The organism is Methylobacterium sp. 391_Methyba4 (assembly GCF_029691625.1).
Lineage (GTDB): Bacteria > Pseudomonadota > Alphaproteobacteria > Rhizobiales > Beijerinckiaceae > Methylobacterium > Methylobacterium fujisawaense.
Genome location: NZ_CP121475.1, coordinates 164314 through 218463, shown reverse-complemented (window position 1 = coordinate 218463; position 54150 = coordinate 164314). Strand labels below are relative to the sequence as shown.

Annotated in this window: 61 protein-coding genes and 1 pseudogene (1 of these 62 only partly in view); 31 read left to right on the top strand and 31 right to left on the bottom strand. The window is 69.9% G+C overall.

Annotated elements, in window-relative coordinates:
* The 3 genes in view from P9K36_RS01180 to mdcA are tightly spaced (at most 39 nt apart) and all read right to left on the bottom strand, a layout consistent with a single transcriptional unit that may run on beyond the window.
* Window positions 1-21 carry the 5' portion of a biotin-independent malonate decarboxylase subunit beta gene (locus P9K36_RS01180; protein ID WP_043755064.1) on the bottom strand. Its footprint begins 909 nt before the window's first position, so only the first 21 of its 930 coding nucleotides appear in the window; the start codon lies at window positions 19-21; its stop codon lies beyond the left edge, outside the window.
* 2 nt (window positions 22-23) lie between these two features.
* Window positions 24-332, bottom strand: a complete 309-nt coding sequence (mdcC, locus tag P9K36_RS01175; RefSeq protein ID WP_043755060.1) for a malonate decarboxylase acyl carrier protein — start codon at window positions 330-332, stop codon at window positions 24-26.
* Between the two features lie 39 nt (window positions 333-371).
* Window positions 372-2018, bottom strand: coding sequence for a malonate decarboxylase subunit alpha (gene mdcA / locus P9K36_RS01170; protein WP_043755058.1), 1647 nt, complete (start codon window positions 2016-2018; stop codon window positions 372-374).
* Between the two features lie 227 nt (window positions 2019-2245).
* On the opposite strand from mdcA, the gene madL reads away from it, so the two are divergent.
* The 3 genes from madL to P9K36_RS01155 all read left to right on the top strand — a co-directional run bounded on the left by madL (window position 2246) and on the right by P9K36_RS01155 (window position 4278).
* Window positions 2246-2704 carry a malonate transporter subunit MadL gene (gene madL, locus P9K36_RS01165; RefSeq protein WP_043755057.1) on the top strand — a complete coding sequence of 153 codons (459 nt, stop codon included), beginning with the start codon at window positions 2246-2248 and terminating at the stop codon, window positions 2702-2704.
* A gap of 17 nt (window positions 2705-2721) precedes the next feature.
* Window positions 2722-3486 carry a malonate transporter subunit MadM gene (gene madM / locus P9K36_RS01160; protein WP_043760600.1) on the top strand — a complete coding sequence of 255 codons (765 nt, stop codon included), beginning with the start codon at window positions 2722-2724 and terminating at the stop codon, window positions 3484-3486.
* Window positions 3487-3609: 123 nt separating this feature from the next.
* Window positions 3610-4278, top strand: coding sequence for a GntR family transcriptional regulator (locus P9K36_RS01155; protein WP_043380236.1), 669 nt, complete (start codon window positions 3610-3612; stop codon window positions 4276-4278).
* 323 nt (window positions 4279-4601) lie between these two features.
* Here the strand turns inward: P9K36_RS01155 and P9K36_RS01150 are convergent, their stop codons facing one another.
* Together P9K36_RS01150 and P9K36_RS01145 are read right to left on the bottom strand one after the other, a co-directional pair.
* Window positions 4602-4973 (bottom strand): cell division protein ZapA, encoded by a 372-nt coding sequence (locus P9K36_RS01150; protein ID WP_043345206.1) that lies wholly within the window; start codon window positions 4971-4973, stop codon window positions 4602-4604.
* Window positions 4974-5014: 41 nt separating this feature from the next.
* Window positions 5015-5299: a DUF4164 family protein gene (locus P9K36_RS01145; protein WP_043380241.1), complete on the bottom strand. Its 285-nt coding sequence runs from the start codon at window positions 5297-5299 to the stop codon at window positions 5015-5017.
* Between the two features lie 450 nt (window positions 5300-5749).
* On the opposite strand from P9K36_RS01145, the gene gap reads away from it, so the two are divergent.
* The 7 genes from gap to P9K36_RS01110 all read left to right on the top strand — a co-directional run bounded on the left by gap (window position 5750) and on the right by P9K36_RS01110 (window position 11815).
* Window positions 5750-6754, top strand: a complete 1005-nt coding sequence (gene gap, locus P9K36_RS01140; protein ID WP_043345211.1) for a type I glyceraldehyde-3-phosphate dehydrogenase — start codon at window positions 5750-5752, stop codon at window positions 6752-6754.
* Between the two features lie 89 nt (window positions 6755-6843).
* A complete protein-coding gene (locus tag P9K36_RS01135) occupies window positions 6844-7329 on the top strand; it encodes a hypothetical protein (protein WP_278306480.1) in 486 nt (161 codons plus the stop codon).
* A gap of 35 nt (window positions 7330-7364) precedes the next feature.
* Entirely contained in the window at window positions 7365-8567 is a 1203-nt protein-coding gene (locus P9K36_RS01130; protein ID WP_043755049.1) for a phosphoglycerate kinase, read from the top strand.
* 79 nt (window positions 8568-8646) lie between these two features.
* Window positions 8647-8967 (top strand): hypothetical protein, encoded by a 321-nt coding sequence (locus P9K36_RS01125; protein ID WP_043755047.1) that lies wholly within the window; start codon window positions 8647-8649, stop codon window positions 8965-8967.
* Between the two features lie 63 nt (window positions 8968-9030).
* A complete protein-coding gene (gene fba, locus P9K36_RS01120) occupies window positions 9031-10101 on the top strand; it encodes a class II fructose-bisphosphate aldolase (protein ID WP_043345222.1) in 1071 nt (356 codons plus the stop codon).
* 20 nt (window positions 10102-10121) lie between these two features.
* Window positions 10122-10766 carry a thiamine phosphate synthase gene (locus P9K36_RS01115; protein ID WP_043380249.1) on the top strand — a complete coding sequence of 215 codons (645 nt, stop codon included), beginning with the start codon at window positions 10122-10124 and terminating at the stop codon, window positions 10764-10766.
* Window positions 10767-10810: 44 nt separating this feature from the next.
* Window positions 10811-11815, top strand: a complete 1005-nt coding sequence (locus P9K36_RS01110) for a tetratricopeptide repeat protein (protein ID WP_236961657.1) — start codon at window positions 10811-10813, stop codon at window positions 11813-11815.
* A 3-nt stretch (window positions 11816-11818) separates the two neighbouring features.
* Here P9K36_RS01110 and P9K36_RS01105 read toward each other — a convergent pair whose 3' ends face one another.
* The 3 genes and pseudogenes from P9K36_RS01105 to P9K36_RS01095 all read right to left on the bottom strand — a co-directional run bounded on the left by P9K36_RS01105 (window position 11819) and on the right by P9K36_RS01095 (window position 13122).
* Window positions 11819-12259: a cupin domain-containing protein gene (locus P9K36_RS01105; RefSeq protein WP_052083508.1), complete on the bottom strand. Its 441-nt coding sequence runs from the start codon at window positions 12257-12259 to the stop codon at window positions 11819-11821.
* Window positions 12256-12669 (bottom strand): annotated as a pseudogene (locus P9K36_RS01100) (carboxymuconolactone decarboxylase family protein). The gene P9K36_RS01105 and the pseudogene P9K36_RS01100 overlap by 4 nt, the downstream one beginning before the upstream one ends.
* A gap of 27 nt (window positions 12670-12696) precedes the next feature.
* The gene (locus P9K36_RS01095; RefSeq protein ID WP_043345230.1) at window positions 12697-13122 is read right to left on the bottom strand and encodes a DUF779 domain-containing protein; all 426 of its coding nucleotides are present in this window, start codon (window positions 13120-13122) and stop codon (window positions 12697-12699) included.
* Between the two features lie 148 nt (window positions 13123-13270).
* Between P9K36_RS01095 and P9K36_RS01090 the strand changes: the two genes are divergently transcribed.
* Window positions 13271-13564, top strand: coding sequence for a hypothetical protein (locus P9K36_RS01090; RefSeq protein WP_278306479.1), 294 nt, complete (start codon window positions 13271-13273; stop codon window positions 13562-13564).
* An 81-nt stretch (window positions 13565-13645) separates the two neighbouring features.
* Here the strand turns inward: P9K36_RS01090 and adh are convergent, their stop codons facing one another.
* The 5 genes from adh to P9K36_RS01065 all read right to left on the bottom strand — a co-directional run bounded on the left by adh (window position 13646) and on the right by P9K36_RS01065 (window position 18969).
* Window positions 13646-15169, bottom strand: a complete 1524-nt coding sequence (gene adh, locus P9K36_RS01085) for an aldehyde dehydrogenase (RefSeq protein ID WP_043345235.1) — start codon at window positions 15167-15169, stop codon at window positions 13646-13648.
* A gap of 310 nt (window positions 15170-15479) precedes the next feature.
* On the bottom strand, window positions 15480-15827 hold the full coding sequence (locus P9K36_RS01080) for a DUF3325 domain-containing protein (protein ID WP_043345237.1): 348 nt from the start codon (window positions 15825-15827) through the stop codon (window positions 15480-15482).
* Window positions 15824-17317: a PepSY-associated TM helix domain-containing protein gene (locus P9K36_RS01075; RefSeq protein ID WP_043755045.1), complete on the bottom strand. Its 1494-nt coding sequence runs from the start codon at window positions 17315-17317 to the stop codon at window positions 15824-15826. The genes P9K36_RS01080 and P9K36_RS01075 overlap by 4 nt, the downstream gene beginning before the upstream one ends.
* 26 nt (window positions 17318-17343) lie before the next feature.
* Complete coding sequence (locus tag P9K36_RS01070) at window positions 17344-17655, bottom strand: hypothetical protein (RefSeq protein WP_043755044.1); 312 nt, start codon at window positions 17653-17655, stop codon at window positions 17344-17346.
* 528 nt (window positions 17656-18183) lie between these two features.
* Window positions 18184-18969 (bottom strand): cold shock domain-containing protein, encoded by a 786-nt coding sequence (locus P9K36_RS01065; protein ID WP_043755040.1) that lies wholly within the window; start codon window positions 18967-18969, stop codon window positions 18184-18186.
* Window positions 18970-19284: 315 nt separating this feature from the next.
* Here P9K36_RS01065 and P9K36_RS01060 point away from each other — a divergent pair, with 315 nt between their 5' ends.
* The 4 genes from P9K36_RS01060 to P9K36_RS01045 all read left to right on the top strand — a co-directional run bounded on the left by P9K36_RS01060 (window position 19285) and on the right by P9K36_RS01045 (window position 22451).
* A complete protein-coding gene (locus P9K36_RS01060; RefSeq protein WP_012317168.1) occupies window positions 19285-19758 on the top strand; it encodes a response regulator in 474 nt (157 codons plus the stop codon).
* Window positions 19759-19868: 110 nt separating this feature from the next.
* Window positions 19869-20951 (top strand): Ppx/GppA phosphatase family protein, encoded by a 1083-nt coding sequence (locus P9K36_RS01055; RefSeq protein ID WP_043345257.1) that lies wholly within the window; start codon window positions 19869-19871, stop codon window positions 20949-20951.
* A gap of 10 nt (window positions 20952-20961) precedes the next feature.
* A complete protein-coding gene (locus tag P9K36_RS01050) occupies window positions 20962-21687 on the top strand; it encodes an RlmE family RNA methyltransferase (protein WP_043755037.1) in 726 nt (241 codons plus the stop codon).
* 206 nt (window positions 21688-21893) lie between these two features.
* Window positions 21894-22451 carry a hypothetical protein gene (locus P9K36_RS01045; RefSeq protein WP_338037312.1) on the top strand — a complete coding sequence of 186 codons (558 nt, stop codon included), beginning with the start codon at window positions 21894-21896 and terminating at the stop codon, window positions 22449-22451.
* Window positions 22452-22520: 69 nt separating this feature from the next.
* Here the strand turns inward: P9K36_RS01045 and P9K36_RS01040 are convergent, their stop codons facing one another.
* The 5 genes from P9K36_RS01040 to P9K36_RS01020 form a co-directional block, all read right to left on the bottom strand.
* Window positions 22521-23597 carry a DUF4167 domain-containing protein gene (locus P9K36_RS01040; protein ID WP_278306478.1) on the bottom strand — a complete coding sequence of 359 codons (1077 nt, stop codon included), beginning with the start codon at window positions 23595-23597 and terminating at the stop codon, window positions 22521-22523.
* Window positions 23598-24017: 420 nt separating this feature from the next.
* Entirely contained in the window at window positions 24018-24902 is an 885-nt protein-coding gene (gene prmC, locus P9K36_RS01035) for a peptide chain release factor N(5)-glutamine methyltransferase (protein ID WP_244447722.1), read from the bottom strand.
* A 23-nt stretch (window positions 24903-24925) separates the two neighbouring features.
* Window positions 24926-26011: a peptide chain release factor 1 gene (prfA, locus tag P9K36_RS01030; protein ID WP_043380277.1), complete on the bottom strand. Its 1086-nt coding sequence runs from the start codon at window positions 26009-26011 to the stop codon at window positions 24926-24928.
* Between the two features lie 215 nt (window positions 26012-26226).
* The gene (gene ptsP, locus P9K36_RS01025) at window positions 26227-28488 is read right to left on the bottom strand and encodes a phosphoenolpyruvate--protein phosphotransferase (protein WP_043380280.1); all 2262 of its coding nucleotides are present in this window, start codon (window positions 28486-28488) and stop codon (window positions 26227-26229) included.
* Window positions 28489-28677: 189 nt separating this feature from the next.
* Window positions 28678-29913, bottom strand: coding sequence for an aspartate kinase (locus tag P9K36_RS01020; RefSeq protein WP_043755028.1), 1236 nt, complete (start codon window positions 29911-29913; stop codon window positions 28678-28680).
* A gap of 258 nt (window positions 29914-30171) precedes the next feature.
* Here P9K36_RS01020 and ubiG point away from each other — a divergent pair, with 258 nt between their 5' ends.
* The 6 genes from ubiG to P9K36_RS00990 all read left to right on the top strand — a co-directional run bounded on the left by ubiG (window position 30172) and on the right by P9K36_RS00990 (window position 34382).
* Window positions 30172-30945 (top strand): bifunctional 2-polyprenyl-6-hydroxyphenol methylase/3-demethylubiquinol 3-O-methyltransferase UbiG, encoded by a 774-nt coding sequence (gene ubiG / locus P9K36_RS01015; protein WP_043755022.1) that lies wholly within the window; start codon window positions 30172-30174, stop codon window positions 30943-30945.
* A 46-nt stretch (window positions 30946-30991) separates the two neighbouring features.
* Window positions 30992-31564, top strand: a complete 573-nt coding sequence (locus P9K36_RS01010) for a YbhB/YbcL family Raf kinase inhibitor-like protein (RefSeq protein WP_043755018.1) — start codon at window positions 30992-30994, stop codon at window positions 31562-31564.
* A 171-nt stretch (window positions 31565-31735) separates the two neighbouring features.
* Window positions 31736-32317 (top strand): PAS domain-containing protein, encoded by a 582-nt coding sequence (locus P9K36_RS01005; RefSeq protein ID WP_210281323.1) that lies wholly within the window; start codon window positions 31736-31738, stop codon window positions 32315-32317.
* 174 nt (window positions 32318-32491) lie between these two features.
* Window positions 32492-32617, top strand: coding sequence for a type B 50S ribosomal protein L36 (ykgO, locus tag P9K36_RS01000; protein ID WP_003601867.1), 126 nt, complete (start codon window positions 32492-32494; stop codon window positions 32615-32617).
* A 140-nt stretch (window positions 32618-32757) separates the two neighbouring features.
* The gene (locus P9K36_RS00995; RefSeq protein WP_100793875.1) at window positions 32758-33369 is read left to right on the top strand and encodes a tetratricopeptide repeat protein; all 612 of its coding nucleotides are present in this window, start codon (window positions 32758-32760) and stop codon (window positions 33367-33369) included.
* Window positions 33366-34382 (top strand): alpha/beta hydrolase, encoded by a 1017-nt coding sequence (locus tag P9K36_RS00990; protein WP_043345875.1) that lies wholly within the window; start codon window positions 33366-33368, stop codon window positions 34380-34382. The genes P9K36_RS00995 and P9K36_RS00990 overlap by 4 nt, the downstream gene beginning before the upstream one ends.
* A gap of 155 nt (window positions 34383-34537) precedes the next feature.
* On the opposite strand, the gene pyk is transcribed toward P9K36_RS00990, so the two are convergent.
* The 3 genes from pyk to P9K36_RS00975 all read right to left on the bottom strand — a co-directional run bounded on the left by pyk (window position 34538) and on the right by P9K36_RS00975 (window position 37855).
* The gene (gene pyk / locus P9K36_RS00985) at window positions 34538-35974 is read right to left on the bottom strand and encodes a pyruvate kinase (protein ID WP_043380293.1); all 1437 of its coding nucleotides are present in this window, start codon (window positions 35972-35974) and stop codon (window positions 34538-34540) included.
* Between the two features lie 113 nt (window positions 35975-36087).
* Window positions 36088-36570: a DUF1036 domain-containing protein gene (locus P9K36_RS00980; RefSeq protein WP_075381519.1), complete on the bottom strand. Its 483-nt coding sequence runs from the start codon at window positions 36568-36570 to the stop codon at window positions 36088-36090.
* Window positions 36536-37855 carry a glycerate kinase gene (locus P9K36_RS00975; protein WP_043755012.1) on the bottom strand — a complete coding sequence of 440 codons (1320 nt, stop codon included), beginning with the start codon at window positions 37853-37855 and terminating at the stop codon, window positions 36536-36538. Before P9K36_RS00975 ends, P9K36_RS00980 begins: the two co-directional genes overlap by 35 nt.
* Before the next feature lie 178 nt (window positions 37856-38033).
* Here P9K36_RS00975 and P9K36_RS00970 point away from each other — a divergent pair, with 178 nt between their 5' ends.
* The 3 genes from P9K36_RS00970 (at window position 38034) to P9K36_RS00960 (ending at window position 39564) form a co-directional block, all read left to right on the top strand.
* Window positions 38034-38798, top strand: coding sequence for an N-formylglutamate amidohydrolase (locus P9K36_RS00970; RefSeq protein WP_043755009.1), 765 nt, complete (start codon window positions 38034-38036; stop codon window positions 38796-38798).
* A gap of 62 nt (window positions 38799-38860) precedes the next feature.
* Window positions 38861-39169, top strand: a complete 309-nt coding sequence (locus P9K36_RS00965) for a DUF1244 domain-containing protein (protein WP_043755005.1) — start codon at window positions 38861-38863, stop codon at window positions 39167-39169.
* A gap of 116 nt (window positions 39170-39285) precedes the next feature.
* Window positions 39286-39564, top strand: a complete 279-nt coding sequence (locus tag P9K36_RS00960) for a DUF2312 domain-containing protein (RefSeq protein WP_026604676.1) — start codon at window positions 39286-39288, stop codon at window positions 39562-39564.
* A 211-nt stretch (window positions 39565-39775) separates the two neighbouring features.
* Here P9K36_RS00960 and P9K36_RS00955 read toward each other — a convergent pair whose 3' ends face one another.
* Together P9K36_RS00955 and P9K36_RS00950 are read right to left on the bottom strand one after the other, a co-directional pair.
* Window positions 39776-41611 carry an alkaline phosphatase family protein gene (locus P9K36_RS00955; RefSeq protein ID WP_043755002.1) on the bottom strand — a complete coding sequence of 612 codons (1836 nt, stop codon included), beginning with the start codon at window positions 41609-41611 and terminating at the stop codon, window positions 39776-39778.
* A gap of 127 nt (window positions 41612-41738) precedes the next feature.
* Entirely contained in the window at window positions 41739-42776 is a 1038-nt protein-coding gene (locus tag P9K36_RS00950) for an aspartate-semialdehyde dehydrogenase (protein WP_043380306.1), read from the bottom strand.
* A gap of 318 nt (window positions 42777-43094) precedes the next feature.
* Here P9K36_RS00950 and P9K36_RS00945 point away from each other — a divergent pair, with 318 nt between their 5' ends.
* The 3 genes from P9K36_RS00945 to P9K36_RS00935 all read left to right on the top strand — a co-directional run bounded on the left by P9K36_RS00945 (window position 43095) and on the right by P9K36_RS00935 (window position 46255).
* Entirely contained in the window at window positions 43095-43919 is an 825-nt protein-coding gene (locus P9K36_RS00945; RefSeq protein WP_236961661.1) for a hypothetical protein, read from the top strand.
* Between the two features lie 136 nt (window positions 43920-44055).
* Entirely contained in the window at window positions 44056-44478 is a 423-nt protein-coding gene (locus P9K36_RS00940) for a hypothetical protein (protein WP_043350497.1), read from the top strand.
* 157 nt (window positions 44479-44635) lie between these two features.
* Complete coding sequence (locus P9K36_RS00935) at window positions 44636-46255, top strand: gamma-glutamyltransferase family protein (RefSeq protein ID WP_043754998.1); 1620 nt, start codon at window positions 44636-44638, stop codon at window positions 46253-46255.
* A gap of 4 nt (window positions 46256-46259) precedes the next feature.
* Here P9K36_RS00935 and P9K36_RS00930 read toward each other — a convergent pair whose 3' ends face one another.
* The 8 genes from P9K36_RS00930 to ruvA all read right to left on the bottom strand — a co-directional run bounded on the left by P9K36_RS00930 (window position 46260) and on the right by ruvA (window position 51608).
* Window positions 46260-47228, bottom strand: a complete 969-nt coding sequence (locus P9K36_RS00930; protein WP_278306477.1) for a hypothetical protein — start codon at window positions 47226-47228, stop codon at window positions 46260-46262.
* A gap of 75 nt (window positions 47229-47303) precedes the next feature.
* Complete coding sequence (locus P9K36_RS00925; RefSeq protein WP_051045065.1) at window positions 47304-47735, bottom strand: DUF2809 domain-containing protein; 432 nt, start codon at window positions 47733-47735, stop codon at window positions 47304-47306.
* Between the two features lie 29 nt (window positions 47736-47764).
* Window positions 47765-48418: an alpha-ketoglutarate-dependent dioxygenase AlkB gene (locus P9K36_RS00920; protein ID WP_278306476.1), complete on the bottom strand. Its 654-nt coding sequence runs from the start codon at window positions 48416-48418 to the stop codon at window positions 47765-47767.
* Window positions 48419-49057, bottom strand: a complete 639-nt coding sequence (locus P9K36_RS00915) for a 2,3-bisphosphoglycerate-dependent phosphoglycerate mutase (protein ID WP_043380315.1) — start codon at window positions 49055-49057, stop codon at window positions 48419-48421.
* Window positions 49058-49074: 17 nt separating this feature from the next.
* Complete coding sequence (gene dapB, locus P9K36_RS00910) at window positions 49075-49872, bottom strand: 4-hydroxy-tetrahydrodipicolinate reductase (RefSeq protein WP_043754993.1); 798 nt, start codon at window positions 49870-49872, stop codon at window positions 49075-49077.
* A 111-nt stretch (window positions 49873-49983) separates the two neighbouring features.
* Entirely contained in the window at window positions 49984-50481 is a 498-nt protein-coding gene (gene bfr / locus P9K36_RS00905; protein ID WP_043380322.1) for a bacterioferritin, read from the bottom strand.
* A 44-nt stretch (window positions 50482-50525) separates the two neighbouring features.
* Window positions 50526-50798, bottom strand: a complete 273-nt coding sequence (locus tag P9K36_RS00900) for a (2Fe-2S)-binding protein (protein WP_078947121.1) — start codon at window positions 50796-50798, stop codon at window positions 50526-50528.
* Between the two features lie 192 nt (window positions 50799-50990).
* Entirely contained in the window at window positions 50991-51608 is a 618-nt protein-coding gene (gene ruvA, locus P9K36_RS00895) for a Holliday junction branch migration protein RuvA (protein WP_043352190.1), read from the bottom strand.
* Window positions 51609-51741: 133 nt separating this feature from the next.
* Here ruvA and P9K36_RS00890 point away from each other — a divergent pair, with 133 nt between their 5' ends.
* From P9K36_RS00890 to rpmA, 4 genes are all read left to right on the top strand, one after another.
* On the top strand, window positions 51742-52374 hold the full coding sequence (locus tag P9K36_RS00890) for a YceI family protein (RefSeq protein ID WP_043352189.1): 633 nt from the start codon (window positions 51742-51744) through the stop codon (window positions 52372-52374).
* Window positions 52375-52789: 415 nt separating this feature from the next.
* The gene (locus tag P9K36_RS00885; RefSeq protein WP_043754991.1) at window positions 52790-53191 is read left to right on the top strand and encodes a hypothetical protein; all 402 of its coding nucleotides are present in this window, start codon (window positions 52790-52792) and stop codon (window positions 53189-53191) included.
* Window positions 53192-53382: 191 nt separating this feature from the next.
* Window positions 53383-53697, top strand: coding sequence for a 50S ribosomal protein L21 (rplU, locus tag P9K36_RS00880; RefSeq protein WP_010683509.1), 315 nt, complete (start codon window positions 53383-53385; stop codon window positions 53695-53697).
* 86 nt (window positions 53698-53783) lie between these two features.
* Window positions 53784-54050 carry a 50S ribosomal protein L27 gene (gene rpmA / locus P9K36_RS00875; RefSeq protein WP_043352185.1) on the top strand — a complete coding sequence of 89 codons (267 nt, stop codon included), beginning with the start codon at window positions 53784-53786 and terminating at the stop codon, window positions 54048-54050.
* Window positions 54051-54150 lie beyond the last annotated feature (100 nt).

Here is a 54150-nt window from a genome sequence, read left to right as displayed (position 1 = left end):
CGCGGCGCGGTCGCCAGCCATGGTCAGGCCTCCATCAGCCGCGCGCCCTGGAGCAGGCGCAGCGACACGGTGTCGGGGCGGGCACCGCCGTCGTTGATGCTGATGCGCAGGCCCCCGGGCTGCGCCCGGGCGACGAAATCGGCCACCACCGCCTCCCAGACGTCGCCGTAGCCGGCGATCGGGGTCTCGATGGCCACCTCGCAGGCATCCGGCGGCAGGACGCGCTCCAGAAGAATCTCCAAGTTGCCGGACGCCACGACGCCGGTGATCGCGCTCGGCACCGAGCCGGGCAGCGGCTTCTTCGTGGTGTGGCGGAAGGTCAGAGATTCCATGGCCGGCTCCTTGCCAGAGCACCCTTCATCGCGCGCCGCTCACCAGTTACGGAACCGGGCCGGCGGCTCGTAGAGCCCGCCGGACCAATGCACGAGATCCTTGATCGACTTCGCGGCGAGCAGCGCCCGGTCGGCGTCCAGGGGCTCGATGCCGAGATCCTCGGGGCGACGGATGACACCCCGGGCGCGCAGCGCCTCCACCTTCGTCCGGTCCCGGCCGCGACCGACCTCGGTGTAGCCGGCGACGCCCCGGATCGCCTGCTCGCGCTCGTCCGCGTCCCGGCAGAGCAGGAGGTTCGCGATACCCTCCTCGGTGACGATGTGGGTCACGTCGTCGGCGTAGATCATGACCGGCGCCAGTTCGAGGCCGATTTTCTTCGCCAGTTCGAGGGCGTCGAGCTTCTCCACGAAGGTCGGGACCAGCTTGTCGCCGAAGGTCTCCACCAGCTGCACCACGAGCTTGCGCCCGCGCATCAGCGCCGGGTCGCCGACGATCTGGCCCTCACGGCCGGCCTTCATCCAGGCATCGGAGGGATGGCGCCGGCCATGCGGGTCCGAGCCCATGTTGGGGGCGCCCCCGAAACCCGCCACCCGGGACTGCGTGACGGTCGAGGAATGGCCCATCAGGTCGATCTGGAGCGTCGCCCCGATGAACATGTCGCAGGCGTAGAGACCGGCGGTCTGACAGAAGGCCCGGTTCGAGCGCAGACTTCCGTCCGCGCCGGTGAAGAAGATGTCGGGCCGCTCACGGATGTAGCGGTCCATCCCGACCTCGGAGCCGAAGCAGTGGACCTGCTTGACCCAGCCGGATTCGATCGCCGGGATGAGGGTCGGGTGCGGGTTGAGCGCCCAGTGGGTGGCGATCTTGCCTTTCAGGCCGAGCTTCTCGCCGTAGGTCGGCAGCAGCAGCTCGATCGCCGCGGTCCCGAAACCGATTCCGTGGTTCAGCCGGCGGATGCCGTACTCGGCGTAGATCCCCTTGATCGCCATCATGGCGATTAGGATCTGGGTCTCGGTCATCGCCGCCGGATCGCGGGTGAAGAGCGGCTCGACGTAGAACGGCGTGTCGGCCTCGACCACGAAGTCCACCCGGTCGCCCGGGATGTCGACCCGCGGCACCGTGTCGACGATCTCGTTGACCTGCGCGACCACGACGCCGTTCTTGAAGGCGGTCGCCTCCACGACGGTCGGCGTGTCCTCGGTGTTCGGCCCCGTATACAGGTTGCCGTTCCGGTCGGCCGAAACGCCGGCGATCAGCGCCACGTTGGGCGTCAGATCGACGAAGTAGCGGGCGAACAGCTCCAGGTAGGTGTGGACCGCGCCGAGCTCGATCTGGCCGCCGTAGAGCATCTTGGCGATGCGGGCGCCCTGCGGACCGGAATACGAGTAGTCGAGCCGCTTCGCGATCCCGGTCTCGAACACGTCGAGGTGCTCGGGCAGCACGATCCCCGACTGGACCATGTGCAGGTCGTGGATCTTGTCGGGATCGCAGGCGCTCAGGCCGCGGGCGAGGCAGTCGGCCTGCTTCTGATTATCGCCCTCGAGACAGACACGGTCGCCGGGCCGCAGGATCGACTCCAGCAGGTCGACCACGGCCCCGGCCGGCACGACCTTGCCGTCCGCGTGGGCGCGCCCCGCCGCGATGCGCGCGTCCCGCGCCCGCCTCTCACCGCGCCACTCGCCCATCCGCGTGCTCCAACCGGTGTACCAAATGATATCTAGCGGTTGTTCCGGTATTTTCAAACCCGGCGCAATCACAGTTTCGTATACGGGATTGCGTGCGTGTGAACATATTGCATACTTCGCGCAACGGCCCCCGAGGCCGATCCGGGAAGGGAACGCGCCATGTTGCACGCGTCCACACGGCCGTCGGATGCGGCCGGAAGCGCCGCTCCAGTGAACGGGCAACGCCGATGATCGTCCTCGGTGTCGCCCTGCTCGCCGCCGCCACGCTGATCGGCGTGTATCTCGGCGACCTTCTTGGCCTCGCTCTCGGCGTCAAGGCGAATGTCGGCGGCGTCGGCATCGCCATGATCCTGCTCATCGCCGCGCGCCTGTGGCTGTCGCACCGGGGTCGCCTGACCAAAGGGGTCCAGTTCGGCGTCGAATTCTGGGCGGGGATGTACATCCCGATCGTGGTCGCCATGGCGGCCCAGCAGAACGTCGTGGCGGCCGTGAGCGGCGGTCCGATCGTGCTGATCGCGGCGACAGGCTCCCTGGTCCTGTGCTTCGGCGCCGTCGCCCTGCTCAGCCGGATCGGACGGCGCGATCCCGGCAGCGACGCCGTGGAGCATGGCGGCTCCGTGATCGGCGGCGACGCCGAGCCCGAAGCGGTGGCGCCGGCCGCCGCGCCCGGCGCCAGGAAGGGGTGAACGCCATGGGACACGACATCTGGCACGGCATCGAACACGTCTTCGTCGAGCAGAGCCTCGTGGCCGCCTTCGCGGTGGTCGGCGCGCTGATCCTCGTCTCGAACTACGCCGCCAAGCGCCTCACCAAGGGCCGCGTCCACGGCTCCGCGATCGCGATCGTGCTGGGGCTGGCACTCGCCTATCTCGGCGGGCTCTACACGGGCGGGAAGAAGGGCCTCGCCGACATCCCGGCGCTTGCCGGGATCGGCCTGATGGGCGGGGCGATGCTGCGCGACTTCGCCATCGTCGCCACCGCCTTCGAGGTGGACGTGATCGAGGCGCGGCGTGCGGGCCTGCTGGGCGTCCTGGCCCTCGCCCTCGGGACGATCCTGCCGTTCATCGTCGGCACCCTGACCGCCGTGGCCTTCGGCTATCACGACGCGGTCTCGATCACGACGATCGGCGCGGGGGCGATCACCTACATCGTCGGGCCCGTCACCGGCGCGGCGATCGGCGCGGATTCCACCGTGATGGCGCTGTCCATCGCGACCGGGGTGACCAAGGCGGTCATGGTCATGGTCGGGACGCCCCTGGTGGCCCGGTTGATCGGCCTCGACAACCCGCGCTCCGCGATGGCGTATGGTGGCCTGATGGGCACGGTCAGCGGGGTCGCGGGCGGCCTCGCGGCGACCGATCCGAAGCTCGTCCCCTACGGCGCGCTGACGGCGACGTTCCACACCGGAATCGGCTGCCTCGTCGGCCCCTCGATCCTGTTCCTGACGGTGCGGGCCCTGGTCGGCTGAAGCGGCTTCGTTCCGGCGCGTCCGGTCGCGATGCGGATTCGCCCGTGCGGATTAGGGTATGGTTCCGCATCGTCTTCCCGAAGACTGGCAGGCGCCGCTCATGGGATGATTGAGGAACGGCGGATGCACGGCGACTTTCAGAAGATCGACAGCGGGCTGCTCTCGGACCGGATCCGCGACGCGCTCACCGACGCCATCGCGTCAGGGACTATCGCGGCCGGCACGGCCCTCGACGAGCAGAACCTGGCCGATCGCTACGGCGCGTCGCGCACGCCCGTCCGGGAGGCGCTGCGCCAGCTCGCGGCCTCGGGGCTCGTGGAGATCCGGCCCCGCCGGGGCGTCGTGGTGGTGCGCCTCACGCCGCAGCGGATCGCCGACATGTTCGAGACGACCGCCGAGATCGAGGCGATGTGCGCCCGGCTCGCCACCTACCGGATGACGCCCCTGGAGCGCGGGGAGCTCATGGAGCTTCACGAGGAATCCGCCAAGGCGGTCGAGGCGGGCGACGTCGACGCCTACGACCGGTTCAACCGCGCCTTCCACGAGGCGCTCTACACGGCGACCCACAACGGCTTCATGGCCGAGCAGGCCCTGGCGATCCGCGAGCGCCTCGCCGCGTTCCGGCGCACGCAGCTCCGCCACGCCGACCGGATCCGCCGTTCGCGGGAGGAACACGGCGAGATCCTGGCGGCGATCGCCGAAGGGGACGGCGAGACGGCCGCCCGGCGAATGCGCGCGCACATGCTCCGGGCGGCGGCGGCGCTGGGGCGCTACATCGCCGAGACGGAATGAGGTTTTCGGCGGCGATGATCGGTCCGGCGCGGCAACCCGGCCCCGGACGGTCTCACGGTTGCGCGAAGACCAGTCCGACCACGAACCGAAAGGGCCTCGAACGGTCGATCAGCACCGGCAGCCGGTGACGGTCGTGTTCAAGGGGACCGGCGTCGTGCCCGCATCCACGTCAGTCCAGAGGGGGTGAGGCTTCCCGGCAATCCCGCCGCTGTCGGCGCCGCCGGGGTCGGATTGCGGTCCGCGAATGGCTCGCGCGCGGCGTCGGAATGCGAACCGGTTCGACAGTGCAGGCGTCCGGCTCCTTTTCGTTCACGTGGTGTCGTTCACGTGCGCGGACTCACCCCGCCGAGCGCGTCGGCGAGCTTTCCGATATGCTCGGCCGCCCGCCCGATTCCGACGGCCGCCCGCTCGGCATCCTCCGCTCGCCCGCGCTCGGCAGCCTCGGCAGCGGCGCGCAGCGCCGCGACGTCGGTCTCTAGGGTCGCGTACCGCATGCGCAGCTCCGCGAGCTCGTCGACGATGGTCAACGCCGCCATGACCTGAAGGCGCATGTCCCCGATCTCGCCGAAGCTCTTGCGCATCTCGCCGATGCGCCCATCGAGGGTGGCGGCGAGGCCGGTGAGATGCGCCTCCTCCCCCTCCCCGCAGGCCATGCGGTAAGAGCGGCCATCAATGGTCACGTTGATCTGCGGCAAAGGCGGCTCCGCTGTGCGCTCGACAGGCGTAGGCGTGGGGATCAGGCGCGCCCGAGCACATCCTGGACGGTCTCGATCGCCCGGTCGAGCCGATGCCCGACCTCCCCCGTGGTCGCCGAGACGGTGGCGAGACGGGCGCTCGCAGCGTCGAGAGCCGCGGCGAGGCGGGCCCGATCCTCGTCCATCAGCGCGAGTTCCGCATCCCGGTCGTCGGGCTGCGCGGCCACCTCAAGGCGGCGCTGGACGACGGCATCCAGGCGGTTGATGGCCGCCTCGAGGCGGCGGAGGGCGTCGTCGATGGAACGGAGCTCGGTCTCGTCGGCCATGGTTCTGTGTCTACCTCGACAGCAAGCTTTCCGTCGAATGCAGCCGAAATTCCAGGGGGAAATGGCCTTCGATCCCCGATCCGGGTGAACTCCGAATGGATCGTGCCGATCCCTGTTTATTGGACGGTGGATCGAAGGTCTTTGTCACGGCGACGCGTTTGACAGGTCGAGGCTCCATGCTAGACAGCCGCGCGATCCCGAGAGGGACCGCGCGAGACATGCCGGAGGGCCGGTCCGCGACAGTTCCGAGGCCTCAGCCGGCACCGTCCGATCCGACGGTCACGCGCGTGGAAGCCCGGCCTCTCCCGGTCCGGTTCATCGCAGGTTCAAACCCGCCCGCACAGATCCCGCCCGGCCCGGCCCGGACGGTATGGCGGGCCGCCGAGACCGCTCCGCGGACCATCCCCCAGGTCCGGCGCGCGGCGAGCCGCATCAGGAAGGAGTCACGCCGTGACGAAGGTTGCCATCAACGGGTTCGGACGCATCGGCCGCAACGTCCTGCGCGCGATCGCGGAGGCCGGCCGCAGCGACATCGAGGTCGTGGCGATCAACGATCTCGGCCCGGTGGAGACCAACGCCCACCTGCTCCGCTACGACTCAGTGCACGGCCGCTTCCCCGGCGAGGTCGCCGTGGACGGCGAGTTCCTGGTGGTGAACGGCAAGCGCATCAAGGTCACGGCCGTGCGCAACCCGGCCGAGCTGCCGCACCGCGACCTCGGCGTCGACATCGCGCTGGAATGCACCGGCATCTTCACCTCGAAGGACAAGGCGAAGGCCCATCTCGACGCCGGCGCCAAGCGCGTCCTCGTCTCGGCCCCGGCCGACGGCGCCGACCTGACGGTGGTCTACGGCGTCAACCACGACAAGCTCACGGGCGAGCACCACGTCGTGTCGAACGCCTCCTGCACCACCAACTGCCTGGCGCCGGTCGCCCAGGTGCTGGACGCCGCGGTCGGCATCGAGCGCGGCTTCATGACCACGATCCACTCCTACACCAACGACCAGCCCTCGCTGGACCAGATGCACAAGGATCTCTACCGGGCCCGCGCCGCGGCGCTCTCGATGATCCCGACCTCGACCGGCGCCGCGAAGGCCGTCGGCCTCGTGCTGCCGGAGCTGAAGGGCAAGCTCGACGGGACCGCGATCCGCGTGCCGACCCCGAACGTCTCGGCGGTGGACCTCGTCTTCACGGCCAAGCGCGCGACGACGGTCCAGGAGATCAACGACGCCATCAAGGCCGCCGCAGCCGGCCCGCTCAAGGGCGTGCTGGGCGTCACCGACCGGCCGAACGTCTCGATCGACTTCAACCACGATCCCCATTCCTCGACCTTCCACCTCGACCAGACCAAGGTGATGGACGGCGTGCTGGTGCGCATCCTGACCTGGTACGACAACGAGTGGGGCTTCTCGAACCGCATGGCCGACACCGCCGTGGCGATGGCCAAGCTCATCTGAGCCGGACTGCAGCGGTCGCCGCCTCCTGAGAGGTCGGCGGCCGCACCACTCTTCGGACGGCCTTTCTTCGAACCAGGGACTCTCCAGGGATGACCGACGCTTCGCAGGGCACGTCGAGCGGGCCGGCTGCCGTGCCGCCCGCCCCCAAGCCGGCTCCGCCGCCGCCCGCCACACCCGCCGCCGCACCGACCGCGGCCCCTGCCGCATCCGCGGTCCCATCCCACCCGCTTCCGGCCAACCAGCTCTTCGATCAGCTCGCGCGGATCGAGGACAAGTGTTCGCGGATCGAGGACAAGTATGCCCGCTCCGAGGCACTGCTGTCCCGAGTCGAGGACAAGGTCGAGAATGCGGCGAACCGGATGAATGAATCGGCGCGCCAGTCCGACCTGGCGGCGCTCCGGACGGAGATGCGCGGCCTCGCCGAGCGCACCCGGCGCCTGCCCGGGACCGGCGCCCTCGTCCTTACCGCCGTGATCACCGCCATCCTGACCGTGGTCCTGATGGTCGCCGTCCAGCGTCTGAATCTCGACCGCCTGCTGCCGCAGCGGGCCACCATCGGCACCACCGCGCAGTAATCGCCCTCGCCCCGCACAGGACCGCACCAGACCGCATGAGCGCCTTCCGCACCCTCGACGATGCCGGCTCCCTCAAGGGCAAGCGGGTACTCATGCGCGTCGATCTGAACGTGCCCATGGAAAACGGGCGGGTGACCGACGCGACCCGCATCGCGCGCGTCGCGCCGACGATACGCGAGGTCGCCGAGCAGGGCGCCAGGGTGATCCTGCTGGCTCATTTCGGCCGGCCGAAGGGCAAGCGCGAGCCGAAGGATTCGCTGGAGCCGGTAGTCCCGGCCCTCGGCGCGGCCCTCGGGCACACCGTCGCCTTCGCGGCGGATTGCGTGGGCGACGCCGCCGCGCAGGCGGTGGCGGCCCTGAAGGACGGCGACGTCCTCCTCCTGGAGAACACCCGCTATCATCCCGGCGAGGAGAAGAACGACGCGGCTTTCGCGGACGCCCTGGCGGCGAACGGCGACGTCTACGTCAACGAGGCCTTCTCGGCAGCCCACCGCGCCCACGCCTCCACCGAGGGTCTGGCGCACCGGTTGCCGGCCTATGCCGGCCGCGAGATGCAGGCCGAGCTCGACGCGCTGACCAAGGGCCTGGAATCGCCCCAGCGCCCGGTGATCGCGCTGGTCGGCGGCGCCAAGGTCTCGTCCAAGATCGATCTCCTGGAGAACCTCGTCGCCAAGGTCGACATGCTGGTGATCGGCGGCGGCATGGCCAACACGTTCCTGCACGCGCAGGGCAAGGCGGTGGGCAAGTCCCTCTGTGAGAAGGATCTCGCCGAGACCGCCACGCGCATCCTGGCGGCGGCCGAGAAGGCCGGCTGCCGGATCATCCTGCCGGTCGACGCGGTCGCCGCGACCGAGTTCAAGGCGCAGGCTCCCCACGAGACCGTGCCGGTGGATTCCGTGCCGGACGCGAGCATGATCCTCGATGCCGGTCCGCGCTCGGTCGCCGAGATCAATGCCGCCATCGACGGGGCCAAGACCCTGGTGTGGAACGGCCCGCTGGGCGCCTTCGAGCTGACCCCATTCGACGCCGCCACCGTGGCCGCCGCCAAGCACGCGGCCGCGCGGACGAAGGATGGCCAGCTCGTCTCGGTTGCGGGCGGCGGCGACACCGTGGCCGCGCTCAACCATGCCGGCGTGGCGCAGGACTTCACCTACGTCTCGACCGCCGGCGGCGCCTTCCTCGAATGGCTTGAGGGCAAGGCCCTCCCGGGCGTCGAGGCGCTGCGGGCGAAGGGCTGAGACGGCCACCTTGCGCTCCTCCCCCATTGGCCCGACCCTATCTATACTGCCGGCCTTGATCAGCCGGGGGGCCGGGGCGATGGGTGACGATGGGGAGAACGCGACCCTCAAGAATCTAAGGGGCATCCAGGCGAGCCTGGCGGATCTGCGGTCCGAGACGGTGACGCGCTTCGACAGGCTCGAGGCGCGGATCGATCGTCTGAACGCGGCCGGGATGCGCGTGACGATGCGGGCCACGGCGGTAAGGTCTGACGCGCGGGTCAGCGAGGTCGAGGACCGCGTCGCGTCCCTGGTGAGCCGGACCGACCGGGGATCATCCGCCGAAAGAATGGCCTGCGCCGCGTCGGAGATTGACCGAAAGCAAGGCACCCGGCAGAGCGAAACGATACAGCCCAGCTGAGGGCCTCACCGCGCCTCCGGCGATCGGTCGGACAACGAAACGGGAAACGGGAAGACACGCACGATGGCACGCATCACCCTCCGGCAGCTCCTCGATCACGCCGCTGAGTACGAGTACGGCGTGCCCGCCTTCAACCTGAACAACATGGAACAGGGGCTCGCCATCATGGCGGCCGCCGATGCCACCGACTCGCCGGTGATCCTCCAGGCGAGCCGTGGCGCCCGCGCCTACGCCAACGACGTCGTGCTGGCCAAGCTGATCGACGGCCTCGTCGAGATCTACCCGCACATCCCCGTCTGCATGCATCTCGACCACGGCAACAACGAAGCCACCTGCGCCACCGCGATCCAGTATGGCTTCACCTCGGTGATGATGGACGGCTCGCTGAAGGCCGACGGCAAGACCCCGGCCGACTACAACTACAACGTCGAGATCACCCGCAACGTCACCAAGATGGCCCACTGGGCCGGCGTCTCGGTCGAGGGTGAGCTGGGCGTGCTCGGCTCGCTGGAGAGCGGCCAGGGCGAGGCCGAGGACGGCCACGGCGCCGAGGGTACGCTCAGCCACGACCAGCTCCTGACCGACCCGGAGGAGGCCGTGAAGTTCGTCGAGGCCACCAAGGTGGACGCGCTGGCGGTGGCCATGGGCACGAGCCACGGCGCCTACAAGTTCACCCGCAAGCCCGACGGCGAGGTGCTGGCGATGAACGTGATCGAGGAGATCCACCGCCGCCTGCCGACGACCCACCTCGTCATGCACGGCTCCTCGTCGGTGCCGCAGGACCTGCAGGACATCATCAACCAGTACGGCGGCCAGATGAAGCCGACCTGGGGTGTTCCGGTCGAGGAGATCCAGCGCGGCATCAAGCACGGCGTGCGCAAGATCAACATCGACACCGACAACCGCATGGCGATGACCGGTCAGATCCGGAAGGTCCTCACCGAGAACCCCTCCGAGTTCGACCCGCGCAAGTACCTGAAGCCCGCCATGGAGGCGATGACCAAGCTCTGCAAGCAGCGCTTCGAGGAGTTCAACACCGCCGGCAAGGGCTCGAAGATCCGGCCGATCTCGGTCGCCGAGATGGCCAAGCGCTACGCCAGCGGCGCCCTGGATCCGAAGATCGGCGCGCGGTAAGGCGCCGGTTGTCGCCCCCGATGAGCACCAATGCCCGCCTCGCCCTTCTCGGACCGCACGGTCTCGACGCCGAGGGACTCGAAGGCTTCGTGGCGGCCCTGAAGGCCGCCTGCGAAGCGGGCGATGTCGCCGCCGTGATCCTGCGGCTCGCCGCCACCGACGAGCGCGGGCTGACGGCCCGCGTGAAGGCGGTCGCTCCGGTGGCGCAGGAGCGGGGCGCGGCCCTGGTCGTGGCCTGTCCGGGTTTCACGGGTGATCTCGCCACGGTGGCGATCCGCGGCGGCGCCGATGGCATCCATGTCGACAAGCCGCGCGACCTGAAGGATCTGCGCGGCCGGCTGCGCGACGGGCGCATCCTCGGTGCTGGAGGCATCGAGACCAAGCATGGCGCCATGGAAGCCGGCGAGGCGGGTATCGACTATCTGATGTTCGGCGGGCTGTATCCGGACGGTGTCGCGCCGGAGGCGGAGACCGTCCGGGCCCGCGCCACCTGGTGGGCCGAAATCTTCGAGACGCCGTGCATCGCGGTCGCCGTCGCCGCCGACGAGATCGGGCCGCTCGGCGCGACAGGCGCGGAGTTCGTGGGATTGGAGAGCGGCCTCTGGCTGTCGGATCCGGCGGCCGTCGAGCGGGCCCAGCGCGTCCTTCGGGAGGCTGCCGCGTGAGGCGCCGCAACGCCCCTCATCTGTTGGCTTTCGTCGGAGCGGCAGTGCTCGCTCTGCCGACCTGGGCCGTCTCCGCTCCGGCCGACCCGCCCGCGACCGCGGCGCCCGGATCGATCGGGTCCACCGCGCAGACCGGCAAGAAGCCGATGCCGGAACTGCCGAGTCCCTATACGCCGAACTACACCCGGGGCGCCGTGCCGCCGCAGGGCGGTCAGCCGCCGGATCTCGCCTACGGCGCCTATCAGAAGGGCCAGTACGTCACGGCCTTCCGCGAGGCGACGAAGCGCATCGAGGCGAATCCGAAGGACGCCGCTGCCATGACGCTTCTCGGGGAGCTGTACAACCAGGGCCTCGGCGTGAAGCAGGACCCGGTGAAGGCCGCCGACTGGTATCGTCTGGCCGCCGCACAGAACGACCCGTCCGCCATGGCATCCCTCGGGCTCATGGCGCTCGACGGACGCGGTATGCCGAAGGATCCGAAGGCCGGGCGCCGATGGCTGGAACAGGCCACGTCCCAAGGCTCGCCGACTGCCGCCTACAATCTCGGCCTGATCCTGATCGGCACCGGGGCCACGGCCGACGAGGCGGCGGCCGCCGCGCAGTTCCGCAAGGCGGCCGATGCGGAGATCGGCCCCGCGCAGCACGATCTGGGCGTTCTCTACCTCCAGGGTCGCGGGGTGCCGAAGGATCCGACCAAGGCGGCGGAGTTGTTCCGGCGCGGCGCCGACAATGGCGATCTCGCCAGTGAGGTCGAGTACGCGATCCTTCTGTTCAACGGCACCGGCGTCACCAAGGACGAGCGGGCGGCTGCCCGCTATTTCCTGCACGCGGCCTCGCGCGGCAACGCCATCGCGCAGAACCGCGTCGCGCGCCTCTACGCGGTCGGCCGTGGCGTCGCCAAGAATCCCGTCGAGGCTGCGGCCTGGAACCTTGCCGCTGCCGGACAGGGCCTGTCCGACGCGTGGCTGGATCAGACGCTGTCCGGCCTTTCCGCCGACGAGCGCTCGCGCGCCGAGCGCCTCGCCAATGAGCGGATCGAACAGCGCTGAGCGCTACCCCTCGGCCTTGGACCAGTCGACGCCGGCCTCGAGGTGCGGCAGCAGGACGACGCTCTCCTGCTCGTTGGGATCCGTCCGGGCGATCACGGCTGTGACGGGCTCCGTCTGGCTGCGGTTGTAAGGCAGGTGCGGCACGTCGGCGGCGATATAGACGAACTCGCCGGCCCCCGCGATCGCGTGATGCTCCAGCCGTTCGCCCCAGAAACAGCCTGACACGCCCGACAGCACGTAGATCGCCGTCTCGTGCGATTCGTGCTTGTGCGCATGGGCACGCTCCCCGGGCGGTATCTCCAGAAGCTGCATGTGCAGCGCCTTCGAGCCCACGGCTTCGGCGGAGACCGCCGGCCGGTAAATGTGCCCCTGCTTGCCGCGGAAGGGCGCACTCTCGCGCACCACCAGGAAACCCTGCTCCCCTTGACCGGACACGGAACTCATGGACCTTCCTCCACTCTGAAGGCGGGATCGACCGGGATCTGCATGCCGTTCACCAGCGCGTTGGTCTGGTGGGCCATGCCGACCACCGCCAGGAACTCGCCGTGCTGCGCGTCCGTCAAGCCCTTGGCCCGCGCAGCGGCGGTGTGGGAATGGATGCAGTACGGGCATCCATTGGCGATCGAAACCGCGATGTAGACCAGCTCTTTGGTCAGGGGATCGAGTGTTCCCGGTCCCATGACGGTCTTCAGGACGGATCAGGTCCGTTCGAGCAGTGCCGGATCGTTGGCGAGGCCCCGCCAGAAATTGTTGATGAAGTCGGAGCCGCGAGTCGCCTGGATGTCGGCGAACACAGCGCCGATGCGCGGGTCGGTTTCGGCCTCGGCATCGGACCAGAGTTTGACGGTGGCCATCGTGCCCCCTCCCCGCGAAGCTCGTCCTCAGAGTTTGCAGGCCCCTTCGAGGGCCCGGTTCTCCGCGTCGGAGAACAGGCGCGAGCGAATATGGAAGCGCTTCTCGCGTCCATTCTCCAGCGAGAACATGCCGCCGCGCCCCGGCACGACATCGAGGAGCAGGTGGGTGTGCTTCCAGACCTCGAATTGCGACCGGCTGATGAAGAACTCGGCGCCGCCGACGGTGCCGAGTCGGACGTCCCCGTCGCTCACCAGGAAATCACCGACGGGGTAGCACATGGGCGAGGAGCCGTCGCAGCAGCCGCCGGACTGATGGAACATGACCGGGCCGTACTCGCTCCGCAGCTCGTCGATGAGAGCGAGAGCCGCCGGGGTGGCGGTCACCCGCAGGGGTGTCCCGTCGGCGCCGGCCTGCTCGGCGACGTTGGCGTCCAAGGTCTGATCCGAATTCATGCCATCCTCCCCAGTCGATGTTGAAATATGCGCGGTTGCCGGCGGGTTTCCACCGCAACGCGAGCGAATGCAGGTCCCGAAACGTCGCGATGCGCGTTGTGACGACGGAGGGCGGCGGTTGCCGCCCGACGCCTCGGGAGCGCCCGTCATGTCAGTTCTCAGAAAAGCCGCCTGCGTCGTCCTTGCCCTGACCGGTCTCGCCGGTCCCGCCGCCGCCAAACCGCTGTCGCTCCGCGTCCAGCCCCGCGAACAGCCACTGTTCGTCCAGCATGCGTGGCGCGTCGCGGGGAATCCCAACGTCACGCCCGACAATCCCATGGGTGTCGTCGGCTGGGACGGTCCGCCGGACGACGTGCCCAGCGTCAGCGGCGATGCCGGCCCGATGGCGCCGGGCTCGATCGTCAACGCCCCCTTCGAGGGCTACGGCTACGGCCTCTACTGAGCGCGGTGTTGCGGGATCGAAAAAGCCCCGGCCGTGAGGCCGGGGCTGAAGTTGTCTCGGGGGGTTAACCCGGGAAGAAGCTCAGAAGAATCCGAGCTTCTTGGCCGAGTAGCTGACCAGCATGTTCTTGGTCTGCTGGTAGTGATCGAGCATCATCTTGTGGGTCTCACGGCCGATGCCGGACTGCTTGTAGCCGCCGAAGGCCGCGTGAGCCGGGTAGGCGTGGTAGCAGTTCGTCCAGACGCGGCCGGCCTGGATCGCCCGGCCGAAGCGATAGGCGCGGGTGCCGTCGCGGGTCCAGACGCCGGCGCCGAGGCCGTAGAGCGTGTCGTTGGCGATCGCGAGCGCCTCGGCATCGTCCTTGAAGGTCGTGACCGACAGGACCGGGCCGAAGATCTCCTCCTGGAAGATCCGCATCTTGTTGTGGCCGCGGAACACCGTCGGCTTCACGTAGAAGCCCTCGGCGAACTCGCCCTCCTTGACGTTGCGCTCGCCGCCGGTGAGCAGCTGGGCGCCCTCCTGCTTGCCGATGTCGATGTAGCTGAGGATCTTCTCCATCTGCTCGCCCGACGCCTGGGCGCCGATCATCGTGGCCGGATCGAGGGGCGAGCCCTGCGTGATCGCCTCGACGCGCTTCACCGCCCGCTCCATGAAGCGGTCGTAGATCGACTCATGCACGAGCGCGCGGCTCGGGCAGGTGCAGACCTCACCCTGGTTGAGGGCGAACATCGTGAAGCCTTCGAGCGCCTTGTCGAAGAAGTCGTCGTCCTCGTTCGCCACGTCGGCGAAGAAGATGTTCGGCGACTTGCCACCGAGTTCCAGCGTCACCGGGATCAGGTTCTGCGACGCATACTGCATGATGAGGCGGCCGGTGGTCGTCTCACCCGTGAAGGCGATCTTGGCGATCCGCGGCGAGGAGGCGAGCGGCTTGCCGGCCTCCAGGCCGAAGCCGTTGACGATGTTGAGCACGCCCGGCGGCAGCAGGTCGCCGATGATCTCGGCCAGCACCAGCACAGAGGCCGGGGTCTGCTCGGCGGGCTTCAAGACCACGCAATTGCCGGCGGCGAGCGCCGGGGCGAGCTTCCACACCGCCATCAGGATCGGGAAGTTCCACGGGATGATCTGGCCGACGACGCCCAGCGGCTCGTGGAAATGGTAGGCGACCGTGTCGTGGTCGATCTCGGAGATCGAGCCTTCCTGCGCCCGCACGCAGCCGGCGAAATAGCGGAAGTGGTCGATGGCCAGCGGGATGTCGGCGTGGGTCGTCTCGCGGATCGGCTTGCCGTTGTCCCAGGTCTCGGCGAGGGCGAGCAGATCGAGGTTCTCCTCCATCCGGTCGGCCATCTTGAGGAGGATGCGGGCGCGCTCGGCCGGCGCCGTGCGGCCCCAGGCCTCCTTGGCGGCGTGGGCGGCGTCGAGCGCCTTCTCGACGTCCTGTGCGTCGGAGCGGGCCACCTCGCACACCACCTTTCCGGTGATCGGGGAGGTGTTCTCGAAGTAGCGGCCGGCCGCGGGGGCGACCCACTGGCCGCCGATGAAGTTCTCGTAGCGGGCCGAGAACGGCGACTTGACCTTGGCGTCGCCGAGGAATTCCGGCTTGTTCATCGCTGTGTTCCCTCCATAGGCCCCGGCCTCGCGAACCGCGGCTCTTGGGCTTAAGCTGGCGCTCGGGCGACCGATCGTCGGGGCCGCATCCGCTTCCGCTCTGTTCGCAGCCAATGGCTTTTGGCCTGCCGAATCAAGGTGGACTTTTGGCCAGTGCGCGAGTGGGCCGATCCTACGCTCTTCCGGACCTCACCGCGAGCGGACAGATATCCTCGGCGTCGGAGTGTTCCGAGCGGACCTGAGGGACAATTTCCGCTTCCCGATGACCGTTCGAATCACCGCCGATCGAGGAAGACTCCGATGCGCCTGCTTACCTGAGCAAGGCGAGCGGAGCGGCCGCCGCCGCGAGCGGCAGCGCCGCCAGTGCCGCGTTGCGCAGCCAGGTCGGCCGATAGGCGATGAACGCCACCACGATTAAGGCGGACCCGGTCAGCGATCCGATCCATTGCACCGGGCCGAAATTCCAGCCGGCCGCCGCGATGGCCGCCGCGAACGAGAGGGCGAGCCCGCACCAGCCAGCCATCCGCAAGCTGGCGACGCGCCGGTCCGGGACGCTGATCCGGTAGGCTGCCCGGTGATGCCGGTCGAGGCTGAGGGCCAGGGCGGCGAAGCCCGAGAAGCTCAGGAGAAGGCTGAGGATCAGTGCCGCCGCAGTCATGCTTCCGCCGCCCGGGACAGGCTGGGCTGGCCGTGCCGCGATTCCGCCGGCCGTCGCCGTGCCGCCAGCCGGGAGCCCGCGACAAGGGCCAGACCCACAGCCGCCATCGCCGCATCGAAACCGAGGAACCGGTTCTGGCCCACGAGGACCGCATCGACCAACGGAATCGCCAGGAAGGCGCAGGCCGCCACCCCGAGGGCGATCGGCCACGCTCGCTGTCGCGGATACAGGGCTGCGGCGAGCGCCGCGGCGACCCAGGCGGCGAAGAATACGCGGACCTCCCAATCGGCCCGGGCCTCGAGCCCAAAGGGCATCAGACGGTTGGCCAGAAAATAGGCCGCGAGTCCCACCGGCAGCCCCGCGATGGTGCCGAGGTTGAGGAGCCGCACGAGCCGTAGACCGAATCGGTCGGGATCCGCGCCCTTGGGCGCCCGCGCCACGGTCCAGAGGACCAGCCCGCTCGCAACCGTGGCCGCGCCCATCACGCCGCAGAGGAAGAACACGAGACGCAACGGAGCGGCCGCGAAATGCGCCTCGTGCAGCCCCGCCATCACGGCGGCCGTCCGGGTCGCGGCGCCGGCTTCGCTGACCCGCGCGAGTTCCGCGCCGGTTCCGGCCGCATAGACGATCTGCGGATGGAGATGCGCGAGCCCATGCGGCTCCTCGAAATACGCCGTCGCGGTCGCATTGGCGTCCCCGGGAAGCGTCACCATCAGCATCTCGGGCGTCTCGCCGCCCGCCGCGCTGGCGCGCGCCACGATCTCGCCCAAGGGGAGCGGCACGCCCGGACGCCCGGCGGGGCCGGCTCCCGGCGCCGCCAATCCCGCCTCCGCATAGTACCGGAGCAGGTCGTCGCCGTAGACGGCCTTCACGCCCCAGGGCATGAGCATCGACGACAGGGTGACGAGGCCCGTGTAGACGATCATCAGGTGGAAGGGCAGCGCCAGAACGCCCATCACGTTGTGGGCGTCGAGCCAGCCGCGCTGGACGGACTTGTCCCGGCGGAAGGTGAAGAAGTCGGCGAAAATGCGCCGGTGTGTCACGATCCCGGAGATCAGCGCGATCAGCAGGATCATCGCGCAGCCCGAGACGATCCAGCGCCCCCAGATCGGCGGCAGGCTCAACTCGAAGTGAAAGCGGTAGAGGAAGTCGCCGCCCCGCGTGTCGCGGACGCGTGCGGGTTCGCCCGTCACCGGATCGAGCAGCGCCTGATGGTAGGGCCCATCCAGGTTCTGCCACCAGTAGACCTCGACGACCGAAGCCTCGGCGTTCGGCAGCTTGACCGACCAGCCGGCGGCGTCCGGCATGGTTTTGCGCAGGAACACACCGGCGCGCGTTGCCGCCACCACCGGATCCGGCGCCTCCTCGGACAGCTCGGGCCGCATCCATCGCGAGATGTCGCTGCGGTAATAGCTGGCCGTCCCGGTGACGAAGATGGCGAACAGCACCCAGCCGACCACGAGGCCGGACCACGTGTGCAGCCACGCCATGGACTGGCGGAAGCTCCGCGCGCGGCTCACAGGGCGACCCCGTGCCTGAAGCCGCCGGCCAGCAATAAGGCCACGGTCAGGAGAAGCGCCGCAGCCCCCAGGACCAGGGTGGCACGCGCGATCGTCCGGGCGGCGAACACCCAGATCACGGCCGCCGCCATGATGCTGAAGCTCGCGAGGGTCGCGGCGGATACCGCTTCGGCCCTCGGGCCGGGGAGAATCAGCGCGAGCCAGGCGCACGCGAGTGCGGCAACGGCATAACCGCCGAACGCCGCCAGAAGCACCCGGCCGGCGACCGCCAAGCGATCGGCCAGCGTGGGCACGGCATGGGCACTCATCGCGCGCCCTCTCGCTTCCGTGAAGTCATATCGCGACCTAGCAGCGGCTGCGCCCGGCAGGCAACGCGTATGTTCCAGAACGATTCCAGTGTGAATTGAGGCGGTTAGGATGGCCCGGGTCGGGCCGAGAGATGAAAGTCCCGGCTTGCGCGGCAGCCCGTCTCAACGACCGGTCGTTCCGGGCGTTGCGGATCGGTCGGATCCGCGGATCGCGATGGCGGCATTCCGGGCACTCGGCGGCAGATCGGGGCCGGCCTCCGGTTTGGAGAGGGCCGACGATCCGGCGGTCACGGGGCGGCCTCCCTCAGGGCCGCGGTGCCCGGTGCCCCAGCCGTAGCCCGCGTTGATCCCGGCATAAAAGCCCGTGAAATCCTCAGCCCGGGCGCTGCCCGAAAGCAGGAGCAGAGCCGTCGGCAGCATCAAGCAGCGCATCGATCGTCCAGGAACGAGAAAGGCGACGGTCCCAGACAGGACCGCCGCCTCGTAGTCTTCTCAGGATCGCGGCGGCAAAGCGACCGCCGCGCGCCCTCAATCCTCGACGTTGATGCTCTGAGCCTCGCGGCCCTTCTGACCCTCGACCACGCCGAGCGTGACCTGCTGGCCTTCGGCGAGCGAATCGAGCCCGGCGCGGGACAGAGCGGAGCGGTGCACGAAGACGTCCTTACCGCCGTCGTTCACCGACACGAAGCCGAAGCCCTTGGCGGGATCGTACCACTTCACGGTGCCGCTCATCTCGACGGACGGGCCGCTGGCGAAGCGGCCACCACCGCCACCACCACCGAAACCGCCGCCGCCGCCGTAACCACCACCGCCGCCGCGGTCGCGGTCACCGTAGCCGCCGCCAGCGCCACCACCGAAGCCGCCGGTGCGCGGACGGAACTCGCGCCGGGGCGCAGGCGCCTCGGCCGTGGACGTGTCGACGCTGGTGACGCTGGTCACCTGCGGGCCCTTCTGACCCTGGGCCGTCGTGACCGTCAGCCGGGTGCCCGGCATCAGGTCATCGTGGCCTGCCGCCTCGACGGCGCGGATGTGGAGGAAGGCATCGCCCGAACCGTCGCCGAGTTCGACGAAGCCGAAGCCCTTCTCCTTGTTGAACCACTTGACCGTCGCATCGCGCTCCGGTCCGGACGCGACCGGTGCCGCGCCGCGCGCCGGACCACGGTCGAAACCGCCGCCGCCGAAACCGCCGCCGCCACCGCCGAAACCGCCGCCGCCGTATCCGCCGCTCGGGGGTGCCTGATCAGGCCATCTCGGCTCGCCACCCTCGTCGAAGCCGCGCTTCTGCGGCCCCCTGAAATCACGACCACGTCCCATCGAAAGCTCGCAAAAACCGTCCGCCGCCCTTGTCTCGAATACCGCGTGCGCGCCATCCCAGACAGCCCACGCCCCGCACTATCATTACCCCAGGTCGCGGTAACCAAGAATAACGCCCCAGTCCTGACGCAATCGGGCCTTGACCGCAAGGACCTTCTTGGCTCAGACGCGCCCGTTTCGTTACTTTCTTGCGGCAAACAACGGAGTCCGCCCCCGATCCCGGGTCGGTCCTTACTCATTCGAGGGAAGGCGTTAGCGAAACGCAAAGGCTGTCCCGCCTAGACTCGGCGCCGCGCCCCGCAGAGCCCGCCGGCCATGATCGCGACCCCGACCTTCCCCGATCTCTCGGCCCTCGTCGTCGACGAGAGTCTCTACATCCGCCGAATCGTGCGCGACATGCTGATGCGCGTCGGTATCAAGCGGGTCCTGGAGGCGCCGGACGGGGCGGAGGCGCTGGGCGTGCTGGCCGAGAGCAAACCCGATATCAGCATCATCGACTGGGACCTGTCGATCCTGTCGGGCGAGGAGTTCATCCGGCTCGCGCGGACGCCGACCACCTCTCCCTGCCCCACGATCCCGATCATCCTGATGCTGGCCCAGCCGCGCCGGAACGTGGTCGACCGTGCGGTGGCGCTCGGCGTCAACGAGATCATCGCCAAGCCGTTCTCGCCCAAGACCCTGTGGTCGCGCCTGGACGAGGTGATCAACCGGCCCCGCCCCTATTCCCAGGTGAAGAGTCTCCTGCGCCCGATCCCGCGCCGGGCCAGCGCCATGAAGGCCGTCGCCTGATCGCGACCGCGATGGGGCGTTGCAGTTCCCCGCTGAGCCTGTAGGGTCACAGAGCAACTAAGGCCGAGCGCGACGCTCAAGGCCGACCCGAAGGATCGACGGCCGCGCCGATGAGGGACGAGACCGCCGCGGCCGCGCCGTCCCGAATCCAGACCGGCGCGGTGCCGCTTCAGACGCCAGCCCCCTTGCCGGGCCGTGAGCGTCGGCGCGCCGCCTACGCGGCGCTCGACCTCGGCACCAACAATTGCCGCCTGCTGGTCGCGGAGCCGACCTTCAGCGGCTTCCGGGTGATCGATGCGTTCTCACGGATCGTCCGTCTCGGCGAAGGCCTCGGCACGTCGGACCGCCTCAGCGAGGCGGCGATCGAGCGGACCGTCGAGGCCCTGCGGATCTGCAGGTCCAAGATGCAGGCGCGCGGCGTGCAGCGGGCCAAGATCATCGCCACGGAGGCCTGCCGTCTCGCCGTGAACGGGGCCGCCTTCGTGGAACGCGTCCGCCGCGGCGTCGGCCTCGACCTCGAGATCGTCGATCGGCAGACCGAGGCCTATCTCGCGGTCACCGGCTGCGCGGCGCTGGCGGATCCGCTGGCCGAATCGGTGATCATCTTCGACATCGGCGGCGGCTCGACCGAGATCGCGTGGCTGGACGGCGCGGCGGCCAATCCGTCGACCGATCCGACGCTCAGGATCCGCGCCTGGGATTCGCTGCCCGTGGGCGTGGTGACCCTGGCCGAGCGCCACGGCGGCGCCGAGGTCACCCGCCGCATGTTCGAGGGCATGGTCGAGGAGGTGGCCGAGAAGCTCTCCGCCTTCGCCCTTCGGGCCGCTGCCGCCGCGACCGCGCCCCATTTCCACCTTCTTGGCACGTCTGGCACCGTCACGACCATCGCGGCGATGCATCTGCGGCTCGCGCGCTACGAGCGCCGGCGGGTCGATGGATTGTGGATGACCGACGCCGCAGTCTCCACCGCCATCGACGACCTGCTCGATACGCGGCTGGAACAGCGCGCCGACAACCCCTGCATCGGTCGCGACCGCGCCGATCTCGTGCTCGCGGGCTGCGCGATCCTCGAGGCGATCCGCCGGGCGTTCCCCTCGGAGCGCCTGCGCATCGCCGATCGCGGCCTGCGCGAAGGATTGCTGATGAACATGATGCGGGAGGACGGGGTCTGGAACCGGAAGGCTGTCCGATGAGGGCCCCACGATGAGCGACCGGCGCGGCGGCGCGAGCTCCGGCGGTGGGGTCCGGGGCGACCTGAAGCAGCGGGTGAAGACCGGGCGTGGACGGACCCTGTCGCAGAAGCGCTGGCTGGAGCGCCAGCTCAACGATCCCTATGTGGCGCGGGCCAAGCGCGAGGGCTATCGCTCGCGGGCGGCCTACAAGCTGCTGGAGATCGACGACCGCTACAAGCTGCTCCGGCCCGGCCAGAAGATCGTCGACCTCGGCGCGGCTCCCGGGGGCTGGTCGCAGGTGGCCGCCCGGGTGGTCGGACCGTCGGGCCGGGTCGTGGGCATCGATCTCCTGGAGATCGAGCCTATGGCCGGGGTCGAGTTCATCACCCTGGATTTCCTCGATCCCGAGGCGCCGGCGCGGCTGACCGGCATGCTCGGCGGCCCGGCCGACCTCGTGATGTCCGACATGGCCGCCAACGCCACCGGACACAAGAAGACCGACCATCTCCGCATCATCGGCCTCGCCGAGACGGCGGCGGAATTCGCCCGGGAGATCCTTGGGCCAGGCGGCGCCTACCTGGCCAAGGTGCTTCAGGGCGGGACCGAGGGAGCCCTGCTCACCGACCTGAAGCGCGACTTCGCCACGGTCCGCCACGTCAAGCCCGCCGCCAGCCGGGCCGATTCCAGCGAGCTCTACGTCCTTGCGACCGGCTATCGCGGCACCTCGGCGCGCACCGCGCCCTCCGACGCGGAGTGAGCCGGCCGGTGATGCTGGTCGCCTGGGCCCTGTCGGTCGTCAATCCAGCGCCGTGGCCCCTGCGCAGGCTTGGCTATGTTCGGCAGAGCGGCCTGCTTCACGCCCGGTAGCGCCGCTGCCGGGCGGTCTGGGCGCCGCATCTCGCGCAGGCGCGGGGCAGGATCGCGGCGGCGGCCGAGGGAACGGGGCATTGCCGACATGCGGTCGTGCTCGGCTCCGGCCTGCTCGACGACGTGCCGCTGGACGATCTCGCCCGCCTGTTCGATCGGATCGGCCTCGTGGATGCCGTGCATCCCTGGCCGGCCCGGCTCGCCGCCCGCCGATACCCGAACGTGGCGCTGGTGACCGCCGAGATCAGTGCAGGCCTCGCCGGGTCCTGGGCGGATCTTTGCACGGGCGCCGACCTCATCGTTTCGGCAAACGTGCTGTCGCAGCTTCCGATCGTCCCGATCGAGGCCCACGAGGCCCGGGGCCGCGCGGCCCCGCCCCTTCTCGGGGCACATCTGGTCGAGACCCACCTCAAAGCCCTGGACACCCTGGCAGGCCGGGTCGAGCGCGTCTGCCTGATCACCGACGCGGTGCAGCGCGCGGAGGATCGGTCGCGCCGCTTCACCGACAGCCTCGATATGCTGTTCGGGTCCGAGCTCCCGCCTACGAAAGCGGCTTGGGACTGGGAGCTTGGGCCGTTCGGCGCGAGCGGCCGGCGGCACCGTCTGATCCACCGGGTCCAGGCCTGCCCGGACTGGAAAACCGTGCCACGCTGAGCCCGTAACGACAGAGGCCGCTCCGGTTGCCCGGAACGGCCTCTCTTCAGTGCTTCCTGCAGCTTTCGCTCACTCGGTCGGCACGTCTGCCGGCGACGTGTTGGCGCTGCCCTCGTCCGCGGCGCTCTCGAAACGCGGGCGGCGGCGGCGGCGGGGCTTGGCGGCCGGAGTTTCCTCGGCCGCAGCCTCCGGCTCGGGAGCAGGCGACGGTTCAGCCGGCGGGGCGGGACGCGCAGGGGCCATCAGGAATGCCGGCAGGCCAGTCGGCTCCTCGGCCTCCACGACAGGCGCAGGCTCGCGGCGGCGCTCACGGCGGGGCGCCGTCTCGCCCTGACGTCCGGCCTCGCCGCGGGGAGCCCGCTCGGGCCGCCCCTCAGGACGCGTTTCCTGCCGGGCTTCGGACCGCGGAGCCTCGCCGCGGCCGCTCTCGTAACGCCCCTGATCGCCGCGCGTGTCCTGCCGGGCGTCTTGCCGATCATTCTGCCGAGCATCCTGGCGCGTATCTTGGCGAGGATCCTGCCGGACGTCCTGGCGGTCCTGCCGGCCGTCGTGACGCTCCTGGCGATAATCCGGACGCCCGTAATCCTGACGGTCCTGCCGGTTCTCCTGCCGATAGTCCGGCCGTTGATAATCCTGGCGCTGATAGTCCTGACGCGGCTGGTCCTGACGCCGGTAATCCTGGCGCCCGCCGTTGTCGAACCGCCGTTGATCGCGGTTCTGGAACCGGTCACGGCCCTGCCGACCGTCCTGGTTTCCGTCCTGACGACCCTCGTAGGGCTGCGGCTGCTGGCCGGGATCGGCGTCTTCATAGCCGCTATAGCCGTGACCGTTCTGCGATCCGCCGTTGCCCTGGGCCTCGTCGTCGCCCTCTTCCATGTCGTCATCATAGGGACGACTGGCGTAACCGGCGGTATTAGCCGGGCGATTCTGTTCCTGGGCACCGGAAACGATGCGGAAATAGTGCTCCCCGTGCTGGAAGTAGTTTTCAGCCGCAACTGGATCGCCGGCCGCGAGAGCATCCCGCGCAAGCTGCGCGTACTTGTCGGCGATGTGCTGCGCCGTGCCGCGGATTTTGACGTCGGGACCGTTGGATTCGTACGAGCGCGTCAGCGGATTCGGACCCTTCGGCCGGTTCCGGCCGCGCATCCGTCGATTCTGGTTTGGTCTCATCGGTCTGTAATGACCCTCGTTCACGCAAACGACTGTCTACGGAGGCGCCCGGGCGGATCTCCTGGCGCAATCCGGCCAAGCGCATCCGGCGGCGCCGCGCGTGCGACCGCTCTTCGGTCCGCGCGTCTGCCTGACCATCCCTCGAAGCGGGCGCCCGGTTAAAGCCGCCGATCCTCAGTTGATTGTCAGGTTCGATTGTGTCGCACCGCCGCGCTGGCACCGGCGCGTTCTGGTTCGACGGTTAAGGGGGATCAGCGAACCAATCGGCGACCCATGGTCACCACCGACCTTACAGCCGTCCGTCTTAACGGACGGTTCGCGATCTTCAAGCCGACTCTAGCGTTCCCCGGTTGATGCAACAAGCAATTTTTCGGTGACGCGATGCTCAACCCTGACTTAGGCATCCCTGTGGCCGGATAAAAGACCCTGTGGCCGGTCGAAACTCACGACTCGGTCGCGGCCGGCGAGGTCGCGGGTCAATCCCCGATCCGGGAAGCCCGCCGCGCATGCAAGAGCCCGCACCGCCGAGGCCTGATCGTAGCCGATCTCCAGGACGAGCCTGCCGCCCGGGGCGAGCAGCCCAGCCGCACCGTCGAGGATTCTCCGGTAGGCGTCGAGACCGTCGACGCCGCCGTCCAGGGCCGCCGCCGGATCGTGCATGCGGACTTCGCGGTCGAGGGTCGCGATCACGTCATGGGCGATGTAGGGCGGATTCGAGACGACGAGGTCGAAGGTCCCGCTCAGGGCCTCGCACCAATCGCCGACGACGAAGCGGGCCCGGTCGCCGACGCCGTTGGTGACGGCATTGTCCCGGGCGACGCGCAGGGCCCCGTCCGAGCGATCGAGCCCGACCCCGCTGGCCAGGGGCAGTTCCGAGAGAAGGGCCGTCAGGATGCAGCCCGTTCCGGTGCCGAGGTCCAGGCAGCGCACCGGCGCGGTCCGGTCGGGCACCGCGGCCAGCGCGACCTCGACCAGGATTTCGGTGTCCGGGCGCGGCACCAGGGTGTCGGGACCGAGCCGGAAGGGCAGGCCCCAGAACTCCCAGGCGCCCAGGATACGGGCCACCGGCTCGCCGGCGAGGCGCCTGGCGAGCGCCGCGTCAAGGGCCGCGGCTTCGTCCGCGCTGACGCGGCGCTCGCCCTCGATCAGAAGGTCGCGCGTCTCCAGGCCGAGGATTCCGAGCAGGAGGAACCGGGCATCGCCTGCCGCCTCGACGACGCCCGCGGCCTGCAGCCGTGCCGTGCAGGCTCGCAGCGCCTCGCGGCGCGATCTGTTCTGCATCGCGGCCGGCATCACGACATGGCTCAGGCCATACCCTCGGCGGCCAGCAGCTCTGCCTGATGCTCGGTGATCAGGGCGTCGACCACCTCGTCGAGGGCGGTCCCGGCCATCACCTCCTCGAGCTTGTAGAGGGTCAGGTTGATCCGGTGATCGGTCACCCTTCCTTGCGGGAAATTGTAGGTCCGGATCCGCTCGCTGCGATCGCCGGAGCCGACCTGGGCCTTCCGATCGGCCGCCCGGGCCGAATCCTTCGCGCTGCGCTCGGCGTCGTAGAGCCGTGCGCGCAGCAGTGCCATCGCACGGGCGCGGTTCTTGTGCTGCGACCGCTCCTCCTGGACGAACACCACGATGCCGGTCGGCAGGTGGGTGATGCGGATCGCCGATTCGGTCTTGTTGACGTGCTGGCCGCCCGCGCCCTGGGCCCGCATCGTGTCGATCTTCAGGTCCGCATCGTTGACGTGGATGTCGACCTCCTCGGCCTCCGGGAGTACCGCCACGGTGGCGGCGGAGGTGTGGATCCGCCCCTGCGTCTCGGTGTCGGGCACGCGCTGCACCCGGTGAGCGCCGCTCTCGTACTTGAGGCGGGCGAAGACGCCCCGGCCCTTCACCTCGGCCACGACCTCGCGGAAGCCGCCGACCGTGCCCTCGCTCTCGGAGATCACCTCGACCCGCCAGCCCTTCGACTCGGCGTATTTGGCGTACATCCGGAACAGGTCGCCGGCGAAGAGGGCCGCCTCGTCGCCGCCGGTCCCGGCGCGGACTTCCAGGATCGCGCTCTTCTCGTCGGCGGCGTCCTTCGGAAGGAGCAACACCTGAAGGGCCCGGTGCGCGGCTTCGAGCGCCTCCTGCGCCTCCGGCTTCTCATCGGCGGCGAGGGCCCGCATCTCCGGATCCGTGCCCGGCTCGTCGATGAGGGCCTCGACGCCCGCGAGGTTGTCCAGGGCCGCGCGGTAGCCGCGGATCGCCGCCACGACGGGGTCGAGGTCGGACAGCTCGCGGGAGAGCTGGACCACGGTCTCCGGATCGATCTCGCCGGAGCCGAGCTGCGCGGTGACGATGTCGTGCCGCGCCAGGATGGCGTCGAGGCGCTCGGTGGGAAAGGGGATCATCGCCCGTGTTTCTGCAGGTCTGCGCGTGCCGTTCCGGGCTGGGCGCGGGTCTCGTCTCGGGGGGAAGAGACGCGTGGCTTGGAGGGACCGTGACCCGGCAGGACTTCCCCCAAATCCACGCCCCTTCCGTTCGAGAGCGGAAGCCGCGGCGCGTCGGCCGAAAGCGTCGTGGCGTTGCCGTACAACCCCGGCCGAATGTTCGGCAAGGGTCGCGGTTAAATAGGGATGCCGTGGGCGTGCGCGAAGGCCGTGAGCGCCGGGCGCAGGGAGTCGCCGTCATGCATCCGCGCCATCTCGGCGTCGATGAGTTCGGCGATGGCACCCGCATCGAGGCTCAGCACCATGGCCTTGACCGGCCCGATCGCGGCCGGCGACATCGACAGCTGCCGGTAGCCGAGGCCGATCAGCGCCATGGCGTCGAGGGGGCGGCCGCCGATCTCGCCGCAGACCGTCACCGGGCAGGAGGCCGCGTTGGCCCGCTCGGCGATCAGCCGGAAGGCGCGGAGGGCCGCCACGCTCAACGGATCGAAGCGGTCGGCGACCCGGCGATTCTCCCGGTCCACAGCGAACAGAAATTGCATCAGGTCGTTCGAGCCGACCGACAGGAAATCGGCCTCCCGGGCGATCTCGTCGATCTGGAACAGGAGCGAGGGCACCTCGATCATCGCGCCGAGGCGGCAATCGGTGGGAAGCCGGTAGCCGTGGCGCTTCAGGTAGGCCTTCTCCCGCTCGACGATGCCGCGGGCGCGCACGAACTCGTCCACCGTGGCGACCATCGGGAACATGATCTTGAGCGGGTCGCCGTCGGCGGCCTTCAGCAGGGCGCGCAGCTGCATGCGCAGCAAAGCCGGCCGGTCGAGGCCGATGCGGATCGCCCGCCAGCCGAGGGCGGGGTTCTCCTCCTCGAGCTTGGCCATGTAGGGCAGGATCTTGTCGCCGCCGATGTCGAGGGTGCGGACGGTGACGGACTTGCCTGCGGAAGCGGCGAAGACCTTGCGGTACAGCTCCTCCTGCTCGGCCGCCGACGGCATGCGCTGCGCCACCATGAACTGCAGCTCGGTGCGGAACAGGCCCACGCCCTCGGCGCCCGTCTCCTGCAGGTGGCTGAAATCGACCAGCAGGCCGGCATTGAGGTGCAGGCCGACGCGCACGCCGTCGCGGGTCTGGGCGGGCACGTCCCGCAGCGCCCGATACTGCTCCTGCCGCCGGGCGCGCAGGCGCACCATCTCGGCATAGGCGGCCTCGACCTCGGGACCGGGCCGGACATGGATCTCGCCGGCCACGCCGTCGACGATGATGGCATCGCCCGCGTCGCACAGGGCGGTGGCATTCTCCACCTCGCCCACGGCCGGGATGCCCAGCGCCCGGGCGACGATCGCCACGTGGCTGGTCGGACCACCCTCCTCCAGGACGATGCCGCGCAGGGTCGAGGCCTCGTAGTCGAGGAGGGCCGCCGGACCCATGGTGCGCGCCACCAGGATGGCGTTCTCCGGCAGCACCATGGTTCCGGCCGCTTCGGAGCCGATCAGGGTGCGCAGGACGCGGTTGGCGAGATCGTCGAGATCGTGCAGCCGCTCCCGCAGATACGGATCCGACTGGCGCATCATCCGCGCGCGGTTGTCCGACTGGACCCGCTCGACCGCGGCTTCTGCGGTCAGGCCCGACGCCACGGCCTCCCGCATGCGCCGGAGCCAGCCCTTGTCGTGGGCGAACATTCGGACGGTCTCGAGAACCTCGCGGCTCTCCGCGGTACCGATCCGGTCGCCGCGCTCCACCAGCGCGTCGATCGCCGAGCGGACCTCCTCGATGGCCGCGTCGAGGCGCGCGACCTCGCGGTCGACGTTCTCGGCGATCAGCGTCTTCACCACGACGCGGGGCTCGTGCAGCACCACGTAGCCGAGGCCGATGCCGTCGGCCAGCGCGATGCCCCGCGCCAGGACCGGGCGGCGGGCCGCGGTGCCGGCATCGGGGGCCAGCCCCTCGAGCTCGCCCGAGGCGATCATCTCCGAGAGCACCATGGCGGTGGTCTGGAGCGCCTCGATCTCCTCCTCGGAGTAGACGCGATAGGTCTTGTTCTGGACCGTCAGGACGCCGAGCGTGTTGCCCGCCCGCAGCAGCGGCACGCCCAGGAAGGCGTGATAGGCCTCCTCGCCGGTCTCCGGACGGTACGAAAAGGCCGGGTGGTTCTGCGCATCCGAAAGGGAAAGCGGCTCCGCCGTGCGGGCGATCAGGCCGACCAGGCCCTCATCGGTCCGCATGCGAGTCTGGTGGACCGCTTCGCGGTTGAGGCCCTCGGTGGCGAACAGTTCGAGGGTGTTGTCATCGCGCAGCACATAGACCGAGCAGACCTCGGCCACGACATTGGCGGCGATCAGGACGACGATGCGATCCAGGCGCGCCTGGGGGCTGACCGGCTCCGCCATCGCTTCGCGGAGGCGGCGCAGCAGCAGGCGCGGGCCTCCGGGCGCAGCGGGCATCGGTTCGTCGTTCCAGCGTCGGTGAGTGGCCTTGGCGTCGACCACCCTGCAACCTTGGCGCCAAACCCGGGACGGCTGGCACCGGATGGACCGGACCGCTGGTCCCAGAGACGCTCTGAGATCGGCGGATCGGCCCGTGACTGTCTAGTTCACACCACGCGACCCGCTCGAACCCGCGTCGTCCCAGGCTCAGGCCTGGTCCAGGCCGTATAGCGAGTGAAGCGTGCGCACGGCAAGCTCCGTATAGGCGGCGTCGATCAGCACGGAGAACTTGATCTCCGAGGTGGTGATCGCGCGGATGTTGATCCCCTTCTCGGCAAGCGCCCTGAACGCCTTGGCGGCCACACCCGCATGGCTGCGCATGCCGACGCCGATCGCCGATACCTTCACGACATCGGTGGCCCCCTCGATCTGGGCGTAGCCGATCTGCGTGCGGGCCTCGTCGAGGATGGCGCGCGAGCGCTGGTACTCGGAAGCCGGCACCGTGAAGGTCATGTCGGTGGTCGACTGGTCGCCCGACACGGTCTGGATGATCATGTCGACGTTGATGTTGGCGTCGGCCAGCGGCCCGAAGATCGCGGCGGCCACGCCGGGGCTGTCCTTGACACGGCGCAGGGTGATCTGCGCCTCGTCCCGGGAGAAGGCGATCCCGGTGATGATCTGCTGTTCCACGATGTCGTCCTCGTCGCAGATGAGGGTGCCCGGGCGCGCGGCGTCCGGCGGATCGAAGGAGGAGCGGACCGTGGTCGGCACCCGGTGGACCATGGCAAGCTCCACCGAGCGGACCTGCAGCACCTTGGCGCCCAGCGAGGCCATCTCCAGCATTTCTTCGAAGGTCACCCGCTCCATGCGGCGGGCCTTCGGCACGATGCGCGGATCGGTGGTGTAGACGCCGTCCACGTCCGTGTAGATGTCGCAGCGCTCGGCCCCGATCGCGGCCGCGACCGCCACCGCCGAGGTGTCGGAGCCGCCACGGCCCAGCGTCGTCACGCGGCCGGTCTCGGCATGGACGCCCTGGAAGCCGGCGATCACCGCGACCTCGCCCTTTGCGAAACCCGCCTCGAGGTTCTTGGGATCGATCTCGGCAATCCGCGCCGAGCCATGGGCGTCCGAGGTCACGAGCGGAATCTGCCAGCCCTGCCAGGAGCGGGCCTTGACCCCGTCCTTCTGGAGGGCGATCGCCAGGAGGCCCGCGGTGACGAGTTCGCCCGAGGCCACGACGGCGTCGTATTCCCGCGGGTCGTAGAGCGCGTTCGCGTCCTTGACCCAGTCGACCAGCTCGTTGGTCTTGCCTGACATGGCCGAGACGATCACGGCAACGTCGTAGCCGGCCGCCACCTCGCGGGCGACGTGGCGCGCCACGTTGCGGATGCGGTCGACGTTGGCGACGGAGGTGCCGCCGAATTTCATCACCAGACGGGGCATGGTCTCTCGGTCGCGGGTTCCCGGTGGCGATTGGACGGACCGCTGCAGCCCGGTCCGGATGGTGCCCGGCGGGTACAAGCGGCTCGGTAGAGTGTCAACAACCGGCCAAGCATGGCGCCCGCGCGCCGCGGCGACTTCCGAGCGATCTCCATGCTAGAGCGCGGACACGACGCATCGCGGCGGATCCGGCCTACCCGGCCAGCCCGGATAGAGGGGCGGACCGGATCGGGGCGGCGCCGGCATGAGGACGGAACGCGCATGGACAGGGCAGCCACGGATCGGGCCACGGATCGGGCCACGGACGGGTTCGTCGACCGCGGTGAGGTTGCGCGCTTCGATGCGCTCGCCGCCACGTGGTGGGACGAGACCGGCCCGATGCGCGTCCTCCACCGGTTCAATCCGGTGCGGCTCGCCTATATCCGCGACGCCCTGTGCCGGCGGTTCGGACGCGATCCGCGCGCGCCCTTTCCGCTGGACGGGCTTTCGATCTGCGACGTCGGCTGCGGCGGCGGCGTCCTCTCGGAACCCCTCGCCCGGCTCGGCGCACGCGTGACCGGGCTCGATCCGGCCGAGCAGAACATCGCGGTGGCCCGGGCCCATGCCGAGGCGGCGGGCGTGCCGGTCGATTATCGCGGCGCGACCATCGAAGCGGTGGTCGCCGGCGGCGAGCGTTTCGACGCCGTGCTGATCATGGAGGTGGTGGAGCACGTCTCCGACATGCCGGCCTTCGTGCGGACCGCCTGCGCGGGGGTGAAGCCCGGCGGACTGCTGTTCGGGGCCACCCTGAACCGGACTCTGCGCTCCTTCGCGCTGGCCATCGTCGGCGCCGAATACGTGCTCGGCTGGCTGCCGCGGGGCACGCATGACTGGCAGAAATTCGTGACGCCCGACGAACTCGCCCGCGCCATCCGGGCGGGAGGGCTCGCCGTCACCGACACGGTGGGGGTCGTCTACAACCCGCTCACGGATGGTTGGCGCACGAGCCGCGACACGGCCGTGAACTATATGGTCGCGGCCGAACGCTCTGCGTGAACGGGTTGCGTCCCCCGCCGTTGGAGACGGGACGGAGGGCGCGGCGATGCTTGAGAAAATCCCCGGGGCGGTCGGCGAAGCCCTGTCGGGCCTGAAGGCCGGCCGGGACAAGACGGCGGTCCATTCGGACTTCTCCGACATTGCCGACACCGTGACGCTGACCAGTCCGGCCTTCGCGGACGGGGCGGACATGCCGGCCCGCTTCACCGCGGACGGTGCGGGCGTGTCCCCGCCGCTCGCCTGGAGCGGCCTGCCCGCGGGCACCGCTGCCCTGGTGATCCTCGTCGAGGACGCCGGGAGCCCGACGCCGCGTCCGCTGGTCCACCTGATTGCCTGGGCGATCCCGCCCGAGCCGGCCGAATTGCCCGAAGGTGCCTTGGCGAGCCCCGGGCACCCGGGCTCAGGCCACGCGTTGGGCCAAAACAGCTTCCTGCGCGCGGAATGGTTGCCGCCGGATCCTCCGACGGGCCACGGGCCGCACGACTACGTCTTCCAGATCTTCGCGCTGCGGCAGTCTCTCGCCCTGGCCGAGGCGCCGGGCCGGGGCGCACTGATCGATGCGATGCGCGGGCACGTCCTCGCAAAGGGCACGCTGACCGGCGTTTACTATCGTTCCTGATGGCGTCGCTACCCTCGAACACCATCCTGATCTGTCACTCCCATGCGTTGTGCCGTTTCGGCAGTCCCAGTATTGTGTCGACCAAATAAGTCGGCCGGGCAAAGCGTCCGGACGGACCTGGAGATCGAGTCTGTGGGCGTCGGTGTGCACACGAAGCGGCGGAGCGGCCGCATGGGGATGCGTGCCCTGGCCGAATCGGATGTCGGGACCTGGACTTGGCACATCGCCGACGACGTCCTCGAATGCGACGCCGCCGCCGCGACGGTCCTGGGCCTGCCGCGGCCGAAAGGCGGCCGGGGGACGCCCTTCGCGGCGTTCCTGGAGCACATCCATCCCGAGGACCGGCGACGGATCGGGTGCATCATCGCTGACCTTCGCCGCGAGGGCGGCCTGTATATCGCGCAGTACCGGACCGTACCGGTACCCGGCGAAGTCCGCTGGGTGCTCGTGCGCGGCCGGTATATCCGGAACGCCGAGGGCGTCGTGGACGAGGCCCACGGGATCGTCATCGATGTGACCGCGTGCAGCCGTGAGGGCTTTCTCGACGAATCGGCGTTCTACGCGACGGATGCCGCCGCCGGCGGCATCGATCAGGTCGCCGAGATGGCGCTGGCCCTGTACACGGCTGCGGAGAATGGCCTCTCCCGGCCGGGTTTCGACCGTCTGAAACCGCTCCTCGACATGCTGCTGCACCAGATCGGCCGGCAGCTCGTGATCGCACCGGCGGTGCCGGATCTCGACAGCGTCCATTGAGCAGGACCGGCAGCACGATGCCCGCTGCGCCTTGCCTTGTGGGGGCGACTCCTGATATGGCCGCGCCATCCCGCGATGCGTGAGCCGTGATCGCCGGACGCGACTGCGCGTCCTGCCTCAAGGCTACGTTCCCGATCCCTTACTGATGGACGGCCCTCCGGGCTCGAAAGACCGATGAAGATCCGCAACTCCCTCAAGTCCCTGCGTGGCCGCCACCGCGACAACCAGCTCGTGCGCCGCAAGGGGCGGGTCTACGTGATCAACAAGACCCAGAAGCGCTTCAAGGCCCGCCAGGGCTGAGACCGTTCCGACCGGCCGAGGCCGGACGGAGAACGGCACCGATCGAGGAAACGGCCGTGTCCACCGGGTGCGGCCGTTTCCGCGTGCGCGCGGCACCGCGGCACGTTGACGGACGTGGCGACGGCGCACAGTCTGGCTGCATGATGCCGACCCGTCTCATAGCCGCCCTGGTCTGCCTGCCGGCCCTCGCGGCGACACTGCCGGCGGCCGAGGCAGCGCCGCAATCGACCCGGCCCGGCCGGCCGACCGCCGAAGCGAAGCCGGCACCGAAGCCGCCGAGCCTCGATGACCTGTTCGCGCGCCTGCGCGCCAGCGAGGATCCAGCGGAGGCCAAGGGCATCGCGCGACTGATCGAGCGGCACATGGCCGGATCCGGCAGCCCGACCGTCGACCTGCTGACCGACCGCGCCCGCCAGGCCGTCACCGCCCACGACTTCCCCCTGGCGGCCGAGCTGATGGACCGCGTCACCGCCCTCGAACCGAATTGGTCGGAGGGCTGGAACCGCCGCGCGACGGTGTTCTGGCTGCTTACCGACAAGGACGATGCGCTGGCCGATCTGCGGCGGGCCCTGGTCCTGGAGCCGCGCCACTTCGAGGCCTGGGCCGCCATGGGCCGGATCTACGAATCCCTCGACGACAAGGCGCGTGCGCTGGCAGCGTTCCGGCGGGCGAAGGCGCTCTACCCGCAGATGGAGAAGGTCGGCGAGGCGATCAACCGCCTCACCCCGGAGGTCGACGGCCGCGACCTGTGACCCGGGTGATCGCCGTCCTCCTGACCCTCCTTGCCCTGCCCTTCGCCCTCGCCGGCCTCGTTCTGGCGATCGGGGCCCTGGCGGCGCTGGTGATCACGCTCCGGGTCGGCGCGGCCAACCCGCCCGCGGGTCCGTTCGTGACGATCACCGGCGGGCGGCTCGCGACCCTGCAGGACGGCCCGGCGAACGGGCCGCCCGTCGTCCTCCTGCACGGGGCCTCGGCCAACGCGTCGGATCCCATGGAGGGGATCGGCCGCCGCCTCGCCGCGCAGGGCTTCCGGGTGATCGCCTTCGACCGGCCGGGATTCGGATGGAGCGACCGGATTGCCGGCGGCGACGCCGCGGCACCGTCCGTGCAGGCCGGGATGATCGCGGAAGCGCTGAACCGCATGGGCGTCGGGCCGGCGGTGGTGTTCGGTCATTCCTGGGCCGGCGCCCTCGCTTTGGCCCTCGCCCTGGATCACCCGGAGCGGGTTTCCGCCCTCGCCCTCGCCGCGCCTGTGGCGATGCCCATGCCGGACCGGATGCCGGATCTGCCGTGGTACTGGCGGTTCGCCATAAAGCCCCCGGTGGCGTGGGTGCTCAGCCGGACGATCGGACCGCCGATCGCGCGTCGGTTCCTGCCCGAGGCGGCGCGCCGGGTCTTCAAGCCGCAGCCCGCGCAGGCGGATTATCCGGACTTGGCCAGATCCGACCTGGTTCTGCGACCGGAGACGCTGCTCGCCAACGTCCAGGATCTGCTCGGCCTGTCGCGAGCCCTCGCGGCGCAGAGCCCGCGCTACGGCAGGATCCACATCCCGACCCTGGTGATCTCCGGCGAGGCCGACCCGATCGTCCGCGCCGACGCGCAGGCGGTGCCGCTCGCGCGGGCGATCCCGGGGGCGCGGCTCGTGCTGCTGCCGGGCATCGGCCACATGCTCCAGTATGTCGCCGCCGAGCGGGTCACGGAGGAGATTATCCGGCTGGCCGCGGCGACCAGCGCGACCGGTTCGGAACCAGCCGTCGCGCATTGAACCGCGGGCCGATCAGGACACGTCCGTCCGCGTCGTCCCGGGGCAACGGTGGCAAGCCCGGTTTCGAGAATTGATGTCCGCGCAAGATCCCGCCGCGTCGGCGGTCGGCATCCCGATCGCAATCGGGATGCCGGCAGTGCTGGAGGCCTGCCGCCTCACGCCTTCTCGGCGTGCTCGCGGGTGATGAAGGTCAGCCGCACGAGGTTGGTGGCGCCCGGCGTGCCGAACGGCAGGCCGGCGACGACGATCACCCGGTCGCCCACCGCGGCAAACTTCTCGCGGACGGCGAACTTGGCGGCGCGGAAGGACATGTCGTCCACGTCGCTGGCATCCTTGGTGACGATCGGGTGCGTGCCCCAGGCCAGGGCGAGGCGCCGCGCCGTCTCGCGCCGGGGTGTCAGCGCGATCACGGTGGCGTTCGGGCGCTCGCGCGACAGGCGGAGCGCCGTGGAGCCGGAATTGGTCCAGGCCATGATCGCGTCGAGGTTCAGGGCATCGACCATCTGATGCGCCGCCGCCGCGATGGCGTCGGCGGCCGTCTCGTCGGGGGTCGCGCTCTGCGCCCGGATGATCGACCAGTAGATCGCGTCCCGCTCCACCTGCTCGGCGATGCGGTTCATGGTCTCCACGGCCCCGATCGGGTGGGCCCCCGAGGCGCTCTCCGCAGAGAGCATCACGGCATCCGCCCCCTCGTAGACCGCCGTGGCGACGTCCGAGACCTCGGCGCGGGTCGGGACCGGAGCCGTGATCATCGATTCGAGCATCTGGGTGGCCACGACCACCGGCTTGCCGTAGCGCCGGGCGCCGCGGGTGATGCGCTTCTGCACCCCCGGGACCTGCTCCAGGGGCATCTCCACGCCGAGATCGCCGCGGGCGACCATCAGGCCGTCGGAGATCTCGATGATCTCGTCGAGGCGCGCCAGCGCCTGCGGCTTCTCGATCTTGGCCATCACCAGGGCGCGGCCGGCGCAGACCTTCTTCACCTCGGCCACGTCCTCGGGCCGCTGGACGAACGAGACGGCGATCCAGTCGGCGCCCGCGTTCAGGCCGGCATCGAGATCAGCCCGGTCCTTGTCGGTCATCGCCGGGACCGGGATCACCGTATGCGGCAGGGATACGCCCTTCCGGTTCGAGATCCGGCCGCCGACCTCGACGCGGGTCACGGCGCGGTTGTGCGAGGTCTCGACCACCGTCAGCCGGAGCTTGCCGTCATCGAGCAGGATGGCGTGGCCCGGCTCCAGCGCCTCGAGGATCTCGGGATGCGGCAGGTGGCAGCGGGCGGCATCGCCCGGCGTCGGATCGCCGTCGAGCACGAAGGTGGCGCCGGCCTCGATCATCGCGGCCCCCTCCGCGAAGGTGCCGAGCCGCAGCTTCGGCCCCTGCAGGTCGACCAGGATGCCGATCGGCCGCTTGGCCTCCCGCTCGATGGTGCGGATCGCCTCCACCTTCTCGGGCAGCTTCTCGCGCGGCAGGTGGCTCATGTTGAGCCGGAACACGTCGACGCCCGCGCGGAACAGCCGCTCGATCATCTCCGGCGAATCGGAGGCCGGGCCCAGGGTGGCGACGATCTTCGTGCGGCGTGACCGTTTCAAGCGTATTCCTCCGGTTGTTCGTTGCCGTGCAGCATGAAGCGCCGCCCGTTCAAAGGTTTGGCCACGGGTGTGAGCATCCCGCGCCGGACAGCGTCAAGGCCGCCGCCTTCACGTTACGGTTTTGCCGGCGCCTCGGCCCGGTTGGGATCGGTGAGCTGGATGGTCCAGCTCTTCTGCTCGCCGGTATCGACTTCGAAGAAGCCGTTCCGGTCGTAGCCGCGGGCGAGACAATCCTCGATCCCGCGGATCGTGAATTCCGAATCACGGGTGCACATCAGCGAGCGGCCGCTCCACTCGCCGCCGCGCGTGTAGTCGACTGCGAACACGTAGTAGAACCGCGCCGCCAGCGCGCCCTTGAGAAGCGTCTCGCAGGCCTTCGGCGCCAAATCCCACCAGCCCTCCGTCACCCAGCCCTGCGGGTCGCGATAGCCCAGCGAGATCCCGACCTTGCTGGCGGTCTGGTTGCACAGGCGCAGATCCGCCCGGGCGGGGCTCGCGCCGAGGAGCGCGAGGCCGAGGACCGTGACTGCCGGGAGGAGCTGAGCCGCCGAGACGCGCGACCTAGTTGACGAGGATGATGCGGCAGTCGTTGACATTGGTACAGGTCGGACCGGGGTTCACGAGGTCGCCGAGGGCCGCGAAGAACGCGGTGGAGTCGTTCTGCTCCAGCATCGCGGCCGGGTCGAGGCCGGCGGCCCGGGCCCGCTCCAGGGTCGTCGGATCGATGAGGCCGCCCGCCGGGTCGGTGGCGAGGCCCCGGCCGCCGTCGGTCCCGTCGGTATCGGCACTGATGCCGAAGATGCCGGGCTCGCCGTCCAAGGCCACCGCCAGCGCCAGGGCGTATTCCTGGTTCGGGCCGCCATGGCCCTCACCGCGGATCGTGACGGTGAGCTCGCCGCCGGAGATCAGCGCCACGCGCCGGCCCTCGGCCTTGAGGCGCTTGGCCTCGGCCGCGTGCTCGGCAGCGACCTCGCGGGCCTCGCCTTCGAGATCGGCGCCGAGCAGGATCGGCTCGTAGCCGGCCGCGCGGGCGGCCTCGGCGGCGGCATTCAGGGCGTCGATCGGCCGGGCGATGATCCGGTACTCGGCGCGGGCGAAGGCGGGGTCGCCGGCCTTCGGCGTCTCGTTGTTCGGGTCGTTGAGGAGCCGCGAAGCCTCCTCGGGCAGCGGGATGCCGCGCTTCTCGCAGATGGCGCGGGCATCGGCGAGCGTGGACGGATCGGGCACCGTCGGGCCCGACGCGATCACCGCCGGATCGTCGAACGGCACGTCGGAGATCGCCAGCGTCAGGATGCGCCGGGCGTTGCGGGCCGCGAGGGCGAGGCGTCCGCCCTTGATCCGCGAGATGTGCTTGCGCACCGTGTTGATCTCGCCGATCGGCGCGCCGGAGCGGAGCATCGCCCGGGTGATCGCCTGCTTCTCGACGAGCGTCAGGTCGCCGGCCGGGGCGATCCAGTTGGCCGAGCCACCGCCCGACAGCAGGACCAGGACCTCGTCGTCCGGCCCCGCCTCGGTGGCGAGCCGCAGGGCCTCCCGGGTCGCCGAGATGCCGGCCTCGTCGGGCACCGGGTGGCCCGCCTCGACCATGTGGATGCCCGGCGCGTCCTGGCCGTAGCCGTGGCGGGCCACTGCGAGGCCGACGATCCGGTCGTCGCCGAGTCCATGCTGCCGGCGGTAGAACCGGCTCGCCACGGCGCTCATGCTGCCGGCGGCCTTGCCGGCCGCCAGGATGATCAGACGTCCGGGGCTCGGCTCCGGCAGGTGGGGCGGCAGGCAGAGATCCGGATGGGCGGCGCGGATCGCGGCCGTGAGAATCGCGTCGAGGAGCGCGCGCTGATCCCGGATGGCCGCATCGGCGACGGGCGGAACGGTCTCGGTCATGGCGTCGAACGGGCTCCTCTCTTGTTTGTGTCGCACACTCCCCGCCCGTTTCTTCCCTGGGCGGCGGGCCCGTTTCTTGCCGTGAGCGCACGATCCTTGATAGGTGATCTGCCCGAGCGGCCGCGCGACGGCAAGCGCCATCCGCGCCCTCGCACAGATCTGAAGACCTCGGAGCCCCGTGACCCGTCCGGAGACAGAAACGGCCCTCCCGCCCGCGCATCCCTGCGAGATCATCCCCGGCGACCCCGCCTGCGGCCTCGTCATCGCCTGCGATCACGCCTCGAATTTCGTGCCGCCGGATATCGAGCTCGGTTTGCCGGAGTCGGAATACGCCCGGCACATCGCTTACGATATCGGCGCGGCGGCAGTGACGCGGAGCCTCGCGGCGCAGCTCGGGGCCCCGGCGATCCTCACGAACTTCTCGCGGCTGATCATCGACCCGAATCGCGGGCGCGCCGACCCGACGCTGGTGATGCGCCTGTCAGACGGCGCCGTGGTTCCGGGCAATGCCCGGATCGACGAGGCCGGCAAGCAGGCGCGGATCGCCCGGTTCTACGCCCCGTTCGACGCGGCCATCGACGACGCGATCGCCGCCGCCGCGGCGGCCGGCCGTCCGCCCGTGCTCCTGACCCTGCACAGCTTCACGCCCTACTGGCGCGGCATCGCGCGGCCCTGGCAGGTCGGCATCCTGTACGACGGGGACGAGCGCTTTGCCCGCCCCCTCATCCGCGCGCTGGAGGCGGATCCCGCCGGGCTGACCGTCGGCGACAACCAGCCGTATGGCGGCGGCCTGCCGGGCGACACGATCGACCGTCACGCCACCGCGCGGGGCCTCGCCAACGCCCTCGTGGAGATCCGCCAGGATCTGATTGCCGGCGCGGACGGACAGGCCGAGTGGGCCGCGCGCTTCGCCCGCATCCTTCGCCCGCTCCTCGCGGCTTGATCTCCGTCCGGCCGCTCCCGAAATCGGGAGCGGGCCGCCCGACCTGAAGAGAGTTGCCACCGATGAGCGCGATCGATCCCCGGACCCAGACGGAACTCGAAGCCGCGGTGTTCCGCCGCCTCGTCGCGCATCTGCGCAATCGGACGGATGTGCAGAACATCGACCTGATGAATCTGGCGGGCTTCTGCCGGAACTGCCTGTCGAACTGGCTCAAGGACGCCGCCGATGAGACAGGCGTGCCGCTGACCAAGGACGAGAGCCGCGAGGCCGTCTACGGGATGCCTTACGCCGAGTGGAAGGCGCGCTTCCAGACCGAGGCAACCCCGCAGCAGCAGGCGGGCTTCGCGGCGTCGCAGGCCAAGGAGCATTGAGGCGGCGGCCGGCAGGCAGCGAATCGGCTAAGCTTCCAGTAAGGCCGGCCCATTAACCACGGGTCCAGGGCGCAACCGCGCCGTGCATTCGGGAGAGCCCCATGAACGCCCATTCGATGCCCACCGCCGCGCAGCGGCCCGGCGGCGACGTCTCGTCGGCCGAGGGCGTAGCCGCCGACGAGCTGAAGCAGTTCATCGAGCGCCTGGAGCGCCTCGAGGAGGAAAAGGCCGGCATCATGGGCGACATCAAAGAGGTGTTCGCCGAGCTGAAGGGCCGGGGCTTCGACGCGAAGGCCGTCCGCACGATCCTCCGCATCCGCAAGCAGGATCACAGCGAGCGCCAGGAGCAGGAGGCGATCCTCGAGCTCTACATGCAGGCCCTCGGCATGGCGTAGTCGGACCAGGCGGCAACGCACGCCCACCCGTCCGCGCCATCCTTGGCCTGAGGGCCTGCAGCCCAGCGGGGGTCTCGACGGAGCAGACCAGGGAGCGCCGTGCTCTCTGGAGATCGCCTTCGAAGCCCGCGGACGCGGGTCTCTCGGGACGAGGGGTATGGGTTGGACAGCGTTCCCTGCGCTCCGCCCCGCGGGCCGGACGGTGCGACGCTCAGTGCGCCTCCGCGGCGGCCGACACGGCAGGACTGTTGTCGAGGCCGAGGGTGCGGCCGGGATACCCGGCGGCATCGAAGTAGCGGATCTCGCCCACCGTCTGGTAGGCGAGCGCCGTCACGTGGCCGGCGGCGTCCGGCTCCGAGCGCAGCTCCGCCCGGGCGAAGGTCGGCGTGCTGCCATTGGCCAACGCCTCGGTCAGGACGCGGCCGACCAGCCGGCCCTTGCCGGGAATCGTGAGGCCCAGGAGCTGGGCGATGGTCTTGCCGAGGTCGGCATTGCTCGCCGGCACCGCGCTCGCGAGGCCCGCCCGGAAGCTCGGCCCTGCCGCGCCCATGACGTTCCGGGTATCGGCGCGGGAGAAGCTGCCGTGCATGCCCTGCCCCTGCTGCAGCCCGGTATCGGAGACCTCGACCCCGCAGGTGGTCGGATCGGCGCAGCCGGTCGAGAAGCTCCGGAAATTGACCACGATGGCCGGCATCGGCGTCAGCGCCGACCCGTCGAGGGCGATCGCTGAGAGGGGCAGCGTTCCCGGGATCGGGCCGAGGGTCGCGCTGACGAACAGGCCGCTCACGTAGTCCTGACGCGCCAGGGCGTCGACCACGCGGCGCGCCAGCGCCCGGTCGCCGTTCGGCAGGTAAACGAGATCCGAGCCGCCATTGGCCGCGACCACCACCTCGGGCTTGGCCGGATCCGCGCCGATCAGGCCGTTGGCCCGGCTCGGAAAGGCGTCGGCGGCGAGCCTGATGCCCCTGGCATCCGGATCGAACAGGCCGAGCCCGAGATCATGCGCGAGATCGATGGCGAGGAAGCCCGGCGGAAGCTGGCCCTTCGGCACCCCTTTATAGGCCTGCGACGCGGCGAAGCTGGTCCCGCTCTCCTTGGAGATGGTGGAGAAGCCGTGATCGGAGGTGACGATCACATCCGTGGTCTCCGCCAGACCGAGCGCCTTCAGTGCGCCGAGCAGCGCGGCCAAGTTGGCATCCGCGTTGCGGATCGCCGCGAGGCTCGTCGGTCCGTTGATCCCCGGGACGAGCCGGCCGAGACTGTCGCCCTGATTGTGCTGCGTCCCGTCGGGATCGCGCGACCAGTAGACGAGCACGAAGGGTTTTCCGCGGGCTTTGAACAGCGGTAGGACCGCCTTCGTCGCCACATCGGTGAAGTAGCCCTGCTGCTCGATATTGGCGGCGAGCGTCCCGGGCGAATCGGCGGTTCCGGCCAGGCCGTTGGCGCCCCGCGTCGGCGCCTGCAGCGGAAGCCCGGCCGCATCCAGGCGCGTGCACAGGTCGTCGCTCAGCGGGATGCCGCTCGGCCGGCCCGTGCTGTCGTCGACCAGGATGCTGTCCTGTCCGGAGCGCGCCGTGTGGTCGAAGATCAGGGAGGGGCCGAGCTTGCCGATGCTGGCCGTGGAGAGCCCCTGGGCGTGAGCCGCCCGCAGGATCGTCTCCTCGTTGAGGTAGTTGCCGGCGAAATGCGCGTCGACGTCGCCGAGGACGGGGTCGCTCTCCAGGAACGGCGTGAGGCTCTCTCCGGCCCCGGGGACCGGGAAGGCCGTGTAGATTGTGTTCCCGAATTGGCCGGTGTCGCCGAGCATGTGGCCGGTCGCCATCGCGGTGGCGTTCGGCATCGTGAAAGTCGGGAACAGGGAGTGCGTGTTGGTGAACCGCACCCCGGCCTTCATCAGGCTGTCCATCGCCGGCGCGTTCACGGCGTTCACCATGCCGTCGCGGAGCCCGTCCGCGATGAACAGGACGACATTCCGAGGCTGCGGCTGAGCCTGAGCCGCGCCGACGATCGACAGACCGACGAGACAGGACACAAAGAAACGCCGCATACCGAATCTCCACGTGATCCGGTCTGCGGCGTGAGCCTGAACGATGACGGGCGCGTGACAAATCCTAGGGACGTTGTCCCAAGGATCTCGGTTCTGGCTCCTCCTCCCGCCGGGAGGAGGACCGGCCTCAGGCCGCGCGCTTGGCCCGGTTCAGGAGCTTGCGGTTCACCAGGATCTCGGCGATCTGCACCGCGTTGAGGGCCGCGCCCTTGCGCAGGTTGTCCGAGACACACCAGAGGTTCAGGCCGTTCTCCACGGTCGCGTCCTCGCGGATGCGCGAGATGTAGGTCGCATCCTCGCCGGCCGCCTCGTGGGGCGTCATGTAGCCGCCGTTCTCGCGCTTATCGATCACCAGGACGCCGGGGGCGGCGCGCAGGATCTCGGTGGCCTTCTCGGCCGAGAGCGGCCGCTCGAACTCGATGTTGACCGCTTCCGCGTGCCCGATGAAGACCGGAACGCGGACGGCGGTCGCCGTCAGCTTGATCTTCGGGTCGAGCATCTTCTTGGTCTCGGCGACCATCTTCCACTCTTCCTTCGTGTAGCCATCCTCCATGAACACGTCGATGTGGGGGATGACGTTGAAGGCGATGCGCTTCGTGAACTTGCCGCCCTGCTTGATCTCGCCGGCGGTGAAGACGGCGCGGGTCTGGTTGAACAGCTCGTCCATCGCCTCCTTGCCGGCGCCGGAGACCGACTGGTAGGTCGAGACCACGACGCGCTTGATCGTCGCCGCCTCGTGGAGGGGCTTGAGCGCGACGACCAGCTGCGCGGTCGAGCAGTTCGGGTTGGCGATGATGTTGCGCTTGGTGAAGCCCACCACCGCGTCGGCATTCACCTCGGGCACGATCAGCGGCACGTCGGCGTCGTAGCGGAAGGCCGACGAGTTATCGATGACCACGCAACCCTGCTGGCCGATGCGGGGCGACCATTCCTTCGACGCCTCGCCGCCGGCCGACATCAGGCAGATATCGGTGTCGGTGAAGTCGTAGGTGTCGAGCGTTTTGACCTTGAGCGTCTTGTCGCCGTAGGAAACTTCCTGCCCCTGGCTGCGGCGCGAGGCCAGCGCCACGACCTCGTCGGCGGGAAAGGCCCGCTCGGCCAGGATATCGAGCATCTCGCGGCCCACGTTGCCCGTGGCGCCGACGACGGCGACCTTGTAACCCATCTCTTGTCTCCGCGCGGAAAACCCCGACCGATCCGGGTGCCGCGCTCCTGCCAGCAAAATCGGCCGAAGGATCGTTCGTGCCGGACGCGCCCGCAAAACGGGCGCGGCCGCAGACCCCGTCCTCAGCGGAGGTGGGGGCGACGGCCGCGCCGAGCAAGGCGCGCATGTGCCCATGCTGTCAAGGCCGACGACCGCGCAACGCCTGATTCACCCTGCGCGGAGGAATCCGGTGACGGACCCGGTCCGGGAACGGGCATGCAGTCCTGCCGTGCGAGGCTGACCGCCCAATCCCGCGTCCCGCCTTCGGTACGGAGCACGATGCTGATCGGAACAGCGCCCCTCGTCGATCGAGTCGGACTCCGCCCGCCCGCGGCACGCGCAGGCTGGTCACCGGGATCCCTCGGCCTGCGTCTCGCGCTGGCATCGGCCGCGATCGCCCTGGTGTGCGTGTTCGCCCGGTTGCCCGCCCCCCTCCCCGGCATCCAGCGCGCTCCGGATCTCGAGACCGCCTTCGTGCCGTCCGTCCGGGCTTCGCCGGCGCAGCCGGCGATCGCGCCCGCCCGGTTCGGCCTCGCCGAGCCTGGGCCCGATCCGGTGCGGGTCGCCGCCCGGGTCGATCCACGGACGGGCCTGCGCGAGGACACGCTGATGCGCGGCGATGTGGCTGCGATCGAGGCGCCTGCCCTGCGGATCGTCCTCACTCGCGGAACGCTCACCGGACCGCCGCCGTCGCTGTTCGTCCTGATGGCCCGGCGGGCCGCCAACGGCCCAGCCCTCGACCGCCCTGCCCTAGCGGTCGCGCGGACCGGAGCCCGCGGCCAGATCCGGACCCGGTTCGGCGCGGTCGAGACCCTGGAGATGACCTTCGCCGGACCGACGCAGCGGACCTGCACGGGTTTCGTCACCCGGGAGACGGGATTTCAGCTCGATGGATGGCTTTGCGCCCCCCTCGGCCATCCTCCGGAACCGCAGGCCGTGGCCTGCCTGCTGGATGCGCTGAGCCTCGTCGATCTTGCCGATCCCGACACGACGGCGGCCTTCGCTGCCGTGCCCGACCCCGCGAGCGCCTGCCCGGCGACAGCCGGCGCGGAACCTTCGAGCCGGACCGGATCGTTAATCCGACGGCCGCAAAATAAAAAATGAGGCCACAGTGTGGCAAATCGCACAAGCTCAGCCATAAGGGCGGAACAACAGCCTCGCCCAAGCGTCTTCTTGTCAAAGGCGGCGAACTGTTAAGCTTCGGTCGCCATACTGATGGCACTCATACACAAGGTTGGCCATGCGCTCGCTCAAGATCGCCCTTCTCGGCGTTGTCGCCGCCACCGGCCTCGGCGTTCTGGCCTCCGCGCCGGCTGAGGCGCAGGATGGTTTCGTTTCCGGCCCAATCTACCGGGTCAGCCGCCCGCTCCCGATCCGGGTGCGCCCGCGCAGCTGGTTGGATGCCGGCAATGTGCCGCTCACCTCGAACGTCCCGGGTGCCGGCGGTTCGCGGAATCCGGCTTTGAACCCCTACCTGATCGCAGCGTCCAATCAGCTGACCCCGCCCTACGGCCCGACCGACCGCTTCGGCCGCGGGATCCTGCCGGACCCGATCACCAACGGACCGTTCATCGGCGCCCGTTCGAGCGCGATCCGCAACGTCGACCTCTCCTTCGTCGATCGCCTGGATCCGACCTCGCCGCTCTACGGCCGCCCCTACTGAGCGGCTCCCACAAACAGCGTGAACGTCGCGAAGCGCGGGTCCTTGGGCCCGCGTTTTTCGTTTGGCATCCATCCCGGGCACGCCTTCACCGGCGCCGGATATCCTGTATGCCAAGTGCCGCGGGAGCAGATCCGCTGCCGAGGCCGGGAACAGTGCCATGAAGCCGTTCGACTGGGTGACCGGGTATCCGTCCCTGCGCATGCCGATGTTCGGGCGCAACTGTGTCGCCACCTCGCACGCGCTGGCGGCACAGGCCGGCATCCAGATGCTCCAGGCCGGCGGGAACGCGGTCGATGCCGCGATCGCCACGGCGGCCGCCAAGACCGTGACCGAACCGTGCAGCAACGGCCTCGGCTCCGACGCCTTCTGCATCCTGTGGGACGGGAAGGCGCTGCACGGCCTCAACGCCTCTGGCGGGGCTCCGGCCGCTTGGAGCCCGGACTACTTCCTGCGGAAATACGGTCCGGCGGAACGGACGCCGATGCGCGGCTGGGATTCGGTCACCGTACCGGGGGCGGTGGGCGCCTGGGTCGCGCTCAGCGAGCGCTTCGGCCGCCTCCCCTTCGCCGATCTGATGCAGCCGGCGATCCGCATCGCCGAGCACGGCTATCTCGCGCCGGTCGTCGTGCAGCAGAAATGGGCGGCCGCCGCCGGGATCGAGGCGATCACCCGCCAGCCGGGCTTCGCGGAGTTCTTTCTGCCGCGCGGCCGAGCGCCGGATGTCGGCGAGCTGGTGACCTTTCCCGGCGCCGAGCGGACCCTGCGGCTGATCGGCGAGACCAAGGGCGAGGCCTTCTACCGGGGCGAGATCGCCGAGGCGATCGCCGCGCACGCGCGGGCCCATGGCGGCGCCATGACGGCCGCCGACCTCGCGGCGTACCGCCCCGAATGGGTGACGCCGACCGCCAAGGATTACCACGGCTACACGCTGCACGAGATCCCGCCGAACGGCCAGGGCATCGCGGCACAGATCGCGCTCGGCATCCTGGAGCAGTTCGACCTCGGCAGCCTGCCGGTGGACGGACCGGAGGCGCAGCACCTCCAGATCGAGGCGATGAAGCTCGCCTTCAGCGACACCTACCGGTACGTCGCCGACCCGCGCGGGATGGAGGTGACGCCCGAAGCCATGCTGGACCGCGCCTATCTGGCGGAGCGCGCCAAGCTGATCGACCGGAACCGCGCCCAGGTCTTCGGCCCCGGCAAGCCGCCCGCGGGCGGCACGATCTACCTCACCGCCGCGGATGAATCCGGGATGATGGTGAGCTTCATCCAGTCGAACTTCATGGGCTTCGGCTCGGGCGTGGTCGTTCCGGGCTGGGGGATCTCCCTGCAGAACCGCGGCTACGGCTTCGTGCTCGATCCTGCGAGCCCGAACGTGGTGGCGCCGGGCAAGCGCCCGTTCCACACCATTATCCCGGGTTTTCTCACCCGGGACGGCGCGCCGGTGATGAGCTTCGGCGTGATGGGCGGCAACATGCAGCCGCAGGGCCATGTCCAGACGCTGGTGCGGATGATCGACCACGGCCAGAACCCGCAGGCGGCCTGCGACGCGCCGCGGTGGCGGGTGAACGAGGGTCTCGACATCAACGTCGAGGCGGCGATGCCGCGGGCGACCCTGGACCGCCTGAAGGCCCTCGGCCACCGGCTCGAGGTGATCGAGGACAGCTACCAGGATTTCGGCGCCGGCCAGTTCATCTGGCGGATGGGCGATCCGGCGGTCGAAGGCTACGTGGCGGCGAGCGACCCGCGCCGCGACGGGCAGGCCGCCGTGTGGTGAGGCGCTACTTCACCTGCACGCTGTCCACGACCTGGCGGAACTTGGCGAGGACGCCGTCGCGCTGATCCTGCCGCACGACACCGAGGGCGCGGAAATAGCCATCCGGCGCGAACCGGATGGTCTGCATGACGACCACCGGCAGGTTGGTCGGCTGGTCGAGGGCGCGGGCCACGATCTCGTGCCAGTCGACGCCGTTCGAGCGGTAGCTCTGGGCCCGCTCGATGACGAAGTCCTTCATGGTCTGGTTCGAGGCCAGGGCGGCGCGGGCGAAGCCGTCCCGCTGCTCGGCCGAGGGCGGCTGCTGCACGGCCTGGGCAAGGACGAGGATCGGCTGCTCCAGATTCTGCATCTGGTCCTTGGGGCCGCTGGTCAGGAGGATCGAATTGCCGGCCATCACTCGCACCGGCCGGAAGCCCGCCATGTCGGCGATGCGGAAGGGCAGCGCGTCGACCTGCTGGGTCAGCGTCAGCGCAGGCCGGAGGGTGACGCCGGTCACCATCTTGCGCATCGAGACCTCGGTCTCGGCGTCGGGCAGCGCCTGGGCGATGATCAGTCCGGTCACGCTCGGCGTACCGACCACGAGAATCCACTTCCGGATCGCCGGAGCGGACGAGGCCGGATCGGCGGGCTGCTCACCGGTGTAGAGCATGCCCTCGTTGTCGCCGATCTTGACCTCCTCGCGCTTCTCGACCGCGAAGCCCTGGCTCAACAGGTTGGCGTCGGTGAAGCCGCTGACGAGTTCCGCGAAGGCGTTCGCGGGCAGCTCGACGACCGACACGGTCGCGCCCCCCTCCTTCCGCTCGAAGCCCGAGAAGCGCCGCGACAGCGACATGTCGGCCGGCGGATCGAAGCCGAAGCGCGAGCCCGGCGGGTAGACAGGATCTCCGGCCCAGGCCGCGGAGCCAAGGCTCACCGCAAGCGCGGCAGCGCCGAGAACCCGTCCGAGACGCAGCGTCAGGTTGCGCATCCGCATCGAAAACCGGTTCTCCTCGTGGACCCAACTTGGGGTTAGTCCGCTCGCGATGGGTCTGCCCGGCGACCTGATCTGTCAAGCCGGCAATGCCGCGCGCCTGCGATCACGATGAAAGGAAACCGCCAACGCCGCCGTGACGGCGATCCCGACGGCGTAGGCGCAGAGATTCCACGGGGAGACGAGTGTGCCGAGGAGGAGCTGGCCCGGCAGGGTTGCCCGGAAGGCGTCGAGCGCCGGGGTATGAACGAGACGGCTCGCTTCGATGAGCCCGGCGCCGAAGAAGGCGGCGATCATGCAGGTGCGCAGATCCCAGCCGGCCGGTCGCAGGGCGGCCACCAGCAGGAACAGCATCGCTCCCCAGAGGATGCCGCCGCCGTAGTGGTGAACCGCGAGCGGCAGGTTCCACGCCGGCACGCGCAGCAGCAGCCCCAGCCCGATCACGGCGGCCGCGAGGCCGAGATGGGCTGCCCGGGCCAGCGGCAGATCCATCCGCGCGGGCGCCGGCATCGCGGCCGGCCCGCATTCCGGCGATCGCTCTAGCGCCACGGCGGTGCCGGCTCCGTGACGCGCCGCAGAGTGAGGTTGCAGCGGCCGCCCGGCGGGAGAAAACCGAGATCGGCCGTCTCCGCGAGAAGGTCGCCGGCCGGGTAGAGCCGGTCGATGCCGTGGTAGATCAGGCGCGAGGGGCCGCCGATCACCAGCGCGTCGCCGGCCTGCAGGCGGATCGAGCGCGTCGGATCCGCGCGGCTCAGGCCGCCGTAGCGGAACAGTGCCGCCGCACCGAGGGAGAGCGAGAGGACGGGCGCCGAGAGATCCGCCTCGTCGCGATCCTGGTGGAGACCCATGCGGGATCCCGGCGCGTAGAGGTTGATGAGACAGGCTTCCGGCGGCACCGGACAGTTCGCCAACACCGCCCAGGCCGCGAGGGCGGTCGGCGGCATCGCCGGCCATGGCCGCCCGGTCTCCGGATGGTCCGGCTGATAGCGGTAGCCCGCGACTTCCGAGACCCAGCCGAGGGGACCGGCATTCGACATCCGTACGGAGAACGGCTTGCCGGTGCGCGGCATCCGCGGCGTCACGGGCGGCGCCGTTTCGAGGATGGCGGCGATCTCGGCGGCGAGCCGGGCGCGGGCCGTCGCATCGAGGAAGCCGGGATGGTGGATCAGGCCGGGGGCGAGTTCCGTCGCCACTCAGCGGCCCGCGTCGACATCCTGCTCCAGCACGATCTTCGAGGCGACCGTGGTGTCGCCGTTGAGGCGGTAGACCAGCGGGACCCCGGTCCGAATCTGGAGATCCGGCACCTGCTCCTCGTTCAGCCCATCGAGGACCATCGCCAGGGCGCGCAGCGAATTGCCATGGGCCGCCACCAGGACCCGCTGGCCGGCCATCACCCGCGGCAGGATCGCCGCGATGTAATAGGGCAGCACCCGCGCGGCAGTGTCCTTCAGGCTCTCGCCGCCGGGCGGCCGCACGTCGTAGGACCGGCGCCAGGTATGGACCTGCGCGTCACCCCATCGGGCGCGGGCCGCGTCCTTGTTGAGGCCGGAGAGATCGCCGTAATCCCGCTCGTTGAGGGCCCTCTGCCGAATGATCGGAACATCCGGGAGAGCCATCTCCTCCAGGATCAGCGAGCAGGTGCGCTGGGCCCGCAACAATTCGGAGGTGAAGGCGACATCGAAGCCGTAGCCGTCCCGCTTCAACCCGCGGCCGGCCGCCCGGGCCTCGGCGATGCCGCGCTCGGTCAGGTCCGGGTCGCGCCAGCCCGTGAACAGGTTCTGGAGGTTCCACTCGCTCTGGCCGTGCCGGACGAGGACGAGGAGCCGTTCCATGGATGCACCGCTCCCGGTCACAGGCCGAGGACGTCGGCCATCGTGTAGAGCCCCGGCGGCTTGGGATGCGCCCAGAGCGCGGCCTTGACGGCGCCCGTGGCGAACAGGCCGCGGTCGGCGGCGTGGTGGCTGATCGTCAGGCTCTCGCCGGTGCCGGCGAAGATTACGCTGTGGTCGCCGACGACGCTGCCGCCCCGCAGGGTGGCGAAGCCGATATCGCCGGGCCGGCGGGCGCCGGTATGCCCGTCCCGGGTGGAGACGCGGACCGTCTTCAGGTCGACGCCGCGGCCCTCGGCGGCGGCCTCGCCCAGCATCAGCGCCGTGCCGGACGGCGCATCCACCTTCATGCGGTGATGCATCTCGGCAATCTCGATGTCGAACTCGTCGCCCAGCGCCTTCGCGACCCGGCGGACCAGCTCGGCCATCAGGTTGATGCCGAGCGACATGTTGCCCGATTGGACGATCCGGGCATGGTACGAGGCCGCCTTCAGCTTGGCGAAATCGTCCTCGGACAGGCCGGTCGTGCCGACGACGTGGACGATGCGGGCCTGGGCCGCCAGTTCGGCGAAGGCCACCGTGGCGGCGGGCGCGGTGAAATCGAGGACGCCGTCGGCGGCCGCGAAGGCCGCGAGCGCGTCATCGGTGACCGGCACGTCGAGGGGCTGGAGACCGGCGAGCAGACCCGCATCCTGCCCCAGGGCCGGGGAGCCTTCGCGCTCGATCGCCGCCGAGAGCGTACAGCCCTCAGACTGCGCCACCGCGCGGATCAGCATCCGCCCCATGCGCCCGTCGGCGCCGACCACCACGAGCCGCATTCCGTTCCCCAACCCACCTTGCTGCGCGCAGGATCCGCACCGCGCCGGCCCGTCCTGCGTCGGTGTCCGGGCTCCCCGTCTGCCGCAGGGGCGGCGGGAGCCCGGGCAACCTCACTCCTTCTCGGGGGCGATCTGCTCGAGGCCGCCGATATGCTTCTGCGCGTAGAGCGGCAGGCCGATCTGCTTGATCAGCTCCAGCTGCGTCTCGAGGAAGTCGATGTGCCCCTCCTCGTCCTCGGCCAGATCCTCGAACAGGCGCTTGGAGACCCGGTCGTTGATCGAATCGCAGTACTTCGCGGCCTCGAGATAGAGGCTGCGGGCCTCGTTCTCGGCGGCGAGATCGGAATCCAGGATCTCTTGGACGTTCTGGCCGATCCGCAGCGGGTCGAGCTCCTGCAGGTTCGGGAATCCGTCGAGGAACAAAATCCGGTCGATGAACCGGTCCGCGTGGTTCATCTCCTCGATCGATTCCTTGCGCCAGAATTTCGCCAGCTCGACGTAGCCCCAGTCATTGAGCATGCGGAAATGCAGCCAGTACTGGCTGACGGCCGTCAGCTCGCTGCGCAGGCCGCGATTCAGATACTCGATGACCTTGGTGTCGCCCTTCATGCCCCCGTACTCCTTACCGTGCTTTCAGGCGGGGGGTAGAAGCATCAGGCCGCGACTCCCTCATCCGCAGTTTGGAACTTCACCAAACTACACGCGCTTGCGCAAGTCGTCGTGCAGGCATGGCTGCTCTCCGCCGGCGCGGCTTGGCCCAGGGCACTCTGCATGATCGCCCGGATCGTGCGGGCGCAGCGCCCGCATTTCGGGCTGCAGCCGAGACAGGCATAGACCTGCGCGGGCGTGCGCGGGCAGCCCGGGCCGGGTGCGAGGCAGCCGCGGACCGCGCCGTCCGATATGACGTTACAAGAACAGACGATCATGCGCGCCGCAAATCCCGTCATCCCCGCGCCCGCAGCGGTCGTCGACGACCGTCCCGGGCACCTGCGCCAGTTTAGAAGAATTGAAAAGTAGCTGGCTTTTCAATGCCTTATTGGCTGCGGTCGACATGGCACCGCGGCCCGCGCGGGTCAAGGGCGTGCGATCTAAGTGCGCCCCAACGGTTCCGGGGCGCGTCAGCGCGCGAGTTCGCGCAGGCCGAGCCGGATGAGCACCTTGGCCTCGGCGCCCTCGCCCGCACCCTTGAGAGCCGCAGCGATGGCGGCGGCGGCCTGGACCTGCGGGTAGCCGAGATTGACCAGGGCGGAGACGGCATCCGCCACCGGCTGGGGGGCGGCGCCGTCCTCGACGGCTCCCGTGAGGGCAACGAGGGCGGGGTCGATCGGCGCGAAGGCCGGGGCCTTGTCCTTGAGCTCGGCGGCGAGCCGTGCCGCCAGACGCGGCCCGACCCCTGGAGCCCGGCTGATCGCGCCCTTGTCGCCGGTGGCGATGGCGCTGGCCAGCGCCTCGGGCTCCATCACCGAGAGCACGCCCAGCGCCACCCGCGCGCCGACGCCCTGCACGGTCTGAAGCAGGCGGAACCATTCCCGCTCGGCATCCGAGCGGAAGCCGTAAAGGCGGATCATGTCCTCGCGGACATGGGTTTCGATCGACAGCGAAGCGGGCTCGCCGACCTTGGGCATGCGCTGCAGGGTGCGCGCCGAACAATGCACGATATAGCCGACGCCCGACACGTCGAGGATCACGAAATCCTCGCCGAACGAGTCCACGACGCCCTTGAGCTTGCCGATCATGCCACGCCTGTCGCTGTCGCGGGATGCCTACAGAACCGCGGCGCCCTCCGCCAGACGTGCTTGAGCGCGCAGGGAGATCATGAAATCACGGGCGCCGCGCCGGCCGCGCTTGGCCGGTCACGGGGGGATGACCATGCGCGCGCCACTTCTTGCCCTGCTGGGCCTGCTGTGCTTCGGCCCGGCCCGGGGGGCGGACGATCCGTCAACGGCCCCCGTCCCGGTCGCGCCGAGCGCGGATCCGACGCAGGTCCGGCCCGGGAGCTACGTGCTCGATCCGGATCACGGCAAGATCACGTGGTCCGTCTCGCATCTCGGCTACTCGACCTATTACGGCCAGTTCGCGGGTCTCAGCGGCACGCTCCAGCTCGATCCGAAGGCGCCGGAGAAGAGCCGCCTCGAGGTCACCGTGCCCCTGGGCGGCGTGATGACCGGGAGCGCGCGCCTGAACGAGCACCTCGCAGCCCCGGACTTCTTCGACACGGCCAAGTTCCCGAACGCCACCTTCACCGCCACGAAGGTCGAGCCCACCAGCCCGACCACGGCGCGGATCACCGGCGACCTGAACCTGCGCGGCACGGTCCGGCCCTTTGCGATCGACGCCACGTTCAATCAGGCCGGCATCCATCCGGTGGATCAGCGCTACACCGTGGGCTTCGACGGCCGGGCGGTCATCAAGCGCTCGGATTTCGGCATCAACGCCTATCTGCCGCAGCTCGGCGACGAGGTGAGCCTGCGCATCGAGGGCGAGTTCAAGGCCGCGCCCTGACGATCGGCCGACTCGGTCCGCGGAGCCGACAGCGCGGCTTCGCAACCGGCAAGGGTCCCGCACGGCGGGGCCCGGAGCCCGACGCGCCGACGCCGGGAACCGACGGTGTTTCCGGATCCGGGCTCGCCTGCGGCGCTCCGAAACGACCCTGCGGATGAATGGGCGGGCGGACCCACACGCCGAGGAGCTCGCTCATGTGCGGCGCCCCGCGGCCGCGCATAAGACCGGGTCGAGCCGCGCGGTCTGACCGGGCGGGTGACGCCTCGCCGCCGGGGGTGTAGTCAACCGCCGTCGCGGCGCCGCAGCGAAGGGATGCCCCCAGATGACGACGCTTCTCCTCAGTGGCACCCGGCCTCGTCCCGCGCATGACGGGCGTATCACCGCGCAGGTCGGCGCCACCCTGGAGGTCTGAGCCGTGCGGCGTTCCGGTGTCTTCAGTCTTGCCCTGGCCCTGTGCTTCGCGGGAGCCGCCGCGGCGCAGGTCCCCGCGCCGGCCGCCCGCGCCCCTGCGCCCGCCGCGGCGGCTTCGCCCCTCGACAACTATGCGACGGCGGCGGCGACGACCATCATCGCCGAACAGGCCTGCCCGGGCGTGCAGGTCAGGGCCGGACAGCTCACGACGCTCCGTCTCGCGGCCCGAGTCAATGCCGGACAGGAAGCGATGCTGGAGGAGAAGCTGAAGCAGCGCGCCCTGCAGGTGCGCCAGCAGCTCGCCGCCGACGGCCGCGAGGCTTGGTGCTCCGAGGCTTTGGCCGCCTTCGGCCCCGAGGGCAGTGTCGCGAAGGGCGTCCTGGCGACCGGCGCCCCGATCCGCTGACGGAGCCCCGGGAGTCCGGCGCGGATTGACACGGCGGCATCAGGCTCGTAGTGACCCCGCATGGCGCGCGGCCTCTGTTTGAGGTCCGCGCGTTTCGCGTTGTCCGGGCGGAAAGCCCGCACAATGACTTCAAACAAGAAGCCGGTCCAGGGGCAGCCGCCCCGGAGGCCGTTCGAGAACACGAGAGAACGATGTTCGCAGTCATCAAGACGGGCGGTAAGCAGTACCGCGTCGCCGCCAACGACACCATCACCATCGCCTCCCTGGCGGGCGAGGCCGGCGAGGCCGTGACCTTCGGCGAGGTCCTCCTGTTCGCCGACGGCGCGGGCGCGACCCAGGTCGGCGCCCCGACCCTGTCGGGCATCAGCGTCACCGGCGAGATCGTGCGCCACGGCCGCGACAAGAAGGTCATCGCCTTCAAGAAGCGCCGCCGGCAGAACTCGCGCCGCAAGCGCGGTCACCGGCAGGACCACACGGTCGTGCGCATCACCGGCATTTCGGCCTGACGCACGCCAGACGCTGGGCGCGTGAGGATCCCTGAGGGTCCGATCCGCGACCGCATCCAAGCCCATCAGATTTCGGAGTTCATCCCATGGCACACAAGAAGGCAGGCGGCTCGTCCCGCAACGGTCGCGACTCGGAAGGCCGGCGCCTCGGCGTCAAGAAGTTCGGCGCGGAAGCCGTGATTCCAGGCAACATCATCGTGCGTCAGCGCGGCACCAAATGGCATCCCGGCGCCAATGTCGGCATGGGCAAGGACCATACGCTCTTCGCGCTGGTACCGGGCCATGTCCGCTTCGAGACGCGCCGCGGGCGCGCCTTCGTGGCCGTAACCCCGCTGGCCGAGGCCGCGGAATAAGAGGCGGGCGCCTTTAGAGGCGAAGCTGGCGTCCCGCCCGGTGTCCCACACCGGACCGGAGACGTCGTTGCCGAGCCCCTGACGGGCCGGTTCGGACGGA

Bases quoted from the DNA above. Each gene is read 5' to 3' on its own strand.
- P9K36_RS01010 (WP_043755018.1), top strand. From the start codon at position 30,992: ATGCTTGAGAAAATCCCCGGGGCGGTCGGCGAAGCCCTGTCGGGCCTG.
- rplU (WP_010683509.1), top strand. From the start codon at position 53,383: ATGTTCGCAGTCATCAAGACGGGCGGTAAGCAGTACCGCGTCGCCGCC.
- P9K36_RS01135 (WP_278306480.1), top strand. From the start codon at position 6,844: ATGACCGACGCTTCGCAGGGCACGTCGAGCGGGCCGGCTGCCGTGCCG.
- P9K36_RS01080 (WP_043345237.1), bottom strand. From the start codon at position 15,827: ATGACTGCGGCGGCACTGATCCTCAGCCTTCTCCTGAGCTTCTCGGGC.
- P9K36_RS00925 (WP_051045065.1), bottom strand. From the start codon at position 47,735: ATGCCGGCGCCCGCGCGGATGGATCTGCCGCTGGCCCGGGCAGCCCAT.
- rpmA (WP_043352185.1), top strand. From the start codon at position 53,784: ATGGCACACAAGAAGGCAGGCGGCTCGTCCCGCAACGGTCGCGACTCG.
- dapB (WP_043754993.1), bottom strand. From the start codon at position 49,872: ATGCGGCTCGTGGTGGTCGGCGCCGACGGGCGCATGGGGCGGATGCTG.
- P9K36_RS01095 (WP_043345230.1), bottom strand. From the start codon at position 13,122: ATGAATTCGGATCAGACCTTGGACGCCAACGTCGCCGAGCAGGCCGGC.
- ykgO (WP_003601867.1), top strand. From the start codon at position 32,492: ATGAAGATCCGCAACTCCCTCAAGTCCCTGCGTGGCCGCCACCGCGAC.
- fba (WP_043345222.1), top strand. From the start codon at position 9,031: ATGGCACGCATCACCCTCCGGCAGCTCCTCGATCACGCCGCTGAGTAC.
- adh (WP_043345235.1), bottom strand. From the start codon at position 15,169: ATGAACAAGCCGGAATTCCTCGGCGACGCCAAGGTCAAGTCGCCGTTC.
- P9K36_RS00915 (WP_043380315.1), bottom strand. From the start codon at position 49,057: ATGGAACGGCTCCTCGTCCTCGTCCGGCACGGCCAGAGCGAGTGGAAC.
- P9K36_RS00960 (WP_026604676.1), top strand. From the start codon at position 39,286: ATGCCCACCGCCGCGCAGCGGCCCGGCGGCGACGTCTCGTCGGCCGAG.
- P9K36_RS00900 (WP_078947121.1), bottom strand. From the start codon at position 50,798: ATGATCGTCTGTTCTTGTAACGTCATATCGGACGGCGCGGTCCGCGGC.
- P9K36_RS01065 (WP_043755040.1), bottom strand. From the start codon at position 18,969: ATGGGACGTGGTCGTGATTTCAGGGGGCCGCAGAAGCGCGGCTTCGAC.
- P9K36_RS01050 (WP_043755037.1), top strand. From the start codon at position 20,962: ATGAGCGACCGGCGCGGCGGCGCGAGCTCCGGCGGTGGGGTCCGGGGC.
- P9K36_RS00945 (WP_236961661.1), top strand. From the start codon at position 43,095: ATGCTGATCGGAACAGCGCCCCTCGTCGATCGAGTCGGACTCCGCCCG.
- bfr (WP_043380322.1), bottom strand. From the start codon at position 50,481: ATGAAGGGCGACACCAAGGTCATCGAGTATCTGAATCGCGGCCTGCGC.
- ubiG (WP_043755022.1), top strand. From the start codon at position 30,172: ATGGACAGGGCAGCCACGGATCGGGCCACGGATCGGGCCACGGACGGG.
- prfA (WP_043380277.1), bottom strand. From the start codon at position 26,011: ATGATCCCCTTTCCCACCGAGCGCCTCGACGCCATCCTGGCGCGGCAC.
- P9K36_RS00935 (WP_043754998.1), top strand. From the start codon at position 44,636: ATGAAGCCGTTCGACTGGGTGACCGGGTATCCGTCCCTGCGCATGCCG.
- P9K36_RS01130 (WP_043755049.1), top strand. From the start codon at position 7,365: ATGAGCGCCTTCCGCACCCTCGACGATGCCGGCTCCCTCAAGGGCAAG.
- P9K36_RS00950 (WP_043380306.1), bottom strand. From the start codon at position 42,776: ATGGGTTACAAGGTCGCCGTCGTCGGCGCCACGGGCAACGTGGGCCGC.
- ptsP (WP_043380280.1), bottom strand. From the start codon at position 28,488: ATGCCCGCTGCGCCCGGAGGCCCGCGCCTGCTGCTGCGCCGCCTCCGC.
- P9K36_RS01090 (WP_278306479.1), top strand. From the start codon at position 13,271: ATGTCAGTTCTCAGAAAAGCCGCCTGCGTCGTCCTTGCCCTGACCGGT.
- P9K36_RS01020 (WP_043755028.1), bottom strand. From the start codon at position 29,913: ATGCCCCGTCTGGTGATGAAATTCGGCGGCACCTCCGTCGCCAACGTC.
- P9K36_RS01155 (WP_043380236.1), top strand. From the start codon at position 3,610: ATGCACGGCGACTTTCAGAAGATCGACAGCGGGCTGCTCTCGGACCGG.
- prmC (WP_244447722.1), bottom strand. From the start codon at position 24,902: ATGCAGAACAGATCGCGCCGCGAGGCGCTGCGAGCCTGCACGGCACGG.
- P9K36_RS01055 (WP_043345257.1), top strand. From the start codon at position 19,869: ATGAGGGACGAGACCGCCGCGGCCGCGCCGTCCCGAATCCAGACCGGC.
- mdcC (WP_043755060.1), bottom strand. From the start codon at position 332: ATGGAATCTCTGACCTTCCGCCACACCACGAAGAAGCCGCTGCCCGGC.
- P9K36_RS01115 (WP_043380249.1), top strand. From the start codon at position 10,122: ATGAGCACCAATGCCCGCCTCGCCCTTCTCGGACCGCACGGTCTCGAC.
- P9K36_RS01105 (WP_052083508.1), bottom strand. From the start codon at position 12,259: ATGAGTTCCGTGTCCGGTCAAGGGGAGCAGGGTTTCCTGGTGGTGCGC.
- P9K36_RS01075 (WP_043755045.1), bottom strand. From the start codon at position 17,317: ATGGCGTGGCTGCACACGTGGTCCGGCCTCGTGGTCGGCTGGGTGCTG.
- P9K36_RS01005 (WP_210281323.1), top strand. From the start codon at position 31,736: ATGGGGATGCGTGCCCTGGCCGAATCGGATGTCGGGACCTGGACTTGG.
- P9K36_RS00940 (WP_043350497.1), top strand. From the start codon at position 44,056: ATGCGCTCGCTCAAGATCGCCCTTCTCGGCGTTGTCGCCGCCACCGGC.
- P9K36_RS00980 (WP_075381519.1), bottom strand. From the start codon at position 36,570: ATGTCAACGACTGCCGCATCATCCTCGTCAACTAGGTCGCGCGTCTCG.
- P9K36_RS01040 (WP_278306478.1), bottom strand. From the start codon at position 23,597: ATGCGCGGCCGGAACCGGCCGAAGGGTCCGAATCCGCTGACGCGCTCG.
- P9K36_RS00955 (WP_043755002.1), bottom strand. From the start codon at position 41,611: ATGCGGCGTTTCTTTGTGTCCTGTCTCGTCGGTCTGTCGATCGTCGGC.
- madL (WP_043755057.1), top strand. From the start codon at position 2,246: ATGATCGTCCTCGGTGTCGCCCTGCTCGCCGCCGCCACGCTGATCGGC.
- P9K36_RS01060 (WP_012317168.1), top strand. From the start codon at position 19,285: ATGATCGCGACCCCGACCTTCCCCGATCTCTCGGCCCTCGTCGTCGAC.
- P9K36_RS00965 (WP_043755005.1), top strand. From the start codon at position 38,861: ATGAGCGCGATCGATCCCCGGACCCAGACGGAACTCGAAGCCGCGGTG.
- mdcA (WP_043755058.1), bottom strand. From the start codon at position 2,018: ATGGGCGAGTGGCGCGGTGAGAGGCGGGCGCGGGACGCGCGCATCGCG.
- P9K36_RS00890 (WP_043352189.1), top strand. From the start codon at position 51,742: ATGCGCGCGCCACTTCTTGCCCTGCTGGGCCTGCTGTGCTTCGGCCCG.
- P9K36_RS00930 (WP_278306477.1), bottom strand. From the start codon at position 47,228: ATGCGGATGCGCAACCTGACGCTGCGTCTCGGACGGGTTCTCGGCGCT.
- P9K36_RS00995 (WP_100793875.1), top strand. From the start codon at position 32,758: ATGATGCCGACCCGTCTCATAGCCGCCCTGGTCTGCCTGCCGGCCCTC.
- P9K36_RS01145 (WP_043380241.1), bottom strand. From the start codon at position 5,299: ATGGCCGACGAGACCGAGCTCCGTTCCATCGACGACGCCCTCCGCCGC.
- P9K36_RS01070 (WP_043755044.1), bottom strand. From the start codon at position 17,655: ATGAGTGCCCATGCCGTGCCCACGCTGGCCGATCGCTTGGCGGTCGCC.
- P9K36_RS00975 (WP_043755012.1), bottom strand. From the start codon at position 37,855: ATGACCGAGACCGTTCCGCCCGTCGCCGATGCGGCCATCCGGGATCAG.
- ruvA (WP_043352190.1), bottom strand. From the start codon at position 51,608: ATGATCGGCAAGCTCAAGGGCGTCGTGGACTCGTTCGGCGAGGATTTC.
- P9K36_RS01125 (WP_043755047.1), top strand. From the start codon at position 8,647: ATGGGTGACGATGGGGAGAACGCGACCCTCAAGAATCTAAGGGGCATC.